Source organism: Microbispora bryophytorum (genome assembly GCF_006874465.1).
In the GTDB taxonomy this organism is placed as follows: domain Bacteria; phylum Actinomycetota; class Actinomycetes; order Streptosporangiales; family Streptosporangiaceae; genus Microbispora; species Microbispora bryophytorum.
Genome location: NZ_VIRL01000009.1, coordinates 1 through 54,042, shown reverse-complemented (window position 1 = coordinate 54,042; position 54,042 = coordinate 1). Strand labels below are relative to the sequence as shown.

Genomic DNA, 54,042 nt, shown 5'->3' with positions numbered 1-54,042 from the left:
GGCGGCGGTGGCGAGCAGCGGGGGGAGCAGGTCGCGGCGGGCCGACTCCACGGTGGTGCGGCTGGCGTGCGAGGAGACGTTGAGCGCCGCCACCACCCGGCCGCCGCGGTCCCTGATCGGCGCGGCGATCGAGCGCAGCCCCTCCTCCAGCTCCTGGTCCACCACGGCCCAGCCCTGGGCCCGTACGTGGTCGAGGGCGGTGCGCAGGGCGACCGGCGAGGTCGTGGTGTGCGGGGTCAGCCGTTCCAGGTCGGCGCGGGCGAGGTAGGCGTCGAGGTCCTCCGGGGGCAGCCCCGCGAGCAGCACCCGGCCCATGGAGGTGCAGTACGCCGGGAAGCGGGTGCCGATGGCGATCGTCACGCGCATGATCCGGGCCGTCGGCACCCGGGCCACGTAGACGATGTCGGTGTCGTCCAGCACGGAGACCGACGCCGACTCGTGCACCTCGGCGACGAGCCGCTCCAGGTGCGGCAGCGCGACCTCGGGCAGGGAGAGGCTCGACAGGTAGGCGTAGCCCAGCTCCAGCACCCGGGGCGACAGCGAGAACAGGCGCCCGTCGGTCCGCACGTAGCCCAGGCCGGCGAGCGTCAGCAGGAACCTGCGCGCCGCGGCGCGGGTGAGACCGGTCTTGCGGGCCACCTCGCTGAGCGTCAGCTCCGGGCTCGCCGCGTCGAACGCCCGGATCACGGCCAGGCCCCTGGCCAGCGACTGGACGTGCTCCTCCGCCATGACCGCCCACCTCCCGACCGAACCCTAGCGCCGGCCGCTCCCGGAGAGGGACGGCCGGGCGGATCATCGGCCGGTAGGGTTTGGCGAATGATGAGGGGGATCACGGACAATCGGGGAAATTTGCTGCTGGTGGGCGGTTTCGTCCTGGCAGCGCTCAACCTGAGGCCCGCTCTCGCGGGCGTGTCGCCGCTCCTCCCGGCCATCATGGGGGATCTCGGCCTCAGCCCTGCCGGGGGCGGCGCCATCACCACGGTGATGGTGGTGTGCCTCGGTCTGCTCGCCCCGGCCGCGCCCGCGCTGGCCACCCGGATCGGGCTGGACCGCACGCTGCTGGCGGGTCTGCTCATGGTGGCCGCCGGTGTCGCCCTGCGCAGCGCGGGCGGCGTGCCCGCGCTGTACTGCGGCGCCGCCCTGGCCGGCACGGCCATCGCCGTGATGAACGTCGTCATGCCGGGCCTCGTCAAGCAGCACTTCCCCGGCAGGATCGGGCTCTTCACCGGTCTGTACGTCTCGGTCATGGTCGGCGGGGCCGCCATCGCCTCGGCGGTGATGGTCCCGCTGGCCGGCGAGGTCGGGTGGCGGGCGGCGGCCGGGTCGCCGGCTCTGCTCGCGCTGCTGGCGGCGGCCCTGTGGTGGGCGGCGCGCGCGAGGCGGACCGCGCAGGACCCGGCGGCCACGACCGCGGGGCGGGCCGGCCGTTCCCGCCCCGGCGACGCCGGCCACCGCCCCTACGCGGCCCTGCTCCGGACGCCGGCGACGTGGCCGGTCATGGCGTTCATGGGGCTGCAGTCGCTGACCTTCTACGTCCTGCTGGCCTGGCTGCCCACCGTGTTCCAGGCCGCCGGCCTGGCCGCCGACGAGGCGGGATATCTGCTGGGCCTGACGAACCTGGTGCAGATCGCCGCGGCGCTCGCCGTCCCCCTGCACGCGGGCCGGGCCCGGTCCCAGACGCCGCACGTGGTGGTGGCGGCGCTTCTGACGATCGGCGGATATCTGGGCGTGTTGCTCGCGCCCACCACCACGCCGTGGCTGTGGATGATCGTCCTCGGGCTCGGCCAGGGGGCCTCGATCGCGCTCGCCCTGCTGATCATCACGCTGCGGGCGCCCGACCCGGCCTCGGTGACCGCGCTGTCGGCGGTCGCCCAGTCGAGCGGTTACCTGCTGGCCGCGATCGGGCCGCTGGCGTTCGGCCTGCTCCACGAGCTGTCCGGCGGCTGGACCGTGCCCCTGCTGGCCGGGCTGGGGGCGTGCGCCCTCCAACTGGTATCGGGAATGCTCGCCGCCCGCCCTACGCGGACGTAGTCAGCGCGGCAGCCGATCGAGGTCGATGGTGATGGGGAAGGGGGAGTCCACCGTGAGGCGGGTGTGGTGGACGCCGGTCACCTGATATCCGGCGCCGTCGGCGTCGAGCTCGAAGGAGTAGACGAAGGGCCGGAAGTCGGTGCTCTCGACCCGCCAGAAGTGCGGGATGCCGGCCGCCGCGTAGTGCCGCGGCCGCAGGTCGCGGTCCGAAGCGGCCGCGTCGGGGCTGACGACCTCGATGACCAGGCGCACCTCCTCGGCGAGATAGCAGGTCCTCCCGTCGTCGGAGGCGGCGAGGTCGTCCACCAGGGACACGTCGGGACGGGCGCGCCGATCAGGGCCCAGCAGGACGTCCATCCGGCTGACCGCCACCAGGTCGCCGGGGACCTGCGCGTTCAGGGCCGTGCGCAGGCCGTAGGTCATGCGCTCGTGGAATCGGGTCTGGGGGCCCGTGAAAATGAGGCCGGCGTCGTCCTCGCCGTCCCGCCGCTCGGCGGCGGCGGCGGGGGGCCGGAGCCGGGAGAACCGATCGGAGACGCCCCCGGCCCCGCCTCCCTGGCGGGGCTGGAGCCAGTCATCGAGCACGCTGGTCATGGCAGAAGCCTAGCGTCACCGTCGGTAATGACCGAACTACCCGCGTCGCCCTAAGCCGGGTCGAGCGGGCGCAATTCGTCGGCGTATCCGACCGAAAGACGGCGCATGGTGCCGTCGTCGGTGATGGAGTACTGCCCCATGCGCCACAGCGGTGGCGAGTACGCGTGGATCGAGACCGAGCCGGGCGCCTCGCCGGTCAGCCGGTGGATGTGGTCGGGCCCGAACGAGAAGGCCTCGCCCTCCACGACCGGCGTCTCCAGGTGGACGCCGCCGATGCGCGGGTTGCACTCCTTCAGCTCGCCGGCCACCACGCGGACCGCGCCGGAGGAGACGTCGTGGTCGTGCCAGCCGGTGTCGTCCCCGGGCCGCCAGCACAGCAGCCACACGTCCACGTACGAGTCGCGGTGCAGCGAGACGTAGTGGCGTCCCCCGTCCTGCGCGCCCTCGAACTTGAGGTGGTGACGCCACAGCTCGGGCCGGGCGGCCAAGTCCTCGACCAGGGCGAGCAGCTCGCGGCGGTCGAGCGCGCGGGCGGGCAGGTCCCCGATGGGATCGGCCGAGAAGGCACAGAGCGCGCCTTCCTGGATCGTGGGCGTGCTCATTGGTGCGACTCCTTCCGGGACAGCAGGCGGCCGGGATTGGCCACGCGGACGGCATGATCGACAGCTCGTTGTGCGAGGTCGCCGGGGTCCGGCCACGCCGACTCGGCGTACGGCTGGTCGCTCCCGGCGACGAGGACGTCGATCCCGAGCTCGCGGATCACCGCGTCGGCGGCCCGGGGGCCGTAGGACGACGTCTCAAGGAACAGGTCGGGGTCCACCAGGCCGCGCCCGGCGGCGCCCCGGCTCAACTGGCGCTCCCTGTGCAGCGGGGCCAGCCCGGCCAGCAGCGCGAAGCACACCTTCAGCCGGGGATGCCGGGGCCGGCCGAACGCCTCGAACGCGTACCAGGCGGCGTGCATCTGCTGCACGTACGGCACGACGGCGGCCCACCAGGCCGGGCCCTGCGCGGCGGCGGGGCCCGGGTGGACGAACAGCGGCAGGCCGCGCTCCTCCAGCACGTCGAGCAGCGGGGCGGCCAGGGCCAGCCCCCGGGCGTCGCCGAGCACGGTCGCCGGAAGCTGCAGCCCGGCAAGGCCCTGATCGAGGGCGTGCGAGAGCCGTACGGGATCGGGGTCGGTCACCGGGGCGGCGGCCCAGGCCCCGAACGGCGCGGGCAGCGCGCGGGCGTCGGCGTGGTAGGCGTCGATGAGCGGCCACGCCTCCTCCGGCGGCAGGTGCTCGATCCCGAGCGGGCTCGACAGGGAGACGAGAGCGAGGTCGAGGTGGGCGTTGCGCCTACGCCGGATCTCCACGTCGTGGTCGGCCGGATCCGCCTCGTACGGCGGCTCGCCGTCGAGGACGAGCGTCCATCCGTCCAGGTACGGGGGGCGGGTGCGGCGGCGCAGCGCGTCGACGAGGGACGGCGTCCACAGGTGCTGGTGCACGTCCACGCTCATCTGCCCACCCCTCAACTAAGCCGGTATTCCCTACTCAGAATACATGCTTTGCGGGCGGGTGTGACCCGGGGCGGATGGCACGCCCGCCCCGGGACCGGTCAGTCGTCGCCGAGGATCATGTTGAGGACCCAACTGATCACGCCGACGATGATGGCGCCCCAGAAGGCGGCCACGAACCCGTCGACGTGGAAGGGGAGGTCGAGCTGCTCGGCGAGCCAGCTCGTGAGCAGCAACAGGGCCGCGTTCACCACCAGGGCGAACAGCCCGAGCGTGAGCACGTAGAACGCGCAGCCGATCGTCTTGATAATCGGCTTGATGACGGCGTTCACGAGGCCGAAGATCAGCGCGACCGCGAGGAGGGTGCCGATCTGCTTGGCGGTGGAGCCGGCGCTGACGGTGATGCCGTCCACCAGCTTGGTGGACGCCCACAGGGCCGCGGCCACCACGATGATCTTGAGTATGACCTTCACCTCAAGGATCCTTCCACGGCACGGCAAAGAGTGCGCGGCTCGCGTGTGGCCGGAATGGGCGGCCTGTGCCCGGAGGCGGGGAGAGGCGGCAAAAATCTCATCCGATTCCGGCGGTCTTTCTCCCCTCTCGGGGGTATGAGCGGCAAACCGGGGGGAAACCGGTGAGTTGGGGGTGAGATCGAAATGGACGCGGAAGAGATCGAGTCGCTCCCCGCGAAGGAGCTGCACGACCGCGCCGTGCGCTACGCGGTACGGCACGGGGACCTGGGATTCCTGTGGGATCTGCTGAAGGTCATCCCGGCGGCCGAGGCCGCCAGCGGCAACAGCGACGAGAGCGCGAACGACCTCAGCAGGGTCTCGGCGCTGCTCAGCGACGCGATCGGGGCGGGCGAAGGCGAGCTCGGCGACGCGCTACGGCCGGTCTACATCGACTATCTGTCCAAACACCCCGACGCCTGAGCCTGGAGGCTGCGCTCAGCAACTTCTCACCTCCGCACGTCACAATGGCGGCGTGGTCAAGACACAGGTGCTTGTCGTCGACGACGAACCCGAGGTCCGCGATGCGATCGCCCGGGCGCTCCGCGTGGAGGGGTACGGCGTGGCGACCGCCGGGGACGGCATGGGCGCCCTCGACGCCATCGACGGCGCGGCGCCCGATCTCGTGGTGCTCGACGTGCTCATGCCGGGCATGAACGGCATCGAGGTCTGCCGGACGCTGCGCGGAGACGGCAACCGGTTGCCGGTGCTCATGCTGACCGCTCTGGACGGCATCGGCGACAAGGTGGCCGGCCTCGACGCGGGCGCCGACGACTACCTCGTGAAGCCGTTCGCGCTGGAGGAGCTGTTCGCCCGGGTGCGCGCCCTGTTACGCCGCACCGCGCCGCCCCCGGAGGCCGGCTTCGCCGACCTGGTCCTGCTGCCCGACAGCAGGCAGGCCCGGCGCGGCCGGCGGCTCATCGACCTGACCAGAACCGAATACACCCTGCTGGATCTGCTGATCCGCAACGGCGGCCAGGTGCTGACCCGGCAGCTCATCCTCGAACGCATCTGGGGCTACGGCTTCCGGCGCGGGTCCAACCCGCTGGAGGTCTACATCGGTTACCTGCGCAAGAAGACCGAGGCGGGGGGCGAACCGCGGCTGATCCACACCGTCCACGGCCTCGGGTACGCGCTCAGGGAGCCCGCCGCCGCTCCCGCCGCCGGGGAGGAGCGGTGAAGCTCCGCTGGCGGCTCGCGATGGCCTCCGCGCTGGCCGGCGCGGTGAGCGTGATCGTCGTGATCGTCGCCGCGTACGTCATCACCTGCCGCCGGGTCGAGTGGGCGATGGACCATTACGGAACGTACGAGAGCTACGGAGGCTACGGCGACCCGCCCCCCAACGGCGTGCTGGCCGCTCTCGCCGACGTGGACGACCTGGGCTGGCCCTTCCTCGCCGTGGCGCTCGGAGGCCTGGTGCTGTCGGGGGCGCTCGGCTGGCTGGCCGCCCGGGCCGCGTTGCGGCCGGTCAACGCGCTCAAGGACGCGGCAGGGCGGGTGGCGACCACCCGTGACCTGACCACGCGCATCGACGTGACGGGAGACGACGAGCTGAGCAGCCTGGCCCGCAGCTTCAACGCCATGCTCGACGCGCTGGAACGCTCCGCCAAGTCGCAGAAGCGCCTCGTCGCCGACGCCTCCCACGAGCTGCGCACTCCGCTCACCGCCCTGCGCACCAACATCGAGCTGCTGATGAGAGGCGACCTGCCGCAGGAGGTCCACGAGGAGGTGAGCCGGGCCGTGGTGAGCGGCCTGGAGGAGCTCACGGCGCTCGTCTCGGACGTGGTCGAGCTGGCCCGCGACGAGGAGCCCGCCGTGCTCGTGGAGAGCGTGCGCCTCGACGAGCTCGTGGAGCGGGAGGTCGCCAGGGCGGCCAGGCACTGGCCGTCGACGGCGTACTCCGTGTCGGCCGAGCCGACGGTGGTGCGGGGCGTGTCCGACCGGCTCGCCCGGGCCGTCGCCAACCTGCTCGACAACGCGGCCAAGTACAGCCCGGCCGGCGGCCTGGTCGAGGTGTCGCTGCGGGGCGGCGTGCTGACGGTGCGCGACCACGGCCCCGGCATCTCCGCGGACGACCTGCCGCACGTCTTCGACCGCTTCTACCGCGCGCCCTCGGCGCGGGCGCTGCCCGGATCGGGGCTGGGCCTGGCCATCGTGGGCCAGGTCGTGGACAGCCACGGCGGCAGCGTGTCGGCCACCCCGGCCCCCGGCGGAGGGACGCTCGTCCGGCTGGCGCTGCCAGTAGGCTGAGGTCATGGGCTCTGTACGCGTCGAGCGGACCGAGGACGGGTTCGTCGCCCGCAACGAGAGTGGCGCCGAGATCACGATGGGCTCAGGTGACGGCCTGTTCAGTCCGGTGGAGCTGCTGCTGGCCGCCGTCGGCGGCTGCAACGTCATGACGGTCGAGCCGCTCACCGCCAAGCGCGGCCATCGGCTCGTACGGCTGGCCGTCGAGGTCTCCGCCGACAAGGAGAGCCCGACGCTGCTGCGCTCGGTCACCGTGACCTACGACGTGGAGTTGCCCCCGGAGGACACCGGTGAGGTCTTCGAGGCCGTCGCCGAGCGGGTCCACGAGCGTCACTGCACGGTGAGCCGGTCGCTCCAGAAGGGCACCGAGGTCAGGCTGGACCTCGGGAGGTAGCACGGGCGGGCGATGCCCGTTCGGATGTAGGCCGGAAATCAACCTGCCGATGACGAGTTCATGACAAGGCCCCTTGTAGGGTTGAAGCAAGTCCTCGGGAGAGGGCGACAGACTTTCTTGAAAAGGACGCGGATGGGGGAACCGCGTCCGGAAAGCGGGGGACCCGCCGGTGCCTTTGGGGAGGGTATTCCTGGCGGAACCGCTTTGATCCGGAGCCGGGCAGTTGGGGGACTGCCCGGCTCCGGCATTTCCAGGGTCCTGTACCCGTTCTCCTCCCGTCCGTCCCCTCCCACCCGCCCCGTACAGACCAGGGGGCGGCCCCGTACGGACCAGGGGCGAATCTGTGCGCGACCGCTCCGGGACAATGGCCTTTGCCTTCGTAAACCGGCGATCTTCCTTTTGCTCAGCGGCTCCGCTTTTGCGGCGGGCCGCTTTTGCGCGCCGTCTCCGGCGAATTCCTTTGCGGTCTCTTGGCGTAAAGCCTGCGCGCTTTGCCGTACGCGGAGGGGATCTCCGTCACGCGCCGTCGGGATCAATGAGGCAGGGCAGCGGGCAGGGGGCCCCTCTTGGGGGAAACGGGACCCAGAGGTAGATCTTCTGGGCGGTATGCGGCTTTTACTTTGCTACATCCTGACTCGTCCTGTAGTGTCCTATTTGCCGCCGACCGGTGGCTGGATTGGACTTGGAGAGGAGATCACCGTGGGTGACCCCACATCGATCTCCGAGCCAAGGCATCTCGGATCACACGTCTGACTCACGACGGCCTTCCGGCCGATCGCCATAGCTTCAGCGCACACGCCTCCGGGTGACTGACATCTCCTGCCCGGACACGTGGCCCGTCTTCGCGGTCTGCCGCATGCAGGTCCCTAGATGACGCATGGCCATTCTCTGTCGTCTCACGAAAGATCCCCAGCCCTGATGAAGACTCTGTTTGACGTGCGTGGCAACCGACGCCTCACCGCCGCGGCCACGCTCGTCGGTGCGGCGGCAGTCACCGCGTCCCTCGTGGCCGCCGTGCCCGCGCCCGTCGAGCAGCCGGTCAAAGAGGCCGTCAACATCTCCGCCGCCATGCCGGCGCGCCAGCCCTCCCTCGCCATCCCGGCGCACGAGGAGGTCCTGCTCCAGGGCAGCACCACCGGCTCGTACTTCTGGGACGACGCCTCCGGCCGCCAGGGCGACACCGGTCTGCCGGCCATCGGCAAGCCCATGCAGCAGGGGATGTTCGCCAGCCCGAGCTGGCCGCTCGGCACCGAGGGCTACATCTTCTACAAGGGCAGGAAGGCCAAGTTCTTCATCGGCGACCGGGGCCCGGGCGTCCCGTCGGACAGCGGCGTCATGCTCGACATCGACGGCAAGACCTTCGCCGAGCTCACCGGCACCGACTGGAACGAGGACACGCTGACCGTCGGCGGCGACCTCGGCCACATCCCGATCCAGTACGTCATCACGAAGTGGGGCGACGGGCCGGGCCTGCGCGGCGAGCCGGTGCCGTTCTCCAGCGGCGCCTGGCGGAGCTGAGTCACGACATTTCGATCAGTGAGCGATGTGCGCGACCTTCGCGGGGCTGCTAAGGTTACCGACATCGCAGGCGCCGCTAGCTCAGTTGGTTAGAGCAGCTGACTCTTAATCAGCGGGTCCGGGGTTCGAGTCCCTGGCGGCGCACCAGACGAAAGCCCAGGTCGGCACTGCCGGCCTGGGCTTTGTCTATGTGCTCGTCGTCTCCGCGGCTCACCGCGCCCCACCGCGCCCCTCCCCCCGGTTCACGGACCGTGAGCGCAGCGTAGGGGACCTGTGGCGCGCACAGTGCAGGGACCGGCCGCTGTTTGCCCGCGACGTCAAGCCCGCTGGTCGGCCTGGTTCAAGGACTTCGTCGACGGCGGCATCGCCTCGCTGGTCCGTGTGATGCGGATGACCCCGAGATGCTGGAGGACCGCATTCCCAAGACCTCGGGCAAGTGGGCGGTCGCTTCGATGCCGTCCTGGGAGGCCGGGGCGACCGTCATCGGCAACGTCGGCGGCTCGCCCAGCGCTGTGCTGAAGGGGTGCGCACAGAGGGCGTGAAGACCGCGTCTTCTCGATCAAGAGGACGCTGCGGCCTGCCGCCGGGACGGCCCTCTCATGCCCGGTTCAGATTTCCGCGCAGGTTCGGAGTTTTCGCGGCGTCAAGTCTGAGCCTCTGCTCGGCCCTCGCCCTCTACCGCTCGGCTGTCTCCCGCTCGGCTGTCCGCCGTGTGGCTTCCTGTCGCTCGCTCTTTGTCGCTCACCTCCCTCCCCAAGGTTTGCGGGCCGTACTGGGTTGTGACCCCACGTTTGTGCCGGTCAGGCTTGTTTTCGAGCATGTGTTCGGTTAGTCTTTGGAGTAGTTGTTACGGGTGAGCATGGTTGGTGCTCTGGTCTGTGGCCCATGTGCCGGGTTGATGAAGTAGCCGAGTCTGTGTGAGTAAGTCCCGGTCCGGGCGGCCGGGAACCCGTCGTGCTTTCGTCTCCGGTTGTGGAAGGGGGTGCCCGCCGATGCCAGGCCCGTCCGCGCCTGCCTTGTTTCCGCCGCCCCCCGCTCCTCAGGGGCGGACCCATCGGCCCCTGTCGTTGGCGCCCCGCGGGCCCGGCGCGTCGTCCTCGTCGCCTGTATCGCCTGCGGCGCCTGTGCCGGCCGCTTCAGATCATGCCCATTCCTCCTCTTCGTTCGGCATGGGCACGGCCGGCGTGTTTCCACCGCCGCGAACCGCGGTGCCGATTCCGGACGGGCTCACGCTGATCCCTCCAGGTGCGGAGCTGGCCGGACTGCTGGCCGCGGTGAACGTGGAGCGCGTGTCGGGCTTCGACACGGTTGAGGTGCTCAAAGCGGCCTACCGGCAGATATGTCATGACCGGGCGTGGTTCTTGCGGGCCTTGCTGGAGGTGGGGCTGCGGGACTCGTTCTCGGGTGACGAGGTGGCGCGGCTGGAGGTGCCGGATGAGTTCGGCCCGGATGAGGCGCGGGCGGCGCTGGTGTGGTCACGCCGCCGCGCCGACTCGACCTTCGAGCTGGCCTGGAATGTCCACCGCCGGTTGCCGATCCTGGGGGAGGCGATGCTGGCCGGGACCCTGGACGAACCCCGGGCGGTGGCGTTCGTCCGCTGGACCGTTGGGTTGACCGACGAGCAAGCCGCCTTGGTGTGTGAACAGCTGGTGCCCCAGGCGTCGTCCTGGACGGTGGGGGAGCTGATCGAGCGAATCCAGCGCCTGGCGTTGGCGATCGATCCCGCCTGGGCGGAGCGCCGGTACGCCGAGGCGGTACGCCGCCGCCGGGTGGTGGGGACTCGCAACGAGGACGGCACCGCGACGGTGTCCGGGCTGGACCTGCCCCTGGATCGGGCGGCGGCCGGGTGCGACCGAATCGATGAGCTGGCTCGGGCGTGCAAGCGGGCCGGTGACCGCCGTCCGATCGATCACATCCGGGTGGACCTCTTCCTCGGGAGCCTGGACGGCACCTTCGAGGGGATGTCGGATGAGGAGATCATCACGCACATCCTCTGCCACCCCTTCCACGACACCACCGACCCCCTCGGCACCCCAGAAGACGATGCCGGCAACACCCCCGACGGTGGCGACGATCCCGGCGGCGGCAACACTCCCGGCGGTGACGACAACCCTGACGGTGGCGACGATACCGGTAGCGGCATCACCCCCGGCGGTGATGACGATCCCGGCGGCGGCAACACCCCTGACGGTGACGACGATCCCGGCGGTGACGATCCCCACGGCGGCGGCGACAACCTCGACGGTGACGACGCCCCCGGAGGCGACGACGATCCTGACCACCCCGGTAGCGCTGGCAGCGTGAGCCCTGGCACTGACCTCGACCGTTTCTGCGGCGGCGGTGGCGTGCACCCTGATGGCGACCTCGATGAAAGGGACGGCGGTCGCACCGGCGGCGCTGCCGATTTCACCGACGCCTACGGGGACGCGGCCGAAGGCGACCGCGACGTCGATACGTGTAGGCGCCCGGGGATTGACTCTGGCGGATCGTCGCCCGCGAGCGGATCACATTCAACGGACCCGCACCCGGCAGGGTCGGAGGAACCAGCGCCTGGGGCGCCCGCACCTGATGATGAGACCGAACGCGGCGGGACTGGGCCCGATGCGGCTGGGCCCGATGAGGTCGCGCCCTGTGAGGCCGTGCCCTGTGAGGCCGGGCCGTGTGAGGCAGGGGCCGACAGAGCGGGGCTGCGGCATGTCCAAGCTCGTGCAGAGGCGGATACCGGTGTCTGGGCGGGCGCCGGAGGGTGGCCGGTGCGGGAGATCCGGGTCGAGTTGACCACGTTGCTCGGCCTGGACGAGCATGCCGCCCACCTGCCCGCTTGGGGAGTGATCCACCCCTGCCTGGCCCGACGCATCGTCGCAGACATGCTCGGCGGGCAATGGCGATACGCCATCTGTCACGACGACGGCCACCTGGCGCTGACCGGACTCACTCGGGCCCGCCCTCACACCCCCGGCCAGCGTCGCCCCACCCGCGACCGGCGGCGCGGCGGCATCGTCGAACTGCAGATCACCGTCAGCCGCCTGCGGGTGCTGGCCGCCCAGCCGGTCGGCGTCCTCGGGGCATGGGCACCGGTCGTCGCCGACCTGTCCGCCCACGCCACACCCCTCCTTAACCTCGGCGAGGGGGCCGCTGCACCTGACGGCACCGCACCCGGCTGTGCTGCACCCGGCTGTGCTGCACCCGGCTGCGCTACACCCGGCTGCGCTACACCCGACTGTGCTGCACCTGACGGCACCGCCCGCCTGGGTGATCCCGCACTCGACGGCAACGCCCTGGGCGGCCGCGCCCAGGACCGCGATGAGGCCGAGGCCCGGTACGAGGACCGGTGCAAGGGCTGGCACGAGGGCTGGCACGAGGACGGCACGACGGATGATGCGGCGGATGGTGCGGCGGGCAGGCGAGCAGAGGGGCTGCAGGGCGGCGCATCGGATTCGGAGCGGCGGCGGCAGGCCGGTGCGGCCTTACGACGCTATGTGCAAATCCGGGGCCGGGTCTGCTCCTGGCCCGGCTGCCACACGCCCGCCACCCGAGCCGACCAGGACCACATCCTCCCGTGGGCGGAGCAGGGGCCCACGAAGGCGGAGAACCTTCACCTGGCCTGCCGCCATGACCACCGCGCCCGGCACCACGGCGGCTGGAGCGTCAGCACGGCCGGCCCTCACCTGGTCATCTGGACCAGCCCGCTGGGGCACCGTTACCCCAGCCCTCTCCCGAAGATCATTATCTCCGCCTGCGATCCGTATCCCCGAAGCCGGCGCACCCCGTCGCCCTATCGATACCTCGGCGACCTTGCCGACACCCCCACCATGACCCCGATGCCCGAACCAGCACTTTGGCAGGAGGCTCCACAACCGGGCTCGGAGGTAGCGGCGCCATCGCGCGAACTTGACGAGCCGCCCTTCTGACATCACCCACGCATCGGCCGTCCGCCGCACTGGCAGGGAAGGCCAGGAAGTGAGTGGCCTGGCACCGAATGGCCCGGCACCCGGCACCGGGCACCCGGCATCGGACGGCCGGCTGGGCATCGAGCGCGGCTGAATCCGGAAGGGTCATAGGATGGACGCGGGGTGCCGGGAAGTCTGGTCGGCGGTCGTCGAACCAATCCCGGAAAAGGGAGCGCCTGTGGCACCTACCCGCCGACTGTCCCTCCTCGGTCCCGGTTCCCGGGCCGAGACCCGGCGCATCGCCGACATCCTCCGCAAGGAGACGATCGGTGGCGCGCTGCTTCTGATCGCCGCCGTCGCGGCCCTCGTCTTCGCCAACTCGCCCTGGTCCGAGGCGTACGCGGGGCTGCGCTCGGTTACGGTCGGGCCGGGCGCGTGGCACCTGGACCTCAGCCTCGCCAAGTGGGCCTCGGACGGGCTGCTGGCGATCTTCTTCTTCGTCGCCGGCCTGGAACTCAAACGCGAGTTCGTCGCCGGGGACCTGCGCGATCCCCGTCGGGCCGCCGTTCCCGTCGCGGCGGCCGTCGGCGGTGTGATCGTCCCGGCCCTGCTCTACCTGCTGGTCAACTCGCTCATGAACGGCGAGGCGCGGGGGTGGGCGACCCCGACGGCCACCGACATCGCGTTCGCGCTCGCAGTGCTCGCCGTGGCGGGGCGGCGGCTTCCCGCCGCGCTGCGCACGTTCCTGCTCACCCTGGCCGTTGTGGACGACCTGATGGCCATTGTGATCATCGCGGTGTTCTACACGTCGCACCTGTCGGTGCTGCCGCTGCTGGCGGCGCTGGTGCCCCTCGGAGTCTTCGCCGTGCTGGTGCAGCGGCGGGTGCGCTCGTGGTGGCTGCTGCTCCCGCTGGCCGGGGTGACCTGGGGGCTCGTCCATGCCTCGGGGGTGCACGCCACGGTGGCCGGGGTGCTGCTCGGCTTCGCCGTACCCGTCCTGCGCAGTGAGAAGGCGGGCGGCCCGGAAGCGGGACCGGGGCTCGCCGAGCACTTCGAGCACCGGTTCCGTCCGATTTCCGCCGGGGTGGCCGTGCCACTGTTCGCGTTCCTGTCCGCGGGGGTGCCGCTCGCCGGGCTGGGCGGTGTGACGAACCTGCTCGGCGACCCGGTGTCGCTGGGCGTCATCGTCGGGCTCGTCGTGGGCAAGCCGCTGGGAATCATGGTGGCCACCTGGCTGACCGCCCGCTTCACCCGTGCCGACATCGACGAGGGGCTGGCCTGGGTGGACGTCGGCGGGCTGGCGATCCTGTCCGGCGTCGGCTTCACGGTGTCCCTGCTCATCGGCGAGCTGGCGTTCGGCCTGGGCACGGCCCGCGACGCCCAGGTCAAGCTGGCGGTCCTGACCGGGTCGCTGGTCGCGGCGCTGCTGGCGACGGTGGTGCTGCGGCTGCGCGACCGCGCGTACCGGCGGCTCGCCGACGCCGAAGCCGCCGGGCCGGTGGGCGCCGAGAGCGTCGTGGGCGGGCGCCGCGGGACGTGACCATGACCCTGCTGACGTTCACCACGTGACGGGCAGCGCGGGGAACCCTCCGGCCAGCCTGTCGGTGTGCGCCTGCAGCTCCTCGTACGGCACCGCGAGCGCCAGCGTGGGGAAGCGTGTGAACAGGGAGCCGAAGACCGCGCGGAGTTCGATCCGCGCCAGGGACGCCCCGAGACAGTGGTGCGGCCCGTGGCCGAACCCGACGTGCGGCTGGGGATCGGACCGCAGGATGTCGAACATGTCGGGGTCGGAGTAGGCGCGCTCGTCCCTGTTGGCCGCCGGAGTGGACAGCATGACCAGCTCGCCCGCCCGGATCAGCACGCCCGCGACCTCGACGTCCTCGTGCGCGTAGCGCACCAGCCCGTGTTCGCTCGGCGAGGCGACCCGCATGATCTCCTCGACCGCGCCGTCCACGAGGGAGGGGTCGCTCAGCAGCGCGTCGCGCTGGGCCGGGTTGCGCAGGAACAGCAGCACGCCGTAGTCGATCTGGTTGACCGTGGTCTCGTGGCCGGCGAACAGCAGGCCGCCCGCGATCCTGGCGACGTCGTCCTCCGGCAGCGAGGCGTTCGCCAGGTCGGAGTAGACGTCCTCGCCCGGGTCGTCGCGCTTCGCCTTCACGATCTCGTAGGTGTAGGCGTTCATCTCCATCTGGGCCGCGGCGGACCGCTCGGGGTGGGTCAGGTCGGTCATCGCCTCGGCCATGGCCCGGAACCTGTCCCTGTCCTCGTACGGCACGCCGAGGAGCTCGCAGATCACCTGGATCGGCAGCGGGAGCGACAGGCCGGCGTGCAGGTCCGCGGGCGGGCCCTGCTCGGCGAGCCCGTCGAGCAGGTTCCCGACCAGCGACCCGATCCGGTCCGACAACCTCCGCATGCGCCGGGCCGAGAACGCGGGGCCGAGCAGGCGCCGCATCTCTTTGTGGACGGACCGCTCCGTGGCGTATTCGCCGGTCGGGCCGCCGAGCAGGGCGTTGTTCGACAGGCGGGCCGCGGTCTCGGGGGCCGGGTGGGAGCGGCCGAACCTGTCGTCGGCGAACACCTGCCGGATCTCCTCGTAGCCCGTGATCAGCCACGCCTCGTCGCCCATGGCGGTCGTGACCTTGGTGATCGGCGCTCTGACCCGCAGCTCGCCGAAGCCGGGGGATATCTCCAGGACGTCCGGCCGCTCGAACGGCAGCCGAGGGAGTCCGGGCATGGGTGACCTTCCCTTCGCTGGATATCGGTTCTCTTGAATCTCTCCCCTGACTTTCCGTCCGGCAAGGTAGTAAAACCGTGTCCGGTGTGACCAGAGAGGGGACGTTTGCTGCGGGCATCGCCGTACGCCCGGCCACCCCTGCCCCGCGAACACCAGCGTCGTTCCGGGGCCGGGCATGACACGGGTGGTACGGGAGGAACAGGGATCAAGTCGTGGTGAAGTCACCGCAACCGGCGGAAGATCTTCACCGATGCCGGGGTGGCGGCACCGCCCGAAGGGGGAGACCGCTTTTCACTACCAATCGTGTCCGGATGAGCACACCGTTGTCTCCCGGCACCGAGCCTGGAGGTGGTGACCAGTGCGGTTCTCAGCCGAGGACGCTGCCTGGAGACAACTGAGCAGCGAGTACGCCGGTCGATGGTCGATCTGGAGGAGCGACGCCGGCCGCTGGTACGCGACCCGGCTGACCCGGTCGCTGTCCCGGATCGAGATGGACCGGGGCCTGATCATGACCGCATGCGGCGAGAGCGCGGAGGAGCTGCGCGCGCTTCTCACCGCGCAGGAGGGACTGACGGGCCAGACGCTCTCCTCGTGACGCCCAGGACGTGGGCCCGGTCCGCCGGGCTCACAGCCCGAGAGCGCCCTCTGTGAGTGTCCTGGGACGGATGGGAAAATCCCTCTCATGACAGAACCAGCGGTTCGCGAACCCGTTCCCCCGACCGGCACGCAGCACACGATCGCCGCGCACGGATACGCGGCGACCCTCACCGAGGTGGGCGGGGGCCTGCGCGCCCTGACCTACGACGAACGGCCGCTGGTCATGTCGTACCCCGCGGACGCGCGGCCGGTGGGCGGCGCCGGGCAGTTGCTGCTGCCCTGGCCCAACCGGGTGCGCGACGGCAGGTACGACTTCGACGGTGAGAGCAGGCAGCTCGCGATCACCGAGCCCGGGACCGGCAACGCCGCGCACGGCTTCGCCCGCCTGATGCCCTGGACGGTCCTCGACCGGGACGACGCCTCGATCCGGCTCGGGCTGCGGCTGTTCCCCCAGCTCGGCTATCCCCACGTGCTCGACCTGACGGCGTCGTACGCCCTGGGGGAGGCGGGCCTGGAGGTCGAGGTGTCGGCCGTCAACGTGGGGGACGGCGTCGCGCCGTACGGCATGGGCGCGCACCCCTACCTCACCCTCGGTGACAAGACGGTGGACGACGCCGTGCTGGAGGTGCCCGCGGCCGAGTGGACCCCGGTGGACGAGCAGAAGATCCCGGTCGGCCGCCGCCCCGTCGAGGGCACGGAGTACGACTTCCGCGAGGGACGCCGCATCGGCGGCACGGTGCTCGACACCCCCTACACATCCCTGCGGCGCGACGGCGACGGGCTGGTGCGGGCCCGGCTCCGGGCCGCCGACGGCTCCCGGGGCGTGGAGTTGTGGGCCGCGCCCGGCGTCGAATGGCTTCAGGTCTTCACCGGGGACACGCTGGCCGAGCCGTACCGGCGGGCCGGTGTGGCGGTCGAGCCGATGAGCTGCCCGCCGAACGCCTTCGCGACCGGCGAGTGCCTGGCGCGCCTGGCCCCGGGGGAGCGGGTCGCCCACCGCTGGGGGATCACCGCGCTCGGGTGAGTCACCGTGCTCGGGTGTGAGGGCGCGTGGGGACGAACAGGTACTTATATCTCATGACGGGGCATGCGCGAAGATTCGGTCTGGGCGCAATGAAGGCCAGGGATGGGCGTATTTCACTTATTTTCAGATCGGCGCCGACCGCGCGGGCGTGTCCCCAGCCGGACGGCACGGGCCGGGAGTGTCGGATGGGGCGCCGCTGACGTGCGCACTCGCGGCGCGGCGCGCGAGACCGCCGGTATTTTCTCCTTCGCGGCCACCACGGATCGGGCATTGACCGGAAACAATCTTGTTTCTATGAATTCACATGACCACGGTGCGTGCCGTATCTTGAGCCGTGGGAGCGCTCCCATGAGCCTAAGGAGGCGCGCGTGACTCTCCCCTTCGGTACGGCGCCGGTCAACCCGGCCCCCGTCTGGACCGCGGAATGCCTCCTGCCCGCCGTCGGCGCGAGTGTCGCCGAGGCGCGCGCCCTGGTCCGCCGCGAGCTCGGCCGATGGGGGCTGGACGAGCTCGTCGACGACTGCTCCCTCATCGTGAGCGAGCTCGCCTCCAACGTCGTACGGCACGGCGGGAACGTCTTCACCCTCCGGCTCGGCAGCAACGGCACCTGGGTGTACGGCGAGGTCTTCGACCAGGGCGAGGGTGTGCCGAACCAGCGCGAGGCGGACCTCGACTCCATCGGCGGCCGTGGCCTGCTCATCGTGGACGAACTCGCCGACGACTGGGGAGTGGCCGGTTCGGGCCGGGGCGGCAAGACCGTGTGGTTCCTCGCCGGGGCGGGCTGCCCGTCGCCGCTGCCCGTCGTCCCGCACCAGATGCGCATCGCCGTCGGCTGACCCCGCCTGTATGACCCCCCAGAGCCGGGCGGGTTCGTCATCTCCGCAGGGAGTTTCAGCGGGTCTTCGCGCTGTCGAGACGCGCGAGCACCGTGGCCGCGATCTCCTCAGGTGTGTTCGTGGAGGGGTCCACAGTCAGGTCCGCCACCTCACGGAACCGCGGCAGCCGCAGGTCGCGCTGCTCGGTCAGCATGCGTACGAGGTCGGGCTTGAAGTGGGGGCGGTGGGGGCTCGACTTCATCCGCTCGGCCAGCACCTCGGGCGGGCCGTCGAGGAAGACCACGAAGGCGGAGGCCAGGGCCCGGCGCGTCTCGGGATCCTCGACCGTGCTGGCGGCGGCCGCGATGACAGGGGTGGGACGGGCCGCCAGCGCCTCCCGCAGCACCAGCGCCTCCCGGGCGTGCAGCTCGTCCGCGCCGACACCGGCGGCCATCGCGGCGGCGGTCGTGCCGTACCTGGCCTCCAGATCGGCGTCGCTGTCGCGCATGGGACGGCCGAGCGCGTCGGCGAGCTGCCGGGCGACGGTGCTCTTCCCCGCGCCCATGAGTCCCATCACCACAATGGGGGTATCGGTCATGACTTGCATGCTGCCCTATGCGGGGCACCGCACGCGACGTTTGGAATCCGTGGAGGGGATAGAGCAGAAGGCGAAGGAGGAACGCCATGACCATCGCCGGAAGCATCATCCTCATCATGCTGGGGGCCATCCTCACCTGGGCGGTCGACTTCACCATCGCGGGCCTCGACATCCAGGTGATCGGGGTGATCCTCATGGTGGGCGGTCTGGCCGGGCTGCTCTTCGGCATCTGGCGCCTGACGACGGTCCGCCGCAGGACCACCGTCACCGCCGCCGCCCCCGTGGACGCCGCCGCCACCCGCCGTCACGTGTACGAGGAGAGGCGCTACGACGACCCCACCATCTGATGACCCCCTCCGACGGACTTCCGACGGTCTGAAGGGAGGCATGGACCATGCCAGGACGTAAGGAACTGCCCTCGACCCTGGAGCGCTCACCCAAGGGGGCCCAGGAGACGTGGATCAAGGCGCACGACTCCGCCGTCGAGACGTACGGCGAGGGCCAGCGCGCCCACCGTACGGCGTTCGCCGCGCTCAAGCACTCCTACGAGAAGGTGGGTGACCACTGGGAGAGGAAGAAGGGGCGCGGACCGTCGGACGAGCAGGCGGAGAAGGGCACGCCGAAGCAGGGCAAGACGGCCGAGGGCGTCGACGCGAACGCCTCCAAGCAGCATCTCTACGAGGTGGCCGGCCGTCTCGGCATCTCCGGGCGATCCAGGATGACCAAGGACGAGCTCGTGGACGCCATCAAGAAGGCCAACCGCAAGGCGACCGCCAAGGCTCGCTGATCTCTTCCATGCGCCGCCGGCCGCCCCTGAGAAGGGGCCGCCGGCGGCGCTTTCACGTGGACGGCGGCTCGCTCCAGGCGGCACGCGTCCAACAGAGCCTCCAAGAGAGCGTTCACCGGGGCCTTCACCGGAGCAGGGACAGGACGGCCTCGCGGATGGCGCCCCTGTCGATGCCGGCGTCCTCCAGCTGCTCCTGTGCGGTCGCGCTGCCGGGCATGCGCGAGACCCCCAGCTTGCGCACCGGCACCGGCGCGTCGGCGAGCGCCGAGAGCACGGCGTCGCCCAGCCCGCCCTCCGGCCAGTGGTCCTCCACCGTGACGACCCTCCCGGTCGCCCTGGCCATCTCGACCAGTTCGGCCGAGTCCAGCGGCTTGATCGAGTACGCGTCGATCACGGTGACGCAGACGCCGTCCTCGGCGAGCAGGTCGGCCGCGGCCAGGGCCTCGTGCACGGCGACGCCCGCGGCCACGACGGTCGCATGGCCGCCGGTGCGCAGGATCTTGCAGCCGCCCACCGGGAACTCCTCGCCGGGGCCGTAGATCACCGGCGTCTCGCCCCGGGTCGTCCGCAGATAGCGGACGCCCTCCATGGCGGCCATGTCCGCCACCAGCCGGGCGGTCTGGTTCGCGTCGCAGGGGTACAGCACGGTGCTGCCGTGCACCGCGCGGAACGCCGCCAGGTCCTCCAGGCCCATCTGGGAGGGGCCGTCCTCGCCGATCGACACCCCGCCGTGCGACCCCACCAGGCAGATCCCGGCCCGGCTCACCGCCGCCATCCGGACGAAGTCGTACGCCCTGGTGAGGAAGGCGGCGAACGTCGCGGCGTAGGGGATCCAGCCGCGGGCGGCCATGCCGATGGCGGCGGCGACCATCTGCTGCTCGGCGATGTAGAACTCGAAGAACCGCTCCGGGTGCGCCTTGGCGAAGGCCTCCAGCTTGGTCGAGTCGGCCACCTCTCCGTCGAGGGCGACGACGTCGCCCCGCGCCGTGCCGAGCGCGGCCAGCGCCTCGCCGAAGGCGGTCCGTGTGGCCACCCGCTCGCCCACCTCGTATCCCGGCAGGTCGAGCGACCCGTCGGCGTACCGGTACGGCGTGTCCGGGGCGTCGGGCGGGCTGACCTCGACGGTGAGGGAACGCGTCCCGCCGAGCTCGCCGAGCGCCTGCTCGGCGTCCTCCAGCGGCTTGCCGTGCTTGCCCTCGCGGTTCTCCACGGCCGACACGCCGCGGCCCTTGCAGGTCCTGGCGATGATCGCGGTCGGGCGGCGGCGGGTGGCCCGGGCGTCGGCGAGCGCGTAGTCGATCTGGCCGGGGTCGTGGCCGTCGATCTCGATGGTGTGCCAGCCGAAGGCGCCGAGCCTGGCGGCGTACGCGCCGAGGTCCCAGCCGTGCCGGGTCGGGCCGCGCTGGCCGAGCCGGTTGACGTCGATGATCACGGTGAGGTTGTTCAGCCCCTCGTGCCCGGCGTGCTCGAACGCCTCCCACATCGATCCCTCGGCGAGCTCGCTGTCGCCGCACAACACCCAGACGTGGTACGGCAGGCGGTCCAGCCTGCGCGCGGTCAGCGCCAGCCCCACCCCCACGGGCAGGCCGAAGCCCAGCGAACCCGTGGCCACGTCGACGAACGGCACCTGCGGCGTGGGATGGCCCTCCAGACGGCTGCCGCGCCTGCGGAAGGTCAGCAACTCCTCGTCGGTGACGACCCCGGCGGCCTTGAGCATCGCGTAAAGGAGAGGGGAGGCGTGGCCCTTCGAGAAGACAAGGTGGTCGTTGGCCGGGTTGGCCGGATCCGCGACGTCGACGCGCAGGTGCCGCGCGAGCAGCACGGCCATCAGCTCGGCCGCCGACATCGAGGACGTCGGATGGCCCGAGCCGGCGGCCGCGGCGGCCCGGACCGAGTCCACCCGGAGCTGGGCGGCGAGTTCACACAGGAAGCGGTAGTCAAGCTCGTCCATCGCCCCCGACTACCCCGGTACGCCCCTTCGTATCACCGCGAAAGGTTCATGCCCCGATATGTCGGGACTTTGGGATCCTCAGCGGCGGCGCAGGCCGAAACCGGCGACGGCGGCGAGCCCGAGACCGGCGAGGGAGACCAGGCGGCGGTGCTGCGACATCCACAGCTGCAGGCTGCGGCCGCGCGACCGCCGGTCGAAGCCGCCGTGCGCTCCGTAGTCCTTGTCCTCGTCCGCCGGTTCCCACAGGTTCGAGATCCCGGTCGGCGCCTTGTCACCGGTGAGCTGCGACTTCACCCCGGTCCTCGCGAGGTAGCGGTCGAGCAGGGCGGGCACCGCCCGCTGACCCAGGATCGTGGCCGCGGTCATCCCGCCGACCCAGTACTCCTTGCGCTCCGGATGCTCGGCGGCGTAGACGAGCGCGTCGGCGGCCACCTCCGGCTGGTAGATCGGCGGCACCGGCTGCGCGTGCCTCCGCATCCGGTTCAGCCCCCAGTCGAACTGCGGGGTGTTGAGCGCCGGGAGCTGCACCACTGTGATCTTGACGCCCGAGTCCTCGGCGAGCAGCTCCGTCCGCACCGACTCGGTGAACCCGACGATCGCGTGCTTGGCGCCGCAGTACGCCGACTGCAGCGGGATCGACCGGTAGGCCAGGGCCGAGCCCGCCTGCACGATGACGCCCTTGTCACGCGGCTTCATCAGCTCCAGGGCCACCCGGGTGCCCCAGACGTAGCCGAGATAGGTCACCTTGGTCTCGCGCTCGTACTCCTCGGGAGTGATCTCCAGGAACGGCGCGAACACCGTCGTGAACGCGATGTTGATCCACACGTCGATCGGGCCCAGCTCAGCCTCGGCCCGCTGGGCGGCCTGGCGGACCTGGTCGTAGTCGGAGACGTCCGCGGCGAAGGTCTTCCCGGTGCCGCCCTCGGCCCCGACGTCCACGGCGGCGCCGGCGAGGCCGGCCTCTCCACGTGCGATGAGCGCGACCTTCGCGCCTTCCGCTCCAAGCTGCCGGACCACCGCGCGGCCCACCCCGCCGCTCGCGCCGGTCACCACGACGACCTTGTCCTTCAGGCTCACCTCGTCATCCTCTCGATTGCGGCCCGCCGCCGAGCCTCTTCTGCCTGCGTACGGCGAACGCCATGTAGATCCCGATGATCGCCATGATCGCCACGACGATCCCGGTCAGCACCCAGATGCGCCCGACGAAGGAGAGCACCAGAACGGCGAAACAGAAGACCAGGGCGAACGACGCGATACGGACGTGGATCACGTCCATCGGCGTCCCCTCCACCATGGGCTTGCCGGTCGGCGAACGTTGTTCTTCGGTCATGGAGGCCCCTCTACCCTCGAATCCGGTTCACTATCGCCGTGGTGGAGCGGTCCGGGACGTAACCGAGCACCCGCACCTGCCCGCCCAGCTCCCTGACCAGCTCCGCCTCGGGCAGCAGGTCGGGGTGGTAGTCGCCGCCCTTGACGTACACCTCCGGCCGGACCAGCCGCAGCAGCTCGGTGGGGCTGTCCTCGTCGAAGACGGTGATGTAGTCCACGCAGCCCATCGCCGCGAGCACCGCCACCCGGTCCTCGCACCGGTTGATCGGGCGCTGCGGCCCCTTCAGCCGGGCCACGCCGTCGTCGCTGTTGACCGCGACGACCAGCACGTCGCCGAGCCGGGCCGCCTCCTCAAGGCAGGCGACGTGGCCGCGGTGCAGCACGTCGAAGCAGCCGTTGGTGAAGACGATCCGCCTGCCCTCGGCGCGGTCGCGCTCCAGGCACGCGGCCAGCCGATCGGGCGGCAGCGCGATGTCGGGGCGCAGCGCCCGCAGCAGGTCCTCGTGGGAGCAGGCGGCCGTCCCCTGACGGCGCACCACCACGCTCGCCGCCGCCTGGCCGATGTCGGCGGCGCGCTCGGGCTCCGCGCCCGCCGCCAGGGCGAGCGAGAACGCCGCCGTGAAGGTGTCGCCCGCGCCGATGCTCATCGTGTCGGGCGCGGCGGTCGCGTACGTGCGGTGCGGCTGCCTGCCGCGCCGGTGCAGCAGCGTGCCCTCGCCGTCCAGCGTGGTGACCACGAGGCCGGCGCCGGTGGCCTCGACGAGGTCCTCCGAGCGTGCGGACAGGAACGCGACCCGGTCGTGGTCGTCCCCCTCGCCCAGCAGCCGCCGCACCTCGGCGTAGTTAGGCAGCACGGCCGTCGGCCGGCAGTCCCGCCAGGCGGCCACGTCGTGGGCGTCCACCACGAGGATCGGCGCGCGGCGCGATCCCTCGCTCCGGTCGATGCTCAGGTCGCACAGCACCCGGCGGACGTTCGGGGTGCACACCCCGCCGCCGTAGTCGCAGGCGACGATGACGTCCGCGTCCGCCGCGAGCCGGGTGATCTGCTCGATGAGCTCGCGCTCGGCCGCCTCCGGCAGCGGCGCCTCGTCCTCCTCGTCGTACCGCGCCACGATCTGGCCGTCGGTCAGCACCCGCCGCTTGACCGAGGTCCGCCAGCTCCGCACGATGACCAGGCCCTCGATGTCGAGTCGTCCCAGGGTCGCGTTGAGCGTCGCCCCGGCGGGGTCGGCGCCGGTGATCCCCACCATGTGGACCCGTGCGCCCAGGGCGGCCAGGTTCACGGCCGTGTTGGCGGCCCCGCCCGGCTGATCCTCGATCTGCTCGACGGTCACCACCGGCACCGGGGCCTCCTGGGCCATGCGCTTCGTGTGGCCCCGCAGCCACGAGTCGAGCATCACGTCCCCGACGACGACGGCTGTGACTTCACCGAAACGGTTGAGCGTCTCTTCCGTCATACTTCGGCGGCTACCCCCGCAGACGCAGGGGAAACAACGGGCACGGCAGGCCCGGCCGTCCGGTTTGGGGCCGCCGCACCGGGGTAACCGGGATCAGACGTCGCGCCACACGAGTGTTCCGCCGGTGGTCGGCCGGCGGGCCGGACGAATGGGGGGTGTCCTGCCCATGAGTGCGCTGCTCGTCGAAGGAGTCGAGCGGATCGCCGTGCTGAGGGCGAACGCGCTGGGCGACCTGCTGCTGGCACTGCCCGCCATCGAGGCGCTCAGGCGGGCGTATCCCGCCGCCAGGATCACTCTGCTCGGCCGCGAATGGCACGCGCGGTTCATGCGTGGCCGCCCGGGACCGGTGGACGAGGTGGTGGCGTTGCCGCCCATCTCCGGCGTCTCCTCCCCGCCCGACGGGAGCGCCGCCCCCGAGGAGCTGTTCGAGGACCTGCGCCGGCGCAGGTTCGACCTGGCCGTCCAGATGCACGGCGGCGGACGCGACTCCAATCCGTTCATCAGCCGCCTCGGCGCGCGGGTGACGGCCGGCCTGCGCGCCCCCGACGCCGCGCCGCTCGACCGCTGGGTGCCCTACGTCCACTACCAGCACGAGACCCTGCGCTACCTGGAGGTGGCCGGGCTGCTCGGCGCGGCCACCAACGAGATCGAGCCGAGGATCGCGGTCGTCAGGGAGGACTGGGCCGAGCTGAACCGCACGCTCGGCAAGGTGCCCCGGGGGCTGGTGGCGATCCACCCGGGCGCGGGGGACCGGCGCAGGAGATGGCCGCCGGAGCGCTTCGCCGAGGTCGCCGACCGCCTCGGACGGCCGGTGGTGGTGACCGGCGTGGAGGAGGAGCGGGAGGTCGTCGAGAAGGTCGTCGCGCAGATGCAGACTCCGGCCAAGGCCGTCGTCGGCGAGCTGTCCCTCGGGGGGCTCACCGCGTTGTACGCCGCCTGCGACCTGCTCGTCTCCAACGACACCGGGCCGCGCCACCTGGCGGCGGCGACCGGCACGCCGACGGTGGGGATCTACTGGTGCGGCAACATGATCAACTGGGGTCCGCTGAGCAGGGGACACCAGCGGCCGCTGATCTCCTGGACATCCGGCTGCCCGATCTGCGGGCTCCCCGCATGGTCCGAGGGCATGCGCGAGTGCGGCCACCGGGACGTCTCGTGGGTGGGCGACGTGAGCGTGGACGACGTGCTCGAACAGGCGTGGGACCTGCTGCGATGAGCACCGTGGCGATGAGCACCGTGGCGGAGAAGGCGAAGGTCTTCGAGGCACCGCCCGTCGACCTGCGGCCGAGCGACCCGGGCGAGCCGGGCATCCGGCGCAGGCGCCGCGGACGCGGGTTCAGCTACCTGTGGGCCTCCGGGCGGCCCGTCAAGGACCGCGCCACCCTGAACCGGATCAAGTCCCTCGCGATTCCCCCGGCCTGGACCGACGTGTGGATCTGCGCCCATCCGAACGGCCACCTCCAGGCCGTGGGCACCGACTCGGCGGGCCGGCGGCAGTACCGCTACCACGACGAGTGGCGCAGGCAGCAGGACGAGGCCAAGTTCGACCACGTGCTGGAGATCGCCCGGCGGCTCCCCGCGTTCCGGCAGCGGGTCACCCGCGACCTGCGCGGTGACGAGCTGAGCCGCGAGCGCGTGCTGGCCACCGCCGCGCGCATGCTCGACATCGGCTTCTTCCGCGTCGGCGGGGAGGAGTACACCGACTCCTACGGCCTGGCCACGCTGAAGACGTCGCACGTGAAGTGTGGTGACGGCGAGGTCGTGTGCCGCTACCTGGCCAAGGGCCGCAAGGAGCGGGAGCAGGTGCTGGCCGACGCCGACGTGTGCGAGGTGCTGACGGTGCTGTCGAAGGGGCGCAGGGGCGAGCTGCTGCGCTACCGCGCCGACGGCGGCTGGGTGGACGTGCGCAGCGCCGACATCAACGCCTACCTGAAGGAGGCATTCGGCACGGAGGTCTCGGCCAAGGACTTCCGCACCTGGCACGCCACGGTTCTGGCGGCCGTCGGGCTCGCCGTCTCCCGCCCCGTACGCAGCGGCGCGGGGCGCAGGCGGGCGGTCTCCAGGGTGATGAAGGAGGTGTCGGAGTACCTGGGCAACACGCCGTCGGTCTGCCGCGCCTCCTATGTCGATCCGCGCATCGTGGCGCTGTACGAGAAGGGACGGACGATCCCCCTCGAACGGCTGGGTGAGGACACCGGCGAGGGCCGGCTCGCCACCCACGGGCCGGTCGAGGAGGCGGTCATCGAACTCCTGCGCCGAGGGCCCGCACGGCGGCGTTGACCACGCTGGAGGCCGGGACCGCGGCGTCCAGGGGGACGGAGCCGCCCACCTCGTGCAGGATCGGGTGCCGTCCGTCCGCCGTGGACACGAGCACCGAGGGCGTCCGGTAGGCGGCGGCGAGCCGCGTCATCGCGGCGTCGCCGCTGATGACCAGCCGGGCCCCGGCGACCAGCGCGCACAGCTCCCGGAGCGAGGTGCGGCCCGCGAGCACGATCTGCGGCGGCAGCACCGCCCGGGTCGCCACGAGCAGGGCCATCGGCCGCTCCCGAGAGCTGCCGCTGATCACGACGGGCAGGCCCTCGTCCGTGAGCGTCCGGGCCACCTCGGCGAACCGATCGGCGGGCCAGCGCAGCGACGTGCCGCCCGCGCCGGGGTGGATCACGACGGCCCCCGGCGCGGGACTCGCGATCAGGGGAGTGGGCAGCGCCGAATCCTCCGGATCGGCCGGCACGCCGTGCCACTGGAGCAGCCGGCACCACCGCAGCACCTCGTTCTCACCCGGGTCCCACCACGGCCCCCTGATCCAGGGAACGTCCGGGTTGGCGTACGCCCACAGTCGCCTCCTTCCCTCACCCCGATAGCGCAGGTTCAGCAGGACGCGGTGGCTGCGCGGCCCGCGGCCGTGCAGGTTGACGCCGAGGTCCGGCAGGAGCGGCGGGTGATCGGCGTCCTCCTCGCCGGGCCCGGGCCACGACAGCGGCGCGAGCCCGTACGCGGGCAGGATCCGGTCGACCGCGCCGGTCAGCGCGGCGAGCTCGCTGAGCTCCGGCGGGCAGGCCAGGACGACGCGCAGCCCGTGCCGGCGCAGGGCGCGCAGCGCGGGCACCACGGTGAGCAGGCCCCCGATGCCGTCAGAGCGCAGCACGAGGGCCGTCGACGTCACCGGCTCACCTCGGAGACGGGCAGGATCAAGAGGCCCTCCTTTCCAGCTCCCGGGTGCACAGAACCCGGTCGTAGGCGGCCAGGGTCTCGGCGGCGATGCGGCTCCAGGCGTACCTCGCGCGGGCCCGGTCGGCCCCCGCGATGCCGTACGCGGTGCGCCGCACCCGGTCGTCGAGCAGCTTGCGCAGCGCCTTGGCCAGCACGACGGGTTTGCGGGGCGGCACGAGAAGCCCGGTCACAGTGTTGACCACCGTCTCCTTCTGACCGCCGACCGCCGAGGCGACGACCGGGACGCCGCAGGCCATCGCCTCGAGCGCCACCATCCCGAACGGCTCATACCACGGCACGGACACGACGGCGGTGGCCGAGCGCATCAGCGAGGGCAGCGTGTCACGCTCGACCCGGCCGAGGAAGCGGATCCGGTCGGAGACGCCCGCCTGGGCCGCGAGCCAGCGCAGCCGGGTGACCTCGGGGTCGTGGTGCAGCTCGGCCGCCGGGGGACCGCCCGCGATGACCAGCTCGGCGTCCCGCAGGTGCTGCAGCGCCCTGATGGTGGTCTCCAGGCCCTTGCGCGGTACGAGCCGGCCGACCGACAGCAGGCGCGGGCGCTCCGGCCGCTCCAGCGGCTCGACGTGGGGGTGGAAGGCGGTGACGTCCACTCCGCAGGGGACGACCCGGGTCGCGCGGCGCGGCACGCGCATGCGGATCAGCTCGTCGACCTCGTCGTTGCAGGTCGCGATGACGCCGTCGACGCGCCGCCCGATCTCGGCCTCGGCCTCGATGCGGTCCCGCGGGCTGGTGTCCGCCGGCCCCTGGTGACGCCGCTTGACGCTGCCGAGGGCGTGGTAGGTGTGGACGACCGGGATGCGCAGCTTCTCCGCCGCGGCGAGCGCGGCCAGCCCGCTCATCCAGAAGTGGCTGTGCACGATGTCCGGCCGGTCGAACAGCCACCGGTCGTGCAGCCACTTCCCGAACTGCGGGATCCAGGGAAGGATCTCGTCCTTGGAGATCTCGGAGGCGGGGCCGACGGGGACGTGGACGACGACCACACCCGGGCCGAAGGCGACGGTTTCCGGCAGGCCCTCGCGGTCCTTGCGGGTGTAGACGGTGACCTCGTGACCGGCGCCGGCGAGCTCCCGGGCGAGGGCGGCGACGTGCACGTTCTGGCCGCCGGCGTCGACACCGCCGAGGGTGGCGAGTGGGCTGGCGTGCTCCGAGACCATGGCGATCTTCACTGGGGGTTCCTCCAAGAGCGGCAGTGGCGAGTACCCGGCTCGGGGATCAGGGAGTCGAGGTGTGCGGGCCCGGCGATGGGGACGGCGGCGGGTCGCGGCGTGCGGGAGCAGCCGGCGCGAAGGCGGTCGCGCCGGCTTCCGGCGGCGGCCCGCGGGGGACGGGCGGCGAGATGGGGGCCGGTGGAGGCAGTGCCCGTGAGGGAGGTGGGGAAAGAGATGCCGCCGGTGCCCGGGGCGCTCCGGTCAGGCTGGGGGGAAATCCGGTGACACGTTCTCAAGACGCTCCTCCGTCACGGCATGCTCACGCCGAGGAGGTACCTGCGTCTTAGGCACCGGAATCTCAATAACCATATCCACCCTCGCGCCGGTCAAACCAGTGGTTTCGCTTGGAAAGGGCCGGGCAGCGCTAGGCATACGGAACCGAGGGGGACACGAGGGGAAGAGATGGAGACGCCGCACTATGTCGCGGCCCGCGTGCAGCGGGCTCTCGCGGAGGACGACCGGACCACCGAACTGGGCATTCGGGTGGATGTGCGAGGAGAAGAGGTCTACCTGCGCGGGGAGGTCTCCTGTGACGAGCGGCGGCACCAGATCGAGAACGTCGCCCGCGAGGCGACTCCGGGCCTGCGCGTGCACAACGAGATCACCTTGGTGGAGGTGCGGGAGCCGGGAGAGGAGGAGCATCTGTGAGGGAGATGCGGATCGCCGCCGTCGCGGACATCCATCTGGGCGAGGACCTGCGCGGCCACTATCGCAAGAAGATCGAGGGCATCGAGCGCCGTGCTGACGTGCTGCTGGTGGGAGGCGACCTGACCAGGCACGGCACGATCTCCGAGGCCCGGGTGGTCGCCGAGGAGCTGAGCGGCCTGCCCATCCCCGTCGTCGCCGTGCTCGGCAACCACGACTACCACTCCGACCGGAACGAGGAGATCGTCGATCTCCTCCGCGACGCCGGCATCACCGTCCTCGACGACGAGGGCGCGGTCGTCCCCATCGACGGCGTACGGCTCGGAGTCGCCGGCGGCAAGGGCTTCGGCGGCGGTTTCGCGGGAAAGTGCGCCAGCGAGTTCGGCGAGCCGGAGACCAAGGCGTTCGTCCGGCACACGAAGGAGATCGCCGAGCGGTGGCGGCGGGCGCTCAAGGAGCTGGACGCCGACCACAAGATCGTGCTCAGCCATTACTCGCCTGTGAAGGACACGCTGATGGGCGAGCCGCCGGAAATCTATCCGTTCCTCGGCAGTTACATGCTGGCGGAGGCGGCCGACGCCGAGGGCGCCGATCTTTTCATTCACGGTCACGCGCACGCCGGCACGGAAAAGGGCGTCACTCCCGGAGGTATCCGGGTGCGTAATGTCGCCCTTCCGGTCATCAAGCACGCCTACACCGTTTACTGCCTGAACGGCGACCATTGCTGATTCGCTGTTCCGATGCGGTTCCGATGTTGTTGCCATCGAGACGGCGACCGGCTCTTCGGCCGGTCGCCGTCTCGATGTCCGCGATCAGCGTGGATGAGGTTGCGACTAGTGGGTGAGGTTGCGACTAGGGATTGAAGATGCTGACGCCCCCGGGGCCGACGAGGAATCCGAGGACGATGAGGACGATCCCCCAGAGGATGTCCCGACGGGCCAGGATGACGTAGATCCCGGCGATGACCAGTACCACGGCGATGATCCAAAGCAGAGTAGCCATGGCCCTCCACTGCCCCTGCGAAGGGTCTCGTAACATCACCGAGCCCTGGCCTCGATCGAATTTGCTCCTCACGCACCTATCGTTACGTTTGCTTGACAATATCCGGGCATCTGGTGATACATGACCACTTTCGGATATTTCCTTTCCAGCGAGGAGCACGACCCCAAGGAGTTGGTACGTCAGGCGAAACTCGCCGAGGAAGCCGGCTTCGAGGCGTTGTGGATCTCCGACCACTTTCACCCGTGGCTGGACGAGCAGGGCGAGAGCTCGTTCGTGTGGTCCGTCATCGGAGCGATCTCGCAGGCCACGTCGCTGCCGGTGACCACCGCGGTCACCTGCCCCCTCATCCGCATCCACCCGGCGATCATCGCCCAGGCCGCGGCGACGGCCCAGATCCTGCTGGACGGCAGGTTCCGCCTGGGGGTCGGCACCGGCGAGGCGCTGAACGAGCACATCCTGGGGGACCAGTGGCCCCCGGCCGAGGAGCGCCAGCGCATGCTGGAGGAGGCCGTCGACGTCATCCGGGAGCTGTGGACGGGCGAACTGGTGACCCACCACGGCGAGTTCTACGAGGTGGACACGGCCCGGCTGTACTCGCTGCCCGACCGGCCCCCGCCGATCTACATCTCGGGCTTCGGGCCCAAGTCCGTCGATCTCGCGGGACGGCTCGGCGACGGCTACATCCACACGGCGCCCGCCGCCGACATGGTCGAGGCGTTCCACAAGGCGGGCGGCGAGGGCAAGCCGTGCGCGGCCGGGCTGAAGGTGTGCTGGGCGCACGAGGAGGCCGATGCGCGCAGGACCGTCCACAGGCTCTGGCCCAACCAGGGGATCCCGGGCGAGGCCGCCCAGCTCCTGCCGCTGCCGCGGCACTTCGAGCAGCTCTCACAGCTCGTCACGGAGGAGGCCGCCACCCAGTCGACGCCCTGCGGGCCCTCGCCGGACGCGCACCTGAACGCGATCCGGGCGTACGTGGACGCCGGTTTCGACGAGGTCTACATCTCCCAGATCGGCGAGGAGCAGGAGGGGTTCTTCGAGTTCTACTCGACGCAGATCCTGCCGCGCCTGCGGGAACGGCGCTGACACGACGAGAGCGCGGCCGCGGGCACCGCGGTCGCGCTCTTCTTGTTTTCTAGTCGTTCTCGTTCTTGACCAGGCGCAGCGACAGGAGCGGCTGGACGAACCACAGCCAGGCGCACAGCAGTGCCACGCCCGCGCCGACCAGCGCGGCGGGCGCGGGGCTGGTCAGCGCGTCCAGAACCAGGGCGGTGGAGCAGGTCATGGATACGGCCAGGGCCAGCCCGCCGGCCACGCCCAGCCGGTTGGCCCGGTGCAGCAGCAGCTCCTTGAGCCCCGACCGGAACAGGATCCGGTGCTGCGTCGCCGGGGCGATCGTGCAGATCGACGCCACCGCCGCGCTGACGACCGCCAGGTAGAACAGCCAGTTCCCGGTCATGTCGATCTTCCCGAAACCGGAGGAGAACGGCAGCGTCAGCAGGAACGCGAACAGCACCTGCACGCCCGTCGCGGCGACGCGCAGACCTTGCAGCAGCTCGCCGAGCTCGCGATCGACGCGCTCCTTCCGACTCTCGTCGGTGTTCTCCAGAGGCTCAAGGACCTCGCTCATTCCTCGGCCTTCTTTATAAGACGTGCGTACGCGAGCTGAAGCCAGTCGGAGATCGCCACGGCCGCCATGGTGGCCCCGGCCAGCCGGGTCAGTCGGGGAAAGAACACGGTGCCCGCCGCGTACCCCGTCGCGGTCCACTGGGACAGGCAGAACGGGCAGGTCAGCAGCTCGCCCACGGCGTGCTGCAGCCCGTGACCGCGGACCTTCTCCCTCAGCTCCGCCGGGCCGGAGAGGCCCTCGTAACGGGTGAAGGGAGCGCGGATGGGGCTGGTGACCGGGTCTTTCGCGAGCGTGCGCGAGAGCCGGTGGGTGAACAGCCCCATGAGCATGAGGTCCATCACCTTGATCTTCTCGGGGGCCTGGCGGCCCGTCAGCCTCGCCGCGGCGAGCAGCACCGTGACGGCCCCGCCGTACACCGCGAGAACCCGTGTGTACGAGGCCAGCGGACGGTTGTCCTCCCCCTCGTACTCGCGCTTGATCTCCTGAAGGGTCTCGGTCATGAGCGCGCCCTACCCGGGATTGTTTGCGGCGAACATGGCTGGGCAAGCGACGTGAGTGGGTAGTCACAGTCATGAAGTCACCGACGCGATTCTTGAGACGCTCAAGCGCGCCGGGGCCGGTCTCAAGGAGGCCGGGGTGCGGTTCGCCCTGGCCGGAGGCTGCGCCGGCTACGCGAGAGGCGCCGCGCCATCACTGCACGACGTCGACTTCGCTCTGGTCGAGGAAGACGTCCCGCTCGCGCTGAAAACCCTGGAGAGCCTGGGTTTCCGGACCGCGAAACCACCGGAGGACTGGCTGGTCAAGGCATTCGACGAGGAAGGGGTCCTGGTCGACCTGATCTTCTCGCTGGCCGACAGGCCCGTGACCGAGGCCATGATCGCCCGGGCACAGCCGATCAACACCGCCGCGTTGAGCCTGCCCGTCCTCGAAGCCACCGATCTCGTGATCTCCTGGATACTGCCGCTGTCCGAGCACACCTGCGACTACGGCTCGCTGCTGCCCATGGTCCGCGCCATGCGGGAGCAGGTGGACTGGGACCGGGTCGCCTCGGTCGCCGCGCCGTCGCCGTACGCCTCGACGTTTGTCACGCTCCTGGAGCGGTTGCACATCATCGCCCCGACGACGACCGGGCCGGACGGCACCTGGCCCTGACAGCCGGCCTCGTCCCGGTCCGTGCGGAGGAGGGGCCGGGCGGGGTCCGGCTCGCCGGCGTGGAGAGGGGCCGCCCCGTGCCGGCGCGGCCCCTTCCCTCATATCACTCGCAATGCCACTCGCATGTCACTCACATGGACGAAGTGCGGGGGAAACGCCCGTAGTACTCCCCGACACGGTCCCGGTAGCCCGGGTCGCTCATCGCCGTCTCGTGGAACTCCGGCGCGTTCTTGATCTCCTGTTTCGTCCGGCTGACGAAGATCTTGTTGTCCTGGAAGTCGATCCTCGTCACCACACTCGCGGGAAGCATGACCTTCTTGCCGAAGATCCACGGGCCCGTGTCCACGACGATGTAGCTCTGGCCGGCCTCGTAGGTGGCCTCGTCAACGGAGCCGATCTTCCCGTCCACGGCCTGTACGTCGTATCCGGCGATGTCCATCTGCTGTCCCGTGCCCGACACGGTGTCGGAATACGACCAGAGATCCGGTGTCATGGTGCACTCCCTTCGTCGTCACTCCACGTACCCGAAGGTGAGAAGGGGAACATCCCGGACACGTAAGGGCAGGACATGATCTGGCCGCGCGTCCTCCGCGACGACGAGCGCGCCGGTGGCGCGGAGCACCTCCGGATGCCGCTACTCTTGTGGTGCGGGCGCCGCTAGCTCAGTTGGTTAGAGCAGCTGACTCTTAATCAGCGGGTCCGGGGTTCGAGTCCCTGGCGGCGCACCACGAAGAAGGCCCAGGTTGGCATGGCTGACCTGGGTCTTTCGCGTCTCCGGCCGACGGGGCGGTCAGCGGGAGGTCTCGTACCAGTGGTAGGGGATCGACCAGTCCCAGTGCTCGGCCTCCTCCTGCTCGCGCGCCAGATCGGGCGCGTCGGGACCCCAGACCAGCGTGTAGGCGAGGCCGAACTGGGTGGCCCAGTACCGTCCAAGCCGTACGAATCCCCGCCCAAGTGCGAAGATCATCCGCTTCGCCAGCGCGAACACCATCGGGCACCACTCCTCGCGCGATCAGGCACGGCACCAATGTGGCCCAGATCACTTCGTATCCGGAAATAAAGATTTAATCTGGTCGAAAGCTCCAAGTAAATGCCCGGAGGGGTACGTTACTCGCCGCAGTCCGTCCGGTCGTACGCGTGACCATCCGGCGGGTGGATGTCGGTGGCGCCTTTCGAGATCGGTGAGACCCCCTGCGGGGCCTTCGGGGAACGCCGCCGCCTGCTCGATTTCGCCTGACCACTACTCCCGCCGGCCTGTGGATAACGTCACGGCGCAGGTGGCCGGGGCTGACAGAATCGCTCGCACAACCGACCGGGCGGCCGTCGAGGATCCCGGCGGTGCCGATCGGGGGAGGGCGAGCGGATGAGCGGCGCAGAGCGGGAGGGCGCGCGGCGGCGGTGGAGTCTCGGGCCGCCGGGAGGAGCCACTTGGAGCTTCCCCTGGTCGTCGTCGGGCTCTGCGGGACAGGCGGCCGAGGAAGTGGTGGCCGGACTGCTGTCCGCGGCGCTGGAGGCGCGGCGCCGTCGCGACGAGACCGAGTTCCGGCGCTGCGTGACGGTCCTCGCGCAGGGCCAGGGGCTGCGCCAGGTCGTGGACCGGGCCCTGCTCGACGCCCTGAACCGGCAGGTGACGCTCGCCTGGCACGGCGGCTGGCAGCCCGCCGACGTGGTCCGTCTCATGAGCCGGCGGTTGGAGGCTCGGCACGTCCGCCTCGTGACCGACGCCGTCGCGGCCGAGATGCGTGCCTACGCCGCGGCGACCGTGGACGACCGCTGGCTCGACCAGCTCGACGCGGTCGGCGCGACGGTGTGGTGGGGCCGCGACGAGGAGTTCCTCCGCGAGGACGGCGACCGGACCGCGATGGTCGCCTGCGCGCTTCGGGTGATCCATCTGCTGGCCACTCTGCCGCCGCTGGAGCGGCTGTGCCCCGTGCCCGGAGCGGCCCGCCGTACGCCCGGCGTCCGGAGCGGCGCCGTCGACGAGCGGATGCTCGCCCGGGTGCGGGCTCTGCTGGCCAAGGCGGAGTCGACCGAGTTCGAGGCGGAGGCCGAGACGTTCACCGCCGCGGCCCAGGCGCTGATGGCCCGGCACAGCATCGACGCGGCGCTGCTCGCCTCCCGGACGGCCGGACCGGGAGGAGCCGGCCTGCCGGAGGGACGCCGGCTGGGCGTCGACGCGCCCTACGAGGGCCCCAAGGCGATGCTGCTGGACGTCATCGCTTCGGCCAACCACTGCCGCTCGGTGTGGAGCCGGCACTTCGGGTTCGCCACCGTGCTCGGGTTCCCCGCGGATCTGGCCGCGGTGGAGGTGCTGTTCACCTCCCTGCTGGTGCAGGCCACGACCGCGTTGCGGCTGGCCGGATCCCGCCGGGACGGCTCCGGCCGTTCCCGCACGCGGTCGTTCCGGCAGTCGTTCCTCGCGGCGTACGCCCAGCGGATCGGCGAACGGCTGCGGGAGGCGGCGGGGGAGGCGGTGCGGGAGGCCGCCGCCGATGCCGGACGCGACCTGCTGCCGGTGCTGGCGGCCCGGGAACAGGCCGTCGAGGCGAGAGTCGAGGAGCTCTTCCCGACGCTGACCCTGATCGGCGCGGGCGCGGTCAGCAACCGGGAAGGCTGGATCTCCGGCCGTGCCGCCGCCGACCGGGCCGTCCTCGACGCCCGCGGGAAGATCGCGGGAGGCCGTTGACGCGGAGCCGATCTGGAGCCCCGGCACCTCCCGGAGCGGCCTTCACGGGTCGCGCAGGGCCGATCTTCCCGGCGCCCGCGCTTGGTTGAGGAGGCTTGGCTGAGGAGGCTCGGTCAGCATGCTCGGTCCGGCAGGCTCAATCGAGGAGATCGGGGTCGGAGGCGAGGATCTGGTCCAGCAGGGGCTGGAAGTTGATCCAGCCGACGACGTCGTTGCCGATCTGGCCGTGGGTGAGCTTGGCGTTCTCGTGCGAGATGGGCACCGTCGGCCCGGCGGCCTTGGCCGCGAGCTGCGCCTGGCAACTGCGTTCCATCGTGATGAACCACCAGGCCGCCGCCTCGACGCTGTCGCCCACGGTCAGCAGCCCGTGGTTGCGCAGGATCACCGCCTTGTGCGAGCCCAGCGCCTGCGCGATGCGGCGGCCCTCCTCGGTCTCCACGACCACCCCGGTGTAGTCGTCGAACAGGGCGTGGTCCTCGTAGAACGCGCACGCGTCCTGCGTCAGCGGCTCCAGCAGCGTGCCCAGCGCCGACAGGGCCTTGCCGTACACGGAGTGGGAGTGGGCGGCCGCGACCACGTCGGGCCTGGCCTGGTGGACCATCGAGTGGATGGCGAACGCCGCCTGGTTGACGTGGTGGCGGCCCTCCACCACCTGGCCCTCGTGGTTGACCAGGATCAGGTCGCCGACCTTGATCTGCTTGAACGACATGCCGAACGGGTTCACCCAGAAGTGATCGGTGTGCTCCGGATCCCGGGCCGTGATGTGGCCGGCCACCCCCTCCTCGAAGCCGAACCTCCCGAACAGGCGCAGCGCCGCCGCGAGCCGTTCCTTGCGGTGGCGCCGCTCCTCCTCCACGGTGTCGAATTTCGGCGGCAGCCGGAAGGTGAGCTGATCGGCGGGCACGGGTTGCAGGTCGGACAGGCTCATCGGGGCTCCCAAGGCTCGTGAGGCGTACTGCTCTTCAGCCTGTCTCCGGCACCTGTCTCCTGTCCATGCCGAAGCCGAATCCTCTTCGGTCGACTCGGGGGTTCGGCCCTGTCCGATGGGGCAGTGGGGGTCGGCCGAAACCGCGTAAGGTGCATGCAGCGTGAGAGACGGGAGGTACCGATGCGGCTGGAGGCGGTCTTCTTCGACGTCGGAGAGACCCTGGTGGACGAGACCCGCGAGTACGGCACCTGGGCCGACTGGCTGGGCGTCCCGCGGCACACCTTCTCCGCCGTGTTCGGCGCCGTGATCGCACGCGGCGGCGACTACCGGGACACCTTCCAGCACTTCCGGCCCGGCTTCGACCTCCACAAGGAGCGGGAGCGCCGGGCCCGGGAAGGCCGGCCCGAGACGTTCGGCGAGGAGAACCTCTACCCCGACGCCCGGCCCTGCCTGGCCGAGCTGCGGGATATGGGGCTGCGCGTCGGCCTCGCCGGCAACCAGACCGCCCGTGCCGAGACCATCCTGCGCGCCCTGGACCTGCCGGTGGACGTGATCGGCACGTCCGACGGCTGGGGCGTGGAGAAGCCGGACGCGTCCTTCTTCGACCGCGTGGTGGCGGAGGCCGGCTGTCCCGCGGGGTCCGTCCTCTACGTGGGCGACCGCCTCGACAACGACATCCGGCCCGCGCAGAAGGCCGGGTTACGCACCGCCCTCGTACGGCGGGGTCCCTGGGGCCACATCCTCCGCGACGAGCCGGCCGCCCGCGCGTGCCTGTTCCACGTCGACTCGCTGGCCGAGCTGCCCGCCCTGATCCGCAAGCACAACGGCGACTGATCGCTCAACCGGCCTCGGTGAGGTCGATCTTGGCGGCCAGGTCCGCCACTACGCCGAGCAGGTTCCGTACGGCCTGCCGGTCGCGCGCGGGATGCCAGGCCATGACGGTCTCGGCCCGTTCATCGGCGAGCGGCACGAAGACGACCCCGCTGCGCCGGAGGCTGTGTGCCGACCGGGCGAGCCGGGTGACGCCGACTCCGGCGGCGACCAGGCCGAGCAGGCTCGGCACGCCGTCGGCCCGCTGTACGACCCGCGGCTCGAAGCCCGCGGCGCGGAAGTCCTCGTCGTACTTCCGGTGCCACGGCTCCCACGAGCCGCGCGGGGTGAGCACCCAGGGCTCGCCGGCCAGATCGGCGAGCCGCAGCTCGGCCCGCCCGGCGAGCGGGTGGCCCGCCGGCAGGACCGCGCAGACGGGCTCGGCGACCAGCGTCGCGGTCACCAGGTCGCCGACCAGCGGCGGCCGGGTGAACGCCGCGTCGTACCGGTCCTCGCGCAGGCCCGCTACAAGGCCGGCGATGCCGACCGCCTCGGCGAGCAGCTCGACGTCCGGATAGCGCTCCCGGAACGCGCGGACGACCGGCGGCATCATGTAGTTCGCGGTGGAAACGAGGAAGGCGACCCGAAGCCGGCCGATCTCACCGCGCATCGCCTTTCTGGCGGTCTCCAGGGCCGCGTCCGCGCGAGCCAGGACGGCCTGCGCCTCGGGCAGGAACACGCGGCCGACCTCGGTCAGGCGGGTGCCCCGGGTGTCGCGGTCGAACAGCCGCGCGCCGAGGGCGTGTTCGAGCGCCGCGATCTGCTGCGACAGCGACTGCTGGGCGATGTGCAGCTCCCGTGCGGCGACGGTGAAGCTCAGATGTTCGGCCACGGCGACGAAGTACCGCAGATGACGCAGCTCGGGGGTCACAGGCTCCGACTGTAACCGCTGCAGGAGACGAGTGTTGGCCACGCGTTGCCCGCTCGAGAAAGAGTGGTCGCACTGATCACGAAGACGAGGAGCGGGACCATGACCGGACGGGTGTGGTTGATCACCGGATGCTCGGCGGGCTTCGGCCGGGAGCTGACCGTGGCCGCCCTGGCCGCCGGTGACCGGGTGATGGCGACGGCGCGACGCCCCGAGACGCTGGCGGACCTGGAGGCGATGGGCGGCGAGCGGGTGCGCACCGCCCGGCTGGACGTCACCGACGCCGCGTCCATAGACGCGGCAGTGGCCGCGGCCCTGTCGTCCTTCGGCCGGATCGACGTCGTGGTGAACAACGCGGGCCACGGGTCGGTGGGGGCCGTCGAAGAGCTCGACATGGCCGATCTGCGCGTGCTGATGGAGATCATGTTCTTCGGGGCGGTGGCCGTGACCAAGGCTGTCCTGCCGCATCTGCGCAGGCAGAGGAGCGGGACGATTGTCCAGATGAGCTCTATGGGCGGGCAGCTCAGCATGCCGGGGTTCGGCGCCTACTGCGCCGCCAAGTTCGCCCTGGAGGGAATGTCGGAAGCGCTCGCCGCCGAGGTCGCACCCTTCGGCGTACGGGTGCTGATCGTGGAGCCGGGCGCGTTCCGCACCGAGTTCGGCGGCTACCGCATGCACCGCTCGGAGCAGATCGACGCCTACCGGGTGTCCACGGGCGCGACCCGGGCCTCGGTGGACGAGATGGACGGCGCTCAGCCGGGGGACCCGGCCAAGGCCGCGCAGGCGATCCTCCAGGTCCTCGACCACGACGAGCCTCCGCTGCGGCTCGCCCTGGGCGACGATGCGGTGGACTCCATCCGCGCCCACCACGAGACGCTCCGCGCCGACCTGGACGGCTGGGAGAAGCTCAGCCGGGCGACGAGCATTTAGAGTTGCCGGGGTGACAGTTGATCACGACGCCGACCTCGTGCCGCTGCGCGGCCGGACATGGGGGACGGCAGGCCACCGGGACGCGCTGACCGACCTCGTCAGGCTCGGCTGGACGCCGTGCGGGGTGGGTGACTGGGCCGTCGGGCTGCGTTCGCCGGGCGGCCTGCTCGCGGCGCGCGTCTGCCCCTTCGACCCGGCGTACCCCGCCTTCCTGGAGCTGTGCCGCCGCTGCCCGGACAATCCGTACCTGCCGCGGGTGGCGCTCGCCGAGTCGCTCGACGGCGGCGGCTTGCTCACGGTCCTGGAGTTCCTGGCTCCGGTCGAGCAGGCCGAGGCGGAGCAGGTCGCCCGGCGGTGGCGCGAGGGGGCGGGCGACGAGGCGTTCGACGCCGTACGGCGCACCGGCCTCGCCGTGGACGAGGAATGGCGGGCGCGAATGCCGTGGTGGGACGGGATCGACCTCAACCGCGGCAACGTCCGCCGGGCGGTGGACGGGAGGATCGTGCTCGTCGACGTGTTCTGCATGGATGGGGCGTCGCTCTACCGCCAGGTGCTCGACGATTCCGCCGTCGTGCGCGAGCGCCTGTCCGCCGCAGAGACGCGCCACCTGCTGGACATCCCGTACATCGCCCGCGAGAGCACCCCGGGCGAGATCGAGGCGCTGCACGCGGCGTGGCGGGCGGGGGCCGTCGTCACATCGTGAGTTCGGGGTGACGGGACCGGCCGAGGTCGGTCAGCCGCTCGTTCAGCGCCCGCGTCTGCCCCGCGGGTGGCAGGACCTTCAGCACGCCGTGGACGCGGTCGTGCCCGATCGCGTACCACTGATCCTCCAGCGCGTCGACCGCCTGCCGGAGGTGTTCGGCGGCCTGGTCACCGTCGGCGTGGGCGTGGGCGGCGGCGAGGTCGGCGAGCAGCACCGAGCGCTGCTTGCCGCCGTTCGAGCCCAGGTCGTCGAGCGCCTTGCGCAGTCGGCGGGTCGCCTCCTCGTGGTTGCCCGCGGTCAGCGCGCTGTAGCCGGCGAACCCGTCGAGCCTGGCCCGCTCGAAGAAGTCCAGCCATGGGGGATCGTCGCCGTCCGCGTCCACCATCTGGTCGGCGCGGTCGATGTGGCGCATGCACTCTTTCGGCTCGCCGCAGCGGGCCGAGATCTCCGACGCCACGCAGTGCAGCCATGCCCTCGTGAGCGGGCCGACGCCGTGCCAGGCGTGTGCGAACGCCGCGTCCAGCAGGCCCAGGGCGTCCGTACGGTTGCCCTCGAACCCCGGCACGAACGCCGCGTGGGCGAGCACGGCGGCGGCGAGCGGATGGTCACCGCACTCCCGGGTGGCCGACAGGGCCATCCGGTAGAGCCGCGCCGCGGTGGGACCGTCGTTTAAGTCGAAGAAGGCGACCCTGCCCGACAACAGGGCCGAGCGGGCGGCCGCCTCGGCCAGCGTCTGCCTGACCGCCCCCTCCGGCGCCCCCCGCAGCAGGCTCATGCCGAGCCTGGTGTGCGCGACCGACGCCTGGAAGATGTCGTCCGGCGGCGAGGTCCAGTAGAGGGCCGCCTGTTTGTCGACGACCCGGGCGAACGCCTCGGCAGACTCGGCGTCGACCCCGCGCCCGCGTTCCACCGCCACGGGAAGACGCTCTCCGCCCTCGCCGAGGAGCGGGGCGAGCACGCCCGCGCCGAAGAGCCCCCGCAGGAACGTGGAGCGGTCGATGCCATCTGCGACGAACATGCTCAGCAGCCTCCGTATCTCGTCCACCACCTCCGTGACGGGCCGCATGGCCATCTCGTCGGGGGTGAGCAGTCCCAGCTCGCTCGCGGGCTTGTCGAAAATCGTCACGAGATGCTTGCGGTAGCGCGGATCCGGCCACCGCTCCCCGGTCTCCCACCGCCGCACCGTGTTGGCCGTCAGGCCGGTGTCCTTCTCGTCGCACGACCGCATGGACGTACGGATGCGCTCGCACAGCTCCTCGTAGGACCACCCGCGCTGCAGGCGTTCCCACGCGAGCCGGCGGTTCGGCGGATGGCGGTGGTTGGCCGGCATGTCGCACCTCTCCTCGCACGACCGCAAGCACGCTGTGTCAGCGTGACACGCTGACACTACGGGAGATTCTGTGTTCGCGCGGCTACCGGCTGTGATTGGACGTCCCCTGGCTGATACTCCAACCGCTTCAAAAGCGCTTAGCTTGGCCCACTTCCGCGAGCAGCCGTTGGAGATGGGTGACATGACCACGTTGGAGGACATCGCACGGGTCCATACCGGCTGGATCATCTGGCGGTCGGACGTCGGCCGCTGGTGGGCGACCAGGCGAGGGCCGGTGGACCTCGACGCGATCCGCATGGGATGCGCGATGACGCTCGACGCCGACGACCCCGAGGCCCTCGACGCCGTTCTGGCCGCTCAGGCCGAGCTGATCGCCGAGTTCGCCGCCGACCGCGCCGCCGCCGGGTGACCGGGGGCCGCGGCGCGGTCAGCGGCCGTGCCGGAGACGGTCCTTGATGTAGTCGACGACGTGGACCGCGCAGGCGCCGGCAGCGGCGCCTGCGCGATCGGTGAGGGCCGCGACAGGTCCATCAGGCCGGCCCTCCGCTGTTCAGACGAGGAGATCGGGCCGAAGGACCTCCTCCTGGAGGATGCGCTCGATCTCCTTCTCGTCCGCATTGTGTCCCGTCTGCCGCCGCAGTTCCTTACGTACGGCGTCGAGGATCACCGGCGTGAGGAGAACTCGGATGAGGGACTTGGGGGCCGTCGCCGCGCGGGCCTTCCACAGGTCGTCTATCAGGCGGCGCTTGAACGCCTCCTTGCTGAGGTAGAAGAGCGCGTCGGCCTTCCCGGTCAGCCCGCCTTCGTCGAGGAGATCGACCTGCAGGGCCAGGTCGATGACGACGGGGAGGCCGCCGGTGAGGTGGTAGACCTGCCACACCTGCCCGTTCGTCAGCACCATCCATTCGACGCCCTCGTTCACCGCGTACATCTGCACCTGCCGCAGGTGCTCGACGCCCAGTTTCTGCGTGCACCGCTTGACCTCGATGAACGCGGCGAGCTGCTTGTCCACGCGGATCCCGTAGTCGGCGAATTCCCCTTTGACCTGATATTCGGTTGTGAGGTCGTCGTATTTGTCGTATCCCAGTCCTTCGCAGAGGAAATCGGTGATGAGCAGCCGGGTGTCGCCCTCGTTGGCGTCGCGGGCGATGAGGTCGCTGAGCGGCTTGCCGTACCGGCGGATCGCCGTGCGAATGCGAGTACGCGCCTCGGATTCCCATTTCGGCATGGTCCGGGGCGTCGCGGGCGCCTTCCGGGGCCCGCGTGCGTCGCCCTCGTGGGTCTCGGACGTCTGATCGCTCATCGGTGGGCCTTCTCCTCGCTGCGGCTCGGGCCGTTTCGCGGTGACGGGTTGTAACGGTGTTGGACGCGCTTCCGCTCCCGCATGGTGTGCCGCCGGTCTCCGCGTAGGGGGGTTCCGGCTTCAGGTGCATCTCGCTATAGTGCAGATTGCAGTACTGCAATGGGGGAGTGATGGCGCGAGGACGGGCGGACAGGGACCTGGTCGGGCTCACGGTGCTCGCCCTGCTGTCCGTACGGCCCGCCCACCCCTATGAGCTGCACCGGTTCGTCATCGACACCCACAAGGACTACATCAGCGGCCTGCCGCGCAGCCTCTACCACGCGGTCGACCGGCTGGCCCGCGAGGAGCTCATCGCCCCCGTGGAGACCAGCAGGGAGGGCCGCCGGCCGGAGCGTACGGTCTACCAGCTGACGGAGGAGGGGCGGGCCGAGCTGGGCACCAGGCTCCGCCGTCTCCTGGAACAGCCGGACGGCGACACCAAGGTCTTCCTGGCCGCGGTGTCGCTGATGGGATGCCTTCCGGTCCCCGAGGCGGAGCGGGCGCTGGGCACCCGCGCCGCCACTCTGGAGGGCGCCATCGTCTCCGCCGACGCGCACATCGAGGCGCTCACCGGCTCTGGCCTGCCGCGCGTGCTGGTCCTCGAAGTGGAGTACGACCGGGCGATGAAGGCCGCCGAGCTGGAGTGGGTCCGCGCGACCCTCGCCGAGATCCGGTCCGGCCACGTCTCCTGGAGCGTCGACTCGAACGCCGGGCAGCTCGACCGACAGTGACGCGCCGGCCGGATGCGCCAACATCCGGCCGGCGCCGGACCCGACCACCGCGAAGCGGCCGATCAGGACTCGCACCCCAGAGGATAGGCGGCTTCGCGGTCATCCGAGAGGAGCCGTAACCATGTCCGACGACATCCACCGCCTGCTCGACGCGCTGACCGCGGCCTGGAACGACGGAGACGCCGCCGCCTTCGCCGGGCTGTTCACCGAGGACGCCGACTACGTGACGTATTTCGGGGCCCGTATGGAGGGCCGGCAGGCCATCGAGGACAGCCACCGGGCGCTGTTCGAGGGGCCGCTGAAGGGGTCCCGGCTGGGCGCACCGGCCGCCGCGCCGCCGCTGCGGAAGATCCGCTCGCTGAGCCCGGACGCGGCACTGGTCGTGACCACCGGGGGCTCGGGCCTGCCGGACGGCACGGCCGACCCCGGCCGCGACTCGATCATGACGTTCACTGCGGTCAGGGCGGGCGACGGCTGGCGCTTCGCGTCGTTCCAGAACACGCGGATCGGCATGCCGTGACGTCGGCGGGAACCCTCCTGTGCGAGGTGCGCGGCGTCGTCGAGGCGCCGGTCGAGCGCGTGGCCGCCCTGCTCCTGCGCGTACGGCCGGGGCCGGTGGGGCGGGACAACTGCCTCCCGTTCGCCGCCCACGGCGGGACGCTCACGGGCGGGCCGGACCGCTTCGTCCTGGCCGCGCCCGGCCACGCGATGACGGTCGAGGTAGGCCCGGATCTGCTGGCCGCGCAGGGCGGCTGGTGGTACCGCGGGGAGTATCGCCTCGCGCCCGATCCGTCCGGCACGCTGCTGGTCCACCAGGTCCGCAACGTGGCCGAGCGCCTTCGCTGGGGAGTGCCGCTCGCCAACGGGTTCTTCCGGGGACTCGGGCCGCGGACGCGCGACGGCTTCGCCGTACTGCTCGACCGGGTGGGCGCCGAGCTGGGCTGCCAGGTCCGCCTGCTGGGCGGCCGCTGAAGGAGGTCACCGGACCGGCCCGTGAAGGGCCGGTCCGTCAGCCCTTATCCGCGCCCTCGTTGGCGCCGCGTACGAAGTAGCGCTGGAACACCACGAAGATGACCGCCACCGGGATCGTGGCGAGCACGGCGGCGCCGAGCTTGAGCGGATACTGCGTGCCCTTGCCGAGCGAGCCGCTGACCAGGTCGGCGATTCCTCGCGGCAGCGTGAACAGCTCCGGGCTCTGCACCGCCACGAGTGTGTGCGCGAACTCGTTCCAGCTGCCCTGGAAGGAGATGATCGTCAGGGTGATCAGGGCCGGTCGCGCCATCGGCAGCACCACCGACCAGAACGTCCGCCACACCCCCGCGCCGTCGATGCGCGCGGCCTCCTCGACGCTCACCGGGACCGACTCGAAGAACTGTTTCATGATGAAGACGCCCGCGGCGTCCACGATCAGGGGCAGGACCAGCGCCGTGTAGCTGTCGTATATGCCGAACTGGTTGAGCACCAGGAACTTCGGCACGAACAGCACCACGGGCGGCACGGCCATGACCCCGATGACGGCGGAGAACAGCGCCTTGCGGCCGCGGAAGCGGATCCGCGCCAGCGCGTACCCGGCCATCGAGCACAGCAGCACCCGCCCGGCGGTGACCAGGATCGTCACCAGCACCGAGTTGCCCAGCCAGAGCGGCAGGTCGGTGTTGAGGAAGACCTTCTCGTAGCCGCCGGTCGTGAAGGGATGAGGGATGGGCGACAGCGCGTTCGCGGCGGCGTCCGGCTCGGTCTTGAACGAGTTCGCGACCTGGATCACGAAGGGATAGATGAAGACCAGCGCGAAGAAGACCAGCACGAAGTAGCCCGCGAAGGTGGAGGCGAGCGAGCGGGAGTCCCGGCGTTTCACGGTCACGACCTCCTCGTACGGCGGGCGGGGTCGCGGTCGCGCATGATCCACCGCTGGAGCAGCGCGAGCACGACGATGATGGCGAACAGCACGAACGAGATGGCCGTCCCCGAGCCGTACTCGAAGCTCCCGAAGGCCGTCTGGTACGACAGGAAGGCCGGGGTGAGGGTGGTCTTGGCCGGGTTGCCCTTGCTCATCACGTAGACCTGGTCGAAGACCTGCCAGGTCGCGATGAGACCGAGCGTCAGCACCAGGAACAGCGTGGGCTTCAGCAGCGGGAGCGTGATGTGCCGGAACCGCTGCCAGCGCCCGGCGCCGTCGAGCATGCCGGCCTCCTCCAGCGTGACCGGGATGTCCTGGAGCGCGGCCAGGAACATCAACATGAACGTTCCCGACGTCGTCCAGACGACCAGCATGATGATCGTGCACATCGCCACGCTGGGCCCGGACAGCCACTCCCACCACGAGAGCCCGAACGGCCCGCCGCCCGTCAGCGCCGCCGGCGGATCGGCGGGATCAACCAGGCCGAGCCCTCCGAGCAGCAGATGGAGCACGCCCCGCGAGTCGGAGAACCACTGCGGGCCGTCGATTCCGAACAGCTTCAGCAGGCCGGTCACCGCGCCCGAGTTGGCGAAGATGAACAGGAACACCACGCTGATCGCGACCGAGCTGGTGACCGAGGGGAAGAAGAACGCGGCGCGGAAGAACGTCTTCCCCTTCAGCATCCTGCTGTTCACGATCACGGCGAGGCCCAGCGCCAGCACCGTCTGGGCCGGCACGACGATCACGACGTAGTAGAAGTTGTTGCGCACGCTGGTCATGAAGTCCTGGCGGGCCAGGCCGTCCTCGGTGAACAGCCGGGTGTAGTTGTCCAGCCCCACGAACGGCACGCCCGAGCGGAACGGGCTGCCCTGGCCGTTCCAGTCGGTGAGGCTGACCCACATCGCCATCAGGATCGGCAGCAGCAGGAACAGGCCCAGGATCACCACCACCGGTGCCACGAACAGCCAGCCCGCGATGTTCTCCCGTACGGCCGCGCTCAGCCGGGGCCCGGGCCGCGCGGCCCGTGGGGAGACGGGCGCGGGGGCGGGTGCGGTGTCGGCCACGGGGTCGGCCACGGTCACTCCTTCCGGTCGGCGGGGTCCCGGCCGTGACCGGCCGGGACCCGCACCGTCTCGCGTCAGCTCTCGCGTCAGCTCTTGCGTCAGCCGAGGGCGGCCTGGGTGTTCTTCTGCACGCGCTCCAGCAGCGCCTTCGGGTCGCTGGAGGCGAGCTTCTGGATGCCGGTGTCGAGGTCGGCCAGGACGCTGTCCATCTTCGCCGCGTTGACCGGGCCCTGGGCGTAGTCGGCGCCGTTCACGAACGGGCCGTCGGCGGGGAACTCCTTGGTGTAGACGTCCTTCGCCGACTGCCGCGAGGGCATGACCCCGAAGGCCCGGGCGAAGGCCATCTGCTGGTCGACGGTGGTCATCGCCTCGACGAAGTCGATCGCCTGCTGCTTGTACTTGCTCTTCGAGGAGATGCCCCAGCAGTTGGTGAACGACAGCGTGCCCTTGCCCTTGGGGCCGGCCGGAAGCTCGTGCACGCTGTACTTCACGTCGGGGAAGTCCGCCTTCAGCGCGCCCTTGATCCAGTTGCCCTCGACGGTCATCGCGGCCTTGCCCTTGCCGAAGGCCTCACCGCCCCAGCCCGCGTCGAGCTGGCTCGGGAACTGGGCGAGCTTTTCCTTGAGCAGCGACTGGACGTACTGCAGGGCCTTGAGGTTCTCCGGGCTGTCCGCCGTCGCCTGCTTGCCGTCGGGGCTGGTGATCCAGCCGCCCGCCTGCACCAGGAACGCGCCGACCCGGTCGCGGGTGTCGGCGATCGCGAGCGGCGTGACGCCCTCGGCCTTGAGCTTCTCGCTCACCGCGGTGAGCTGGTCCCAGGTCGTCGGCACGTCGCCCTCGCCCAGCCCGGCCTTGGCCCACAGATCGTCGTTGATCACCAGGGCGAGGGTGGAGAAGTCCTTCGGCGCGCAGTAGAACGTGCCGTCGTAGGTGAACGTGGTGCGCAGGCTCGGGTAGAAGTCCGACGCCCCGGACAGCTTGCCGGCGTACGGCTCCAGCGCGCCCACGCTCGCGTAGTCGGCGAACCGGGAGGCGTCCACGTAGAACACGTCGGGCGGGTTGTCGCCCGCGAACGCCTGGCCGAGCTGCTGGGCGAGGTCCTGCGCCGGGGTCACGGTCGCCGTCGAGCCGGACTTCTTCGCCCAGGCCGCGGCGGCGTCCTTCACCGCGGTGGTCTCCGCGTCGCCCGAGGAGCCGATGAGGATCTGCAAATCGGCTGGGCCGCCGCTCTGCTGGGCGGGAGCGGCCGCCTTGTCGTCGTCGAAACCGCTGCCGCAGGCGGCCGAGGAAAGGAGCACGGCGCAGGCGGCGCCGAGCACCGCCGTCCGCACGGTTCTGTTCTTCATGAGCATTCCCGATCTTCGTTGAGGGGGAGGACGCGCCGGTTCACGCCGACTGGCGGACGACCAGCGAGGGTTCGAGCAGCACGTTCGCCGGCGGTTCGCCGGGGTCCGCCTGGCCGTCGAGGAGTGTGGTGAGGAGCGCCACGCAGTGCGCGGCGGCCTGTGCCAGCGGCTGGCTCAGGCTGGTCAGGCCGACGGCCTTGGCCACCGGCGTGTCGTCGAAGCCGATCACCGCGACCGGTCGTTCCGCCGCGCCGCCCCCGGGCCCCCTGCCGGGCTGCCAGGCGAGGCCGGGGGAGCGGGCGGCGTGCAGCGCGCCGAGCGCGAGCGAGTCGCTGACGCAGACGAGCGCGGTCACCCCGAGGTCCGACCGCAGCAGGTCGTGGGCGGCCTTCTCGCCGTCGGCCACCCCGTCGCTGGTGGCCCGGCTCAGGCCGGCGGGGTCGACGCCCGCCGCGGCGAGCGTGCGCGCCCAGCCCTCGCGGCGGTCGTCGCCGACCCCGGAGCCGGACGGCCAGCCGAGGAAGCCGATCACGCGATGGCCCGCGTCGAGCAGGTGACGGGTGGCCGCGGCCGTGCCGGCCGCTCCGTCCACGTCCACCCACGCATGCGAAGCACTCGCGGAGTCCGCGCTCCAGGGGCGTCCGAAGGTGACGAACGGCACCTTGTGGTCCAGCAGCCAGGCGGTGCGCAGGTCGCCGTGGTGGGTGCTGGTCAGCACGAACGCGTCCGGCTCGTACGCGCCGAGCAGGTCCTCGAACGTGTCGACCTCGGCCTGGTCGTCGTCCGCCGTGTAGAGCAGCACCCGGTAGCCGGACCGCGCGGCCGATTCGGTCAGGCCGTGCAGGAAGCGGTCGAGCACCGAGCCGTTGATGCCGTCGCGGTCGGGCTCGATCCGGATGGCGATCAGCCGGGACCGGCCCGTACGCATCTGGCGGGCGGCCTGGTTGACCCGGTAGCCCAGTTGCTCAACCGCCCGCAGCACCCGCTGCCTGGTCTCCTCGCGGACGATATCCGGGCTGTTCAGGGCGTTCGAGACCGTCTGGCGTGATACGCCGGCGAGCCGGGCTACATCGCCGATTGTCACCTTTTCGGTCATGATCCGCCCTTCTGGGGGTTTGAACGTTCAAGGAGGAGTAAGGCATGATTAGATCGATCAAAATAAACTGAATGTTTCGCAATGTGCACCCCCGGCGACCACATGTCAAGGTCAAGGCCGGGACGATTCGATCCAGGAGGGCCCATCGGTGCTCGTCGGAGCCACGCCCGGTCCGGGCAGCGAGTTCGCCGCCACGGCGTATCGCCTGCAACCGCCACTGCACGAGCTGGTCGGCACCGTCATGGCGCCGACCGGAGCGCTGAGCGGCGCTGACGGCCAGATCCGCCCCTTCGGCGTCCAGGGGCTCTTCCACGCCGACCACCGGGCGCTGTCGCAGGCGAGGCTGCTCGTCGACGGCCGCGAGCCCGAGGCCATCGGCCACGTCCACGAGGAGGCCGGGCGCACCCGGTTCGTCTCGCTGGCCCGCTGGCTCGGCGACCCCCACCCCGACCCCACCGTGCGGCTCGAACGCGTCCGCGTGGTCGGCGCGCGCGGCATGAGCGAGCACGTCGAGATCACCTCAACCGCCTCTGTGGCCGTGACCGCATCGGTCACCGTCGAGCTGAGCTGCGACTTCGCGCCGATCGAGGTGGTCAAGTCGGGCGGCGACACCGTCCCGGCCGAGCCCGGCCACAGGGAACCCGGCGGGCTGTCGTGGCGAAACGGCGGCATCCGGGTCACGGCCGTCGGCGAGGACGCCCGCGCGGAGACCGGCGGCGGCGGCCGGTTGCGCTGGGACCTGTTCCTGCCCCCGGGCGGGACCGCGACGCTGCGCTGGGAGGTCGTCGTGGACGACCCCGCCGCCGTCGTCGTCGCTCCGGCCAGGACGCTGGAGTGGAGCAAGCCCGAGGTCACCGCCGCCGACCGGCGGCTGACCCGGCTGCTGCACCAGTCGCTTGAGGATCTGCGGTCACTGCGGCTCGCGGAGACCGGCGCTCCCGAGGACACCTTCCTCGGCGCGGGGGTGCCGTGGTTCCTCACGCTCTTCGGGCGCGACAGCCTGTGGGCCGCCCGGATGCTGCTGCCGCTCGGCACCGACCTCGCCGCGGGCACGCTGCGGGTGCTCGCCCGGCGGCAGGGCACGCGGGTGGACCCGGCCTCGGGCGAGGCGCCGGGGAAGATCATGCACGAGCTGCGGCGGCACGAGTTCACCGTCGAGGGCAACGGCCTGCGGCTGCCCGCGGCCTACTACGGCACGATCGACGCCACCCCCCTGTGGATCAGCCTCCTGCACGACGCCTGGCGGTGGGGAATGCCCGAGCGCGAGGTGGCGGCGCTGCTGCCGCACATGGAGGCCGCGCTCGGCTGGCTCGCGGACTACGCCGACCCCGACGGCGACGGGTTCGTGGAGTACATCGACACCTCCGACCGCGGCCTGGCCAACCAGGGCTGGAAGGACTCCGGCGACTCCATCCGGTTCCGCGACGGGAGCCAGGCCAAGCCGCCGATCGCGCTCGTCGAGGTGCAGGGCTACGCGTACGAGGCGGCCAGGAACGCGGCGTCGCTGCTCGACGCGTTCGGCCGCCCCGGCGCCGAGCGATGGAACGCGCACGCCGACGCGCTGGCCGAGCGGTTCCGGGCCCGGTTCTGGGTGGACGGCCCGCACGGACGCTTCCCCGCGCTCGCGCTCGACACCGACAAGCGGCCGGTGGACGCGCTGACCAGCAACATCGGCCACCTCCTCGGCACCGGCCTGCTGTCGGAGGCGGAGTCGGCCCAGGTCGCGAGGCTGCTGGCCGCCCCGATGATGAGCGGCGGCTACGGGCTGCGCACGATGTCGTCCGGCGACGGCGGCTTCAGCCCGCTGTCCTACCACTGCGGCTCGATCTGGGCGCACGACACCGCGATCGTGCTCGGCGGGCTGGCCAGGGCCGGGTTCGCCGCGCAGGCGGCCGGGCTCGCCGAAGGACTGCTCGCCGCCGGGGAGGCGTTCGGCTACCGGCTGCCCGAGCTGTACGCCGGGGACGGCGCCGGCCCGCACCCGGGCTTCGGCAGGCCCATGCCCTACCCTGCCGCCTGCCGTCCCCAGGCGTGGTCGGCCGCCGCGGCGGTGGCGATCGCGCACGCCGCGCTGGGCCTGTATCCCGACGTTCCGGCGGGGCGGGTGCTGCTGCGGCCCATGGCCGGGGCGCCGCTCGGGGCGCTGGCGGCCCGGGGGCTGCGGGTGGCGGGCGCGGAGGTGAGCGTCGCCGTGGACGCGGCGGGCCGCGCCACCGTCACCGGCCTGCCGCCGGGGCTCGACCTCGACGTGGTGTGACGAGCTCGGTCGATTCGGGCGGCCTGGAACCCCTGCTTTCGCCCCGTGGACAGCGGCGAAAGCAGGGGTTCATATTGACATCGTCGTTCTGTAAAGAGAGCATTGCTCTCGTAACGGGGCGATGATCCGGCTCCGTTCGCCGTCCCGACGATGGGAGCCGTCATGACCTCCGTCCTGCCTGTCCGAGCCCGGCTGACCGGCCTGTCCTTTCTCGGGGCCGGGATCTTGTTTGTCCTGTATCCCGTGGTCCGGCCGTACTCCGACGAGACGTCGCTGTCCGGGGCCGCCGCGATGGCGTCGCCGGCCTGGATGGCGGCGCACCTGTTCGCGGTGGCCGGGTTCGTCCTGCTCGCGCTGGGAGTGCTCGGGCTGCACCTGCTGCTGGACCCGGTGCTCGACCGTCCGCTCGCGCTGCGTGCCGCCGTGGTGACATGGATCGGCGCCGGGCTGACCCTGCCGTACTACGGCGCGGAGGTCTTCGGGCTGAACGTCATCGCCGCGAGGGCGGTGCGGGACGGCGACGCGTCCCTGCTGGCGCTGGCCGACGAGTTCCGGTACGGCCCAGTGGCTGCCGCGATGTTCCTGATCGGGCTCGCGCTGCTCGGGGCCGGCGCGCTGCTGGCCGCGATCGCCGCCGCGCGGTCGGGGACGCTCCCTCGCTGGAGCGCCGCTCCGCTCGCCGCGGGGTTCCTGCTCTTCATCCCCCAGTTCTTCGCCACGCCCGCGATCCGCGTCGCTCATGGCGTGCTGATCGCACTCGGCGCGGTGTGGCTGGCCGTGGCGCTGTGGCGGCTGGGAAGGCGCTCCTCCTTGCCCGCAACATGATCGAATAGATGTTCTAATATGATGGCGTCATGACGGCTTTTCAGGCTTCGCTGCTGGACTGTGTTCCCGGACTGGACGAAGACGTCCGCGTCGGCCCGCTCGGTTCGTCGGTGCGGCGCACCTCGCTGGAGCGCGGCGCCTGGATCGACGTCCGGCCGCACTGGATCGAGGGGGCCGACGCGCTCTTCGAACGCCTGCTGGAGACGGTCCCCTGGCACGCCGAGCGCAGGCACATGTACGACCGGGTCGTGGACGTGCCGCGCCTGCTGAAGTTCTACGAGGAGGACGAGGAGCTTCCCGATGCGGTGCTGGTCCAGGCGAGGGACGCGCTCAACGCCCACTACGAGGAGGAGCTCGGCGAGCCGTTCCGCACGGCCGGGATGTGCCTCTACCGTGACGGCAGGGACAGCGTCGCCTGGCACGGCGACACCATCGGGCGGGGGAGCACGCAGGACACGATGGTCGCGATCGTGTCGGTCGGCACCCCGCGCCCGCTGCTGCTGCGCCCCCGCGGCGGGGGAGGCCCGGCGCTGCGGCACGAGCTGGGCCACGGCGACCTCATCGTCATGGGCGGGAGCTGCCAGCGCACCTGGGAGCACGCGATCCCGAAGTCGGCCAAGGTGAGCGGCGCCCGCATCAGCGTCCAGTTCCGCCCGGCGGGCGTGCGCTGAGGGCTTGCGCGGGCCTCGGGCCGGGGGGGCGGTGGGCGGGCCGTTGACAGGTGCGGTTTGCTGGTAGTCCTTGAGTAAGGCCGCGGCAAGCACCGGCCACGTCGCGCAAGAAAGGTCACGAATGACCCCGCACCCCTATGTCCCCGCCCCCGCCCGATACGACGACATGCGGTATCGGCGCAGCGGAAGGAGCGGCGTGCTGCTCCCCGAGATCTCCCTCGGGCTGTGGCACAACTTCGGCGACGGCCACCCGCTCGACACGCAGCGCGCCGTTCTGCGCCGGGCCTTCGACCTGGGCATCACGCACTTCGACCTGGCCAACAACTACGGCCCGCCGTACGGCTCGGCGGAGGAGAACTTCGGCCGCCACCTGCACGCCGACTTCCGGCCCTACCGCGACGAGCTGTTCATCTCGACGAAGGCGGGTTACGACATGTGGCCCGGGCCGTACGGCGAGTGGGGGTCGCGCAAGTATCTGCTGGCGAGCCTCGACCGGTCGCTGAGCCGGATGGGCCTCGACTACGTCGACGTCTTCTACTCCCACCGGCCCGACCCGGACACCCCGATCGAGGAGACGATGGGCGCCCTCGACACGGCGGTGCGCTCCGGCAAGGCGCTCTACGTGGGCATCTCGAACTACTCCGCCGAGCAGACCGAGCGGGCCGCCGCCGTGCTGCGCGAGCTGGGCACCCCGCTCCTGATCCACCAGCCGCGCTACTCCATGCTGGACCGCTGGGTGGAGGACGGCCTGCTGGACACGCTGGAGCGGGCCGGGGCGGGGTGCATCGCCTACTCGCCGCTGGCGCAGGGCCTGCTGACCGGACGCTATCTCGACGGCGAGGTGCCGGCCGACTCCCGGATGGCGATCGGCCACTTCCTCAAGCGCGACCGGCTCACCCCCGATCTGCTGGAGACCCTGCGCGGCCTCGGCAAGGTCGCCCGGGCGCGCGGCCAATCGCTCGCGCAGCTCGCGCTGGCGTGGATCCTGCGCGACCAGAGAATCACGTCCGTGCTGATCGGGGCGAGCTCGGTCGGGCAGCTCGAACAGAACGTCGCCGCCCTGGCCGCACCGGCGCTCACCGCCGAGGAGCTGTCCGAGATCGAGAGCCTGCTTTGACGCGCTCCCCAGCCTGAAGTGAAGGCTGGGGATTCAGCCTGTGCCGCGCGTGCGGCACTTCTGTGGCTTCCTGTTTCACCGGGTCCTGCCCTCCGCTAGGCGGCGGGTCTTACGGTCCCTCCGCAGGCGTTTAGCCTGTCCACCCGTCCGGCGGCCAGGATGTTGATCGCCGCATTGACGTCCCGGTCGTGGACGGCCCCACACGGGCAGGTCCACGACCGGACGGCAAGCGGCATGGACGGCTGGATGGCCCCGCAGGCAGAACACATCTTGGACGAGGGCAACCATCGGTCGATCTTGGCGAAGTGGCGGCCGTACCGGGCCGCCTTGTACTCCAGCATGGATACGAACTGCGACCAGCCCGCGTCGTGAACGGACTTCGCCAACCGGGTACGGCCGAGACCGGACACGGCCAAGTTCTCCACCATCACCGCTTGGTTGTCGCGGATAATCCGGGTGGAGAGCTTGTGCGCGAAGTCCCGGCGCGCGTCGGTCACCCTGGCGTGTGCGCGGGCGACACGGGCGACGGCCTTCTTCCTGTTCGCC

At 71.2% G+C, this 54,042-nt stretch carries 59 protein-coding genes and 2 tRNA genes (1 of these 61 only partly in view); 34 read left to right on the top strand and 27 right to left on the bottom strand.

The window, feature by feature from the left end:
• A protein-coding gene (locus FLX07_RS17935) for an IclR family transcriptional regulator (RefSeq protein WP_142571958.1) crosses the window boundary here: on the bottom strand, positions 1–729 show its 5' portion. 78 nt of this gene lie to the left of the window's left edge; only the first 729 of its 807 coding nucleotides appear in the window; it begins with the start codon at positions 727–729; its stop codon lies beyond the left edge, outside the window.
• Between the two features lie 87 nt (positions 730–816).
• On the opposite strand from FLX07_RS17935, the gene FLX07_RS17930 reads away from it, so the two are divergent.
• Entirely contained in the window at positions 817–2,031 is a 1,215-nt protein-coding gene (locus FLX07_RS17930; RefSeq protein ID WP_223853547.1) for a CynX/NimT family MFS transporter, read from the top strand.
• Here FLX07_RS17930 and FLX07_RS17925 read toward each other — a convergent pair whose 3' ends face one another.
• The 4 genes from FLX07_RS17925 to FLX07_RS17910 all read right to left on the bottom strand — a co-directional run bounded on the left by FLX07_RS17925 (position 2,032) and on the right by FLX07_RS17910 (position 4,593).
• Positions 2,032–2,625 (bottom strand): Uma2 family endonuclease, encoded by a 594-nt coding sequence (locus tag FLX07_RS17925; protein WP_142571957.1) that lies wholly within the window; start codon positions 2,623–2,625, stop codon positions 2,032–2,034.
• A gap of 50 nt (positions 2,626–2,675) precedes the next feature.
• Complete coding sequence (locus tag FLX07_RS17920) at positions 2,676–3,227, bottom strand: cysteine dioxygenase (RefSeq protein ID WP_142571956.1); 552 nt, start codon at positions 3,225–3,227, stop codon at positions 2,676–2,678.
• On the bottom strand, positions 3,224–4,123 hold the full coding sequence (locus FLX07_RS17915; protein WP_142571955.1) for an amidohydrolase family protein: 900 nt from the start codon (positions 4,121–4,123) through the stop codon (positions 3,224–3,226). Before FLX07_RS17915 ends, FLX07_RS17920 begins: the two co-directional genes overlap by 4 nt.
• A 98-nt stretch (positions 4,124–4,221) precedes the next feature.
• Positions 4,222–4,593, bottom strand: a complete 372-nt coding sequence (locus FLX07_RS17910) for a phage holin family protein (RefSeq protein ID WP_142571954.1) — start codon at positions 4,591–4,593, stop codon at positions 4,222–4,224.
• 183 nt (positions 4,594–4,776) lie between these two features.
• Here FLX07_RS17910 and FLX07_RS17905 point away from each other — a divergent pair, with 183 nt between their 5' ends.
• From FLX07_RS17905 to nhaA, 9 genes are all read left to right on the top strand, one after another.
• Positions 4,777–5,052 carry a hypothetical protein gene (locus FLX07_RS17905; RefSeq protein WP_142571953.1) on the top strand — a complete coding sequence of 92 codons (276 nt, stop codon included), beginning with the start codon at positions 4,777–4,779 and terminating at the stop codon, positions 5,050–5,052.
• Between the two features lie 52 nt (positions 5,053–5,104).
• Positions 5,105–5,809, top strand: coding sequence for a response regulator transcription factor (locus FLX07_RS17900; RefSeq protein ID WP_142571952.1), 705 nt, complete (start codon positions 5,105–5,107; stop codon positions 5,807–5,809).
• Positions 5,806–6,879: a HAMP domain-containing sensor histidine kinase gene (locus FLX07_RS17895; protein WP_142571951.1), complete on the top strand. Its 1,074-nt coding sequence runs from the start codon at positions 5,806–5,808 to the stop codon at positions 6,877–6,879. Before FLX07_RS17900 ends, FLX07_RS17895 begins: the two co-directional genes overlap by 4 nt.
• Before the next feature lie 4 nt (positions 6,880–6,883).
• Complete coding sequence (locus tag FLX07_RS17890; protein WP_142571950.1) at positions 6,884–7,270, top strand: OsmC family protein; 387 nt, start codon at positions 6,884–6,886, stop codon at positions 7,268–7,270.
• A 936-nt stretch (positions 7,271–8,206) separates the two neighbouring features.
• Positions 8,207–8,788: a hypothetical protein gene (locus FLX07_RS17885; RefSeq protein ID WP_308424426.1), complete on the top strand. Its 582-nt coding sequence runs from the start codon at positions 8,207–8,209 to the stop codon at positions 8,786–8,788.
• A 70-nt stretch (positions 8,789–8,858) separates the two neighbouring features.
• A tRNA-Lys gene (locus FLX07_RS17880) sits at positions 8,859–8,935 on the top strand.
• A 254-nt stretch (positions 8,936–9,189) separates the two neighbouring features.
• Positions 9,190–9,330, top strand: coding sequence for a hypothetical protein (locus FLX07_RS36510; RefSeq protein WP_167748291.1), 141 nt, complete (start codon positions 9,190–9,192; stop codon positions 9,328–9,330).
• Between the two features lie 627 nt (positions 9,331–9,957).
• Entirely contained in the window at positions 9,958–12,699 is a 2,742-nt protein-coding gene (locus FLX07_RS36505; RefSeq protein WP_167748293.1) for an HNH endonuclease signature motif containing protein, read from the top strand.
• Between the two features lie 217 nt (positions 12,700–12,916).
• On the top strand, positions 12,917–14,218 hold the full coding sequence (gene nhaA, locus FLX07_RS17865; RefSeq protein ID WP_229689829.1) for a Na+/H+ antiporter NhaA: 1,302 nt from the start codon (positions 12,917–12,919) through the stop codon (positions 14,216–14,218).
• Positions 14,219–14,236: 18 nt separating this feature from the next.
• Here the strand turns inward: nhaA and FLX07_RS17860 are convergent, their stop codons facing one another.
• On the bottom strand, positions 14,237–15,412 hold the full coding sequence (locus FLX07_RS17860) for a cytochrome P450 (RefSeq protein WP_142571945.1): 1,176 nt from the start codon (positions 15,410–15,412) through the stop codon (positions 14,237–14,239).
• Between the two features lie 358 nt (positions 15,413–15,770).
• Here FLX07_RS17860 and FLX07_RS17855 point away from each other — a divergent pair, with 358 nt between their 5' ends.
• The 3 genes from FLX07_RS17855 (at position 15,771) to FLX07_RS17845 (ending at position 17,869) form a co-directional block, all read left to right on the top strand.
• Positions 15,771–16,007 carry a hypothetical protein gene (locus tag FLX07_RS17855; protein ID WP_139580002.1) on the top strand — a complete coding sequence of 79 codons (237 nt, stop codon included), beginning with the start codon at positions 15,771–15,773 and terminating at the stop codon, positions 16,005–16,007.
• An 87-nt stretch (positions 16,008–16,094) separates the two neighbouring features.
• Positions 16,095–17,033 carry an aldose 1-epimerase family protein gene (locus tag FLX07_RS17850; protein ID WP_142571944.1) on the top strand — a complete coding sequence of 313 codons (939 nt, stop codon included), beginning with the start codon at positions 16,095–16,097 and terminating at the stop codon, positions 17,031–17,033.
• Between the two features lie 368 nt (positions 17,034–17,401).
• On the top strand, positions 17,402–17,869 hold the full coding sequence (locus tag FLX07_RS17845) for an ATP-binding protein (protein WP_167748292.1): 468 nt from the start codon (positions 17,402–17,404) through the stop codon (positions 17,867–17,869).
• Between the two features lie 55 nt (positions 17,870–17,924).
• Here FLX07_RS17845 and FLX07_RS17840 read toward each other — a convergent pair whose 3' ends face one another.
• Complete coding sequence (locus FLX07_RS17840) at positions 17,925–18,446, bottom strand: shikimate kinase (protein WP_208762263.1); 522 nt, start codon at positions 18,444–18,446, stop codon at positions 17,925–17,927.
• Positions 18,447–18,532: 86 nt separating this feature from the next.
• Between FLX07_RS17840 and FLX07_RS17835 the strand changes: the two genes are divergently transcribed.
• Together FLX07_RS17835 and FLX07_RS17830 are read left to right on the top strand one after the other, a co-directional pair.
• Complete coding sequence (locus FLX07_RS17835) at positions 18,533–18,793, top strand: DUF6458 family protein (RefSeq protein WP_142571942.1); 261 nt, start codon at positions 18,533–18,535, stop codon at positions 18,791–18,793.
• 47 nt (positions 18,794–18,840) lie between these two features.
• Entirely contained in the window at positions 18,841–19,233 is a 393-nt protein-coding gene (locus FLX07_RS17830; protein ID WP_142571941.1) for a ChaB family protein, read from the top strand.
• A 124-nt stretch (positions 19,234–19,357) separates the two neighbouring features.
• On the opposite strand, the gene FLX07_RS17825 is transcribed toward FLX07_RS17830, so the two are convergent.
• The 4 genes from FLX07_RS17825 to rfaE2 all read right to left on the bottom strand — a co-directional run bounded on the left by FLX07_RS17825 (position 19,358) and on the right by rfaE2 (position 23,970).
• Positions 19,358–21,184, bottom strand: a complete 1,827-nt coding sequence (locus FLX07_RS17825; RefSeq protein ID WP_142571940.1) for a transketolase — start codon at positions 21,182–21,184, stop codon at positions 19,358–19,360.
• A gap of 78 nt (positions 21,185–21,262) precedes the next feature.
• Complete coding sequence (locus FLX07_RS17820) at positions 21,263–22,255, bottom strand: SDR family oxidoreductase (protein ID WP_142572110.1); 993 nt, start codon at positions 22,253–22,255, stop codon at positions 21,263–21,265.
• A 10-nt stretch (positions 22,256–22,265) separates the two neighbouring features.
• Positions 22,266–22,514, bottom strand: coding sequence for a hypothetical protein (locus FLX07_RS17815; RefSeq protein ID WP_142571939.1), 249 nt, complete (start codon positions 22,512–22,514; stop codon positions 22,266–22,268).
• Between the two features lie 10 nt (positions 22,515–22,524).
• Positions 22,525–23,970, bottom strand: coding sequence for a D-glycero-beta-D-manno-heptose 1-phosphate adenylyltransferase (gene rfaE2, locus FLX07_RS17810; RefSeq protein WP_142571938.1), 1,446 nt, complete (start codon positions 23,968–23,970; stop codon positions 22,525–22,527).
• Positions 23,971–24,136: 166 nt separating this feature from the next.
• Here rfaE2 and FLX07_RS17805 point away from each other — a divergent pair, with 166 nt between their 5' ends.
• Both FLX07_RS17805 and FLX07_RS17800 read left to right on the top strand, forming a co-directional pair.
• On the top strand, positions 24,137–25,186 hold the full coding sequence (locus tag FLX07_RS17805) for a glycosyltransferase family 9 protein (protein ID WP_208762262.1): 1,050 nt from the start codon (positions 24,137–24,139) through the stop codon (positions 25,184–25,186).
• The gene (locus tag FLX07_RS17800) at positions 25,183–26,250 is read left to right on the top strand and encodes a DNA topoisomerase IB (RefSeq protein WP_223853545.1); all 1,068 of its coding nucleotides are present in this window, start codon (positions 25,183–25,185) and stop codon (positions 26,248–26,250) included. Before FLX07_RS17805 ends, FLX07_RS17800 begins: the two co-directional genes overlap by 4 nt.
• Here the strand turns inward: FLX07_RS17800 and FLX07_RS17795 are convergent.
• Both FLX07_RS17795 and FLX07_RS17790 read right to left on the bottom strand, forming a co-directional pair.
• The gene (locus FLX07_RS17795; protein ID WP_142571936.1) at positions 26,210–27,133 is read right to left on the bottom strand and encodes a glycosyltransferase family 9 protein; all 924 of its coding nucleotides are present in this window, start codon (positions 27,131–27,133) and stop codon (positions 26,210–26,212) included. The genes FLX07_RS17800 and FLX07_RS17795 overlap by 41 nt on opposite strands.
• A 25-nt stretch (positions 27,134–27,158) precedes the next feature.
• On the bottom strand, positions 27,159–28,367 hold the full coding sequence (locus tag FLX07_RS17790) for a glycosyltransferase (RefSeq protein WP_142571935.1): 1,209 nt from the start codon (positions 28,365–28,367) through the stop codon (positions 27,159–27,161).
• 444 nt (positions 28,368–28,811) lie between these two features.
• On the opposite strand from FLX07_RS17790, the gene FLX07_RS17785 reads away from it, so the two are divergent.
• A complete protein-coding gene (locus FLX07_RS17785; protein ID WP_142571934.1) occupies positions 28,812–29,057 on the top strand; it encodes a BON domain-containing protein in 246 nt (81 codons plus the stop codon).
• 5 nt (positions 29,058–29,062) lie between these two features.
• The gene (locus FLX07_RS17780) at positions 29,063–29,782 is read left to right on the top strand and encodes a metallophosphoesterase family protein (RefSeq protein WP_142572108.1); all 720 of its coding nucleotides are present in this window, start codon (positions 29,063–29,065) and stop codon (positions 29,780–29,782) included.
• A 124-nt stretch (positions 29,783–29,906) separates the two neighbouring features.
• On the opposite strand, the gene FLX07_RS36500 is transcribed toward FLX07_RS17780, so the two are convergent.
• Positions 29,907–30,056 carry a GPGG-motif small membrane protein gene (locus tag FLX07_RS36500; protein ID WP_167530303.1) on the bottom strand — a complete coding sequence of 50 codons (150 nt, stop codon included), beginning with the start codon at positions 30,054–30,056 and terminating at the stop codon, positions 29,907–29,909.
• 120 nt (positions 30,057–30,176) lie between these two features.
• Between FLX07_RS36500 and FLX07_RS17775 the strand changes: the two genes are divergently transcribed.
• Positions 30,177–31,139, top strand: a complete 963-nt coding sequence (locus FLX07_RS17775; RefSeq protein WP_142571933.1) for a TIGR03557 family F420-dependent LLM class oxidoreductase — start codon at positions 30,177–30,179, stop codon at positions 31,137–31,139.
• A gap of 49 nt (positions 31,140–31,188) precedes the next feature.
• Here the strand turns inward: FLX07_RS17775 and FLX07_RS17770 are convergent, their stop codons facing one another.
• The gene (locus FLX07_RS17770) at positions 31,189–31,683 is read right to left on the bottom strand and encodes a DUF6328 family protein (protein WP_142571932.1); all 495 of its coding nucleotides are present in this window, start codon (positions 31,681–31,683) and stop codon (positions 31,189–31,191) included.
• Positions 31,680–32,183, bottom strand: coding sequence for a DUF1360 domain-containing protein (locus tag FLX07_RS17765; protein WP_142571931.1), 504 nt, complete (start codon positions 32,181–32,183; stop codon positions 31,680–31,682). The genes FLX07_RS17770 and FLX07_RS17765 overlap by 4 nt, the downstream gene beginning before the upstream one ends.
• A 55-nt stretch (positions 32,184–32,238) precedes the next feature.
• Between FLX07_RS17765 and FLX07_RS17760 the strand changes: the two genes are divergently transcribed.
• On the top strand, positions 32,239–32,835 hold the full coding sequence (locus FLX07_RS17760) for a nucleotidyltransferase family protein (RefSeq protein WP_142571930.1): 597 nt from the start codon (positions 32,239–32,241) through the stop codon (positions 32,833–32,835).
• A gap of 130 nt (positions 32,836–32,965) precedes the next feature.
• Here the strand turns inward: FLX07_RS17760 and FLX07_RS17755 are convergent, their stop codons facing one another.
• Entirely contained in the window at positions 32,966–33,328 is a 363-nt protein-coding gene (locus FLX07_RS17755; RefSeq protein ID WP_142571929.1) for a PRC-barrel domain containing protein, read from the bottom strand.
• Between the two features lie 158 nt (positions 33,329–33,486).
• Here FLX07_RS17755 and FLX07_RS17750 point away from each other — a divergent pair.
• Positions 33,487–33,563 (top strand) — tRNA-Lys (locus tag FLX07_RS17750).
• A 62-nt stretch (positions 33,564–33,625) separates the two neighbouring features.
• Here the strand turns inward: FLX07_RS17750 and FLX07_RS17745 are convergent.
• The gene (locus tag FLX07_RS17745; protein ID WP_142571928.1) at positions 33,626–33,826 is read right to left on the bottom strand and encodes a hypothetical protein; all 201 of its coding nucleotides are present in this window, start codon (positions 33,824–33,826) and stop codon (positions 33,626–33,628) included.
• 372 nt (positions 33,827–34,198) lie between these two features.
• Here FLX07_RS17745 and FLX07_RS17740 point away from each other — a divergent pair, with 372 nt between their 5' ends.
• Positions 34,199–35,521: a DUF2786 domain-containing protein gene (locus FLX07_RS17740; protein ID WP_142571927.1), complete on the top strand. Its 1,323-nt coding sequence runs from the start codon at positions 34,199–34,201 to the stop codon at positions 35,519–35,521.
• A 136-nt stretch (positions 35,522–35,657) separates the two neighbouring features.
• Here FLX07_RS17740 and FLX07_RS17735 read toward each other — a convergent pair whose 3' ends face one another.
• The gene (locus FLX07_RS17735; RefSeq protein ID WP_142571926.1) at positions 35,658–36,449 is read right to left on the bottom strand and encodes a class II aldolase/adducin family protein; all 792 of its coding nucleotides are present in this window, start codon (positions 36,447–36,449) and stop codon (positions 35,658–35,660) included.
• A gap of 180 nt (positions 36,450–36,629) precedes the next feature.
• On the opposite strand from FLX07_RS17735, the gene FLX07_RS17730 reads away from it, so the two are divergent.
• Positions 36,630–37,283, top strand: a complete 654-nt coding sequence (locus FLX07_RS17730) for an HAD family hydrolase (protein WP_142571925.1) — start codon at positions 36,630–36,632, stop codon at positions 37,281–37,283.
• Positions 37,284–37,287: 4 nt separating this feature from the next.
• On the opposite strand, the gene FLX07_RS17725 is transcribed toward FLX07_RS17730, so the two are convergent.
• Positions 37,288–38,190 (bottom strand): LysR family transcriptional regulator, encoded by a 903-nt coding sequence (locus FLX07_RS17725; RefSeq protein ID WP_142571924.1) that lies wholly within the window; start codon positions 38,188–38,190, stop codon positions 37,288–37,290.
• Between the two features lie 99 nt (positions 38,191–38,289).
• Here FLX07_RS17725 and FLX07_RS17720 point away from each other — a divergent pair, with 99 nt between their 5' ends.
• Positions 38,290–39,117 (top strand): oxidoreductase, encoded by an 828-nt coding sequence (locus tag FLX07_RS17720; RefSeq protein WP_142571923.1) that lies wholly within the window; start codon positions 38,290–38,292, stop codon positions 39,115–39,117.
• 10 nt (positions 39,118–39,127) lie between these two features.
• Positions 39,128–39,820, top strand: a complete 693-nt coding sequence (locus FLX07_RS17715) for a hypothetical protein (protein ID WP_142571922.1) — start codon at positions 39,128–39,130, stop codon at positions 39,818–39,820.
• Here the strand turns inward: FLX07_RS17715 and FLX07_RS17710 are convergent.
• Positions 39,810–41,150 (bottom strand): helix-turn-helix domain-containing protein, encoded by a 1,341-nt coding sequence (locus tag FLX07_RS17710; RefSeq protein WP_142571921.1) that lies wholly within the window; start codon positions 41,148–41,150, stop codon positions 39,810–39,812. The genes FLX07_RS17715 and FLX07_RS17710 overlap by 11 nt on opposite strands.
• 181 nt (positions 41,151–41,331) lie before the next feature.
• Between FLX07_RS17710 and FLX07_RS17705 the strand changes: the two genes are divergently transcribed.
• Positions 41,332–41,559, top strand: a complete 228-nt coding sequence (locus FLX07_RS17705) for a hypothetical protein (RefSeq protein WP_142571920.1) — start codon at positions 41,332–41,334, stop codon at positions 41,557–41,559.
• Between the two features lie 141 nt (positions 41,560–41,700).
• Here FLX07_RS17705 and FLX07_RS17700 read toward each other — a convergent pair whose 3' ends face one another.
• Positions 41,701–42,453 carry a type I restriction enzyme HsdR N-terminal domain-containing protein gene (locus tag FLX07_RS17700; protein WP_142571919.1) on the bottom strand — a complete coding sequence of 251 codons (753 nt, stop codon included), beginning with the start codon at positions 42,451–42,453 and terminating at the stop codon, positions 41,701–41,703.
• Between the two features lie 170 nt (positions 42,454–42,623).
• Between FLX07_RS17700 and FLX07_RS17695 the strand changes: the two genes are divergently transcribed.
• From FLX07_RS17695 to FLX07_RS17685, 3 genes are all read left to right on the top strand, one after another.
• Positions 42,624–43,223 (top strand): PadR family transcriptional regulator, encoded by a 600-nt coding sequence (locus tag FLX07_RS17695; RefSeq protein ID WP_142571918.1) that lies wholly within the window; start codon positions 42,624–42,626, stop codon positions 43,221–43,223.
• 121 nt (positions 43,224–43,344) lie between these two features.
• Entirely contained in the window at positions 43,345–43,743 is a 399-nt protein-coding gene (locus FLX07_RS17690) for an SgcJ/EcaC family oxidoreductase (protein WP_142571917.1), read from the top strand.
• Positions 43,740–44,195 carry a hypothetical protein gene (locus FLX07_RS17685; protein ID WP_142571916.1) on the top strand — a complete coding sequence of 152 codons (456 nt, stop codon included), beginning with the start codon at positions 43,740–43,742 and terminating at the stop codon, positions 44,193–44,195. The genes FLX07_RS17690 and FLX07_RS17685 overlap by 4 nt, the downstream gene beginning before the upstream one ends.
• 37 nt (positions 44,196–44,232) lie before the next feature.
• Here the strand turns inward: FLX07_RS17685 and FLX07_RS17680 are convergent, their stop codons facing one another.
• The 4 genes from FLX07_RS17680 to FLX07_RS17665 all read right to left on the bottom strand — a co-directional run bounded on the left by FLX07_RS17680 (position 44,233) and on the right by FLX07_RS17665 (position 48,626).
• Positions 44,233–45,084, bottom strand: coding sequence for a carbohydrate ABC transporter permease (locus FLX07_RS17680; protein ID WP_229689830.1), 852 nt, complete (start codon positions 45,082–45,084; stop codon positions 44,233–44,235).
• Positions 45,081–46,196 carry a carbohydrate ABC transporter permease gene (locus FLX07_RS17675; RefSeq protein WP_229689831.1) on the bottom strand — a complete coding sequence of 372 codons (1,116 nt, stop codon included), beginning with the start codon at positions 46,194–46,196 and terminating at the stop codon, positions 45,081–45,083. Before FLX07_RS17675 ends, FLX07_RS17680 begins: the two co-directional genes overlap by 4 nt.
• An 86-nt stretch (positions 46,197–46,282) precedes the next feature.
• Positions 46,283–47,530 carry a sugar ABC transporter substrate-binding protein gene (locus FLX07_RS17670; protein WP_142571914.1) on the bottom strand — a complete coding sequence of 416 codons (1,248 nt, stop codon included), beginning with the start codon at positions 47,528–47,530 and terminating at the stop codon, positions 46,283–46,285.
• A 40-nt stretch (positions 47,531–47,570) separates the two neighbouring features.
• Entirely contained in the window at positions 47,571–48,626 is a 1,056-nt protein-coding gene (locus FLX07_RS17665; RefSeq protein WP_142571913.1) for a LacI family DNA-binding transcriptional regulator, read from the bottom strand.
• 148 nt (positions 48,627–48,774) lie between these two features.
• Between FLX07_RS17665 and FLX07_RS17660 the strand changes: the two genes are divergently transcribed.
• The 4 genes from FLX07_RS17660 to mgrA all read left to right on the top strand — a co-directional run bounded on the left by FLX07_RS17660 (position 48,775) and on the right by mgrA (position 53,496).
• Entirely contained in the window at positions 48,775–50,883 is a 2,109-nt protein-coding gene (locus FLX07_RS17660) for an amylo-alpha-1,6-glucosidase (protein ID WP_229689832.1), read from the top strand.
• A gap of 162 nt (positions 50,884–51,045) precedes the next feature.
• Positions 51,046–51,708, top strand: a complete 663-nt coding sequence (locus FLX07_RS17655) for a hypothetical protein (protein ID WP_142571912.1) — start codon at positions 51,046–51,048, stop codon at positions 51,706–51,708.
• Between the two features lie 29 nt (positions 51,709–51,737).
• Positions 51,738–52,379 carry an alpha-ketoglutarate-dependent dioxygenase AlkB gene (locus FLX07_RS17650; RefSeq protein WP_142571911.1) on the top strand — a complete coding sequence of 214 codons (642 nt, stop codon included), beginning with the start codon at positions 51,738–51,740 and terminating at the stop codon, positions 52,377–52,379.
• Between the two features lie 121 nt (positions 52,380–52,500).
• Positions 52,501–53,496 carry an L-glyceraldehyde 3-phosphate reductase gene (mgrA, locus tag FLX07_RS17645; protein ID WP_142571910.1) on the top strand — a complete coding sequence of 332 codons (996 nt, stop codon included), beginning with the start codon at positions 52,501–52,503 and terminating at the stop codon, positions 53,494–53,496.
• 95 nt (positions 53,497–53,591) lie between these two features.
• Here mgrA and FLX07_RS17640 read toward each other — a convergent pair.
• On the bottom strand, positions 53,592–54,042 hold a 451-nt coding region (locus tag FLX07_RS17640), incomplete at its 5' end, for an RNA-guided endonuclease InsQ/TnpB family protein (RefSeq protein WP_142571909.1).

Excerpts from the sequence above, each read along its gene's own strand:
- FLX07_RS17710 (WP_142571921.1), bottom strand. The coding sequence starts at position 41,150 with ATGCCGGCCAACCACCGCCATCCGCCGAACCGCCGGCTCGCGTGGGAA.
- FLX07_RS17765 (WP_142571931.1), bottom strand. The coding sequence starts at position 32,183 with ATGACCGAGACCCTTCAGGAGATCAAGCGCGAGTACGAGGGGGAGGAC.
- FLX07_RS17930 (WP_223853547.1), top strand. The coding sequence starts at position 817 with ATGATGAGGGGGATCACGGACAATCGGGGAAATTTGCTGCTGGTGGGC.
- FLX07_RS36510 (WP_167748291.1), top strand. The coding sequence starts at position 9,190 with ATGCTGGAGGACCGCATTCCCAAGACCTCGGGCAAGTGGGCGGTCGCT.
- FLX07_RS17815 (WP_142571939.1), bottom strand. The coding sequence starts at position 22,514 with ATGACCGAAGAACAACGTTCGCCGACCGGCAAGCCCATGGTGGAGGGG.
- FLX07_RS17915 (WP_142571955.1), bottom strand. The coding sequence starts at position 4,123 with ATGAGCGTGGACGTGCACCAGCACCTGTGGACGCCGTCCCTCGTCGAC.
- FLX07_RS17720 (WP_142571923.1), top strand. The coding sequence starts at position 38,290 with ATGACCGGACGGGTGTGGTTGATCACCGGATGCTCGGCGGGCTTCGGC.
- FLX07_RS17800 (WP_223853545.1), top strand. The coding sequence starts at position 25,183 with ATGAGCACCGTGGCGATGAGCACCGTGGCGGAGAAGGCGAAGGTCTTC.
- FLX07_RS17805 (WP_208762262.1), top strand. The coding sequence starts at position 24,137 with ATGAGTGCGCTGCTCGTCGAAGGAGTCGAGCGGATCGCCGTGCTGAGG.
- FLX07_RS17775 (WP_142571933.1), top strand. The coding sequence starts at position 30,177 with ATGACCACTTTCGGATATTTCCTTTCCAGCGAGGAGCACGACCCCAAG.
- rfaE2 (WP_142571938.1), bottom strand. The coding sequence starts at position 23,970 with ATGACGGAAGAGACGCTCAACCGTTTCGGTGAAGTCACAGCCGTCGTC.
- FLX07_RS17705 (WP_142571920.1), top strand. The coding sequence starts at position 41,332 with ATGACCACGTTGGAGGACATCGCACGGGTCCATACCGGCTGGATCATC.
- FLX07_RS17665 (WP_142571913.1), bottom strand. The coding sequence starts at position 48,626 with ATGACCGAAAAGGTGACAATCGGCGATGTAGCCCGGCTCGCCGGCGTA.
- FLX07_RS17905 (WP_142571953.1), top strand. The coding sequence starts at position 4,777 with ATGGACGCGGAAGAGATCGAGTCGCTCCCCGCGAAGGAGCTGCACGAC.
- FLX07_RS17770 (WP_142571932.1), bottom strand. The coding sequence starts at position 31,683 with ATGAGCGAGGTCCTTGAGCCTCTGGAGAACACCGACGAGAGTCGGAAG.
- FLX07_RS17785 (WP_142571934.1), top strand. The coding sequence starts at position 28,812 with ATGGAGACGCCGCACTATGTCGCGGCCCGCGTGCAGCGGGCTCTCGCG.
- FLX07_RS17650 (WP_142571911.1), top strand. The coding sequence starts at position 51,738 with ATGACGGCTTTTCAGGCTTCGCTGCTGGACTGTGTTCCCGGACTGGAC.
- FLX07_RS17920 (WP_142571956.1), bottom strand. The coding sequence starts at position 3,227 with ATGAGCACGCCCACGATCCAGGAAGGCGCGCTCTGTGCCTTCTCGGCC.
- FLX07_RS17740 (WP_142571927.1), top strand. The coding sequence starts at position 34,199 with ATGAGCGGCGCAGAGCGGGAGGGCGCGCGGCGGCGGTGGAGTCTCGGG.
- FLX07_RS17890 (WP_142571950.1), top strand. The coding sequence starts at position 6,884 with ATGGGCTCTGTACGCGTCGAGCGGACCGAGGACGGGTTCGTCGCCCGC.
- FLX07_RS17755 (WP_142571929.1), bottom strand. The coding sequence starts at position 33,328 with ATGACACCGGATCTCTGGTCGTATTCCGACACCGTGTCGGGCACGGGA.
- FLX07_RS17860 (WP_142571945.1), bottom strand. The coding sequence starts at position 15,412 with ATGCCCGGACTCCCTCGGCTGCCGTTCGAGCGGCCGGACGTCCTGGAG.
- FLX07_RS17690 (WP_142571917.1), top strand. The coding sequence starts at position 43,345 with ATGTCCGACGACATCCACCGCCTGCTCGACGCGCTGACCGCGGCCTGG.
- FLX07_RS17840 (WP_208762263.1), bottom strand. The coding sequence starts at position 18,446 with ATGACCGATACCCCCATTGTGGTGATGGGACTCATGGGCGCGGGGAAG.
- FLX07_RS17780 (WP_142572108.1), top strand. The coding sequence starts at position 29,063 with ATGCGGATCGCCGCCGTCGCGGACATCCATCTGGGCGAGGACCTGCGC.
- FLX07_RS17830 (WP_142571941.1), top strand. The coding sequence starts at position 18,841 with ATGCCAGGACGTAAGGAACTGCCCTCGACCCTGGAGCGCTCACCCAAG.
- FLX07_RS17700 (WP_142571919.1), bottom strand. The coding sequence starts at position 42,453 with ATGAGCGATCAGACGTCCGAGACCCACGAGGGCGACGCACGCGGGCCC.
- FLX07_RS17835 (WP_142571942.1), top strand. The coding sequence starts at position 18,533 with ATGACCATCGCCGGAAGCATCATCCTCATCATGCTGGGGGCCATCCTC.
- FLX07_RS17655 (WP_142571912.1), top strand. The coding sequence starts at position 51,046 with ATGACCTCCGTCCTGCCTGTCCGAGCCCGGCTGACCGGCCTGTCCTTT.
- FLX07_RS17735 (WP_142571926.1), bottom strand. The coding sequence starts at position 36,449 with ATGAGCCTGTCCGACCTGCAACCCGTGCCCGCCGATCAGCTCACCTTC.
- FLX07_RS17695 (WP_142571918.1), top strand. The coding sequence starts at position 42,624 with ATGGCGCGAGGACGGGCGGACAGGGACCTGGTCGGGCTCACGGTGCTC.
- FLX07_RS17850 (WP_142571944.1), top strand. The coding sequence starts at position 16,095 with ATGACAGAACCAGCGGTTCGCGAACCCGTTCCCCCGACCGGCACGCAG.
- FLX07_RS17730 (WP_142571925.1), top strand. The coding sequence starts at position 36,630 with ATGCGGCTGGAGGCGGTCTTCTTCGACGTCGGAGAGACCCTGGTGGAC.
- mgrA (WP_142571910.1), top strand. The coding sequence starts at position 52,501 with ATGACCCCGCACCCCTATGTCCCCGCCCCCGCCCGATACGACGACATG.
- FLX07_RS17745 (WP_142571928.1), bottom strand. The coding sequence starts at position 33,826 with ATGGTGTTCGCGCTGGCGAAGCGGATGATCTTCGCACTTGGGCGGGGA.
- FLX07_RS17670 (WP_142571914.1), bottom strand. The coding sequence starts at position 47,530 with ATGAAGAACAGAACCGTGCGGACGGCGGTGCTCGGCGCCGCCTGCGCC.
- FLX07_RS36505 (WP_167748293.1), top strand. The coding sequence starts at position 9,958 with ATGGGCACGGCCGGCGTGTTTCCACCGCCGCGAACCGCGGTGCCGATT.
- FLX07_RS17825 (WP_142571940.1), bottom strand. The coding sequence starts at position 21,184 with ATGGACGAGCTTGACTACCGCTTCCTGTGTGAACTCGCCGCCCAGCTC.
- FLX07_RS36500 (WP_167530303.1), bottom strand. The coding sequence starts at position 30,056 with ATGGCTACTCTGCTTTGGATCATCGCCGTGGTACTGGTCATCGCCGGG.
- FLX07_RS17925 (WP_142571957.1), bottom strand. The coding sequence starts at position 2,625 with ATGACCAGCGTGCTCGATGACTGGCTCCAGCCCCGCCAGGGAGGCGGG.